The 57,671-nt window shown below is 43.6% G+C and carries 45 protein-coding genes and 1 riboswitch (2 of these 46 only partly in view); of the genes, 33 read left to right on the top strand and 12 right to left on the bottom strand.

Annotated elements, in window-relative coordinates; all coding sequences use genetic code 11:
- From ABIN22_RS14855 to ABIN22_RS14825, 7 genes are all read left to right on the top strand, one after another.
- Window positions 1–487, top strand: the 3' portion of a protein-coding gene (locus ABIN22_RS14855; protein ID WP_346909636.1) for an HAD family hydrolase. The gene continues 137 nt to the left of window position 1, outside the view; 487 of the gene's 624 nt are visible here — the last part of the coding sequence; the start codon falls outside the window, past its left edge; its stop codon occupies window positions 485–487.
- Window positions 488–568: 81 nt separating this feature from the next.
- Window positions 569–1,348: an SDR family NAD(P)-dependent oxidoreductase gene (locus tag ABIN22_RS14850; RefSeq protein WP_109732383.1), complete on the top strand. Its 780-nt coding sequence runs from the start codon at window positions 569–571 to the stop codon at window positions 1,346–1,348.
- Window positions 1,349–1,462: 114 nt separating this feature from the next.
- A riboswitch (ZMP/ZTP riboswitch) is annotated at window positions 1,463–1,544 on the top strand.
- Window positions 1,545–1,626: 82 nt separating this feature from the next.
- Window positions 1,627–3,867, top strand: a complete 2,241-nt coding sequence (gene pflB, locus ABIN22_RS14845; protein WP_346909633.1) for a formate C-acetyltransferase — start codon at window positions 1,627–1,629, stop codon at window positions 3,865–3,867.
- Between the two features lie 156 nt (window positions 3,868–4,023).
- Window positions 4,024–4,530 carry a flavodoxin family protein BilS gene (bilS, locus tag ABIN22_RS14840; protein ID WP_346909631.1) on the top strand — a complete coding sequence of 169 codons (507 nt, stop codon included), beginning with the start codon at window positions 4,024–4,026 and terminating at the stop codon, window positions 4,528–4,530.
- Window positions 4,527–5,060 (top strand): DNA-deoxyinosine glycosylase, encoded by a 534-nt coding sequence (locus tag ABIN22_RS14835; RefSeq protein WP_346909629.1) that lies wholly within the window; start codon window positions 4,527–4,529, stop codon window positions 5,058–5,060. Before bilS ends, ABIN22_RS14835 begins: the two co-directional genes overlap by 4 nt.
- 144 nt (window positions 5,061–5,204) lie before the next feature.
- Window positions 5,205–5,831 carry a GTP pyrophosphokinase gene (locus ABIN22_RS14830; protein ID WP_109732386.1) on the top strand — a complete coding sequence of 209 codons (627 nt, stop codon included), beginning with the start codon at window positions 5,205–5,207 and terminating at the stop codon, window positions 5,829–5,831.
- A gap of 134 nt (window positions 5,832–5,965) precedes the next feature.
- Window positions 5,966–6,532: a nicotinate-nucleotide adenylyltransferase gene (locus ABIN22_RS14825; protein ID WP_346909627.1), complete on the top strand. Its 567-nt coding sequence runs from the start codon at window positions 5,966–5,968 to the stop codon at window positions 6,530–6,532.
- 108 nt (window positions 6,533–6,640) lie between these two features.
- On the opposite strand, the gene trhA is transcribed toward ABIN22_RS14825, so the two are convergent.
- Entirely contained in the window at window positions 6,641–7,300 is a 660-nt protein-coding gene (gene trhA / locus ABIN22_RS14820; protein ID WP_109732388.1) for a PAQR family membrane homeostasis protein TrhA, read from the bottom strand.
- 294 nt (window positions 7,301–7,594) lie between these two features.
- On the opposite strand from trhA, the gene uxuA reads away from it, so the two are divergent.
- From uxuA to uxaC, 4 genes are all read left to right on the top strand, one after another.
- Window positions 7,595–8,662, top strand: coding sequence for a mannonate dehydratase (uxuA, locus tag ABIN22_RS14815; RefSeq protein ID WP_346909625.1), 1,068 nt, complete (start codon window positions 7,595–7,597; stop codon window positions 8,660–8,662).
- A 2-nt stretch (window positions 8,663–8,664) separates the two neighbouring features.
- A complete protein-coding gene (locus ABIN22_RS14810; protein ID WP_346909623.1) occupies window positions 8,665–10,278 on the top strand; it encodes a mannitol dehydrogenase family protein in 1,614 nt (537 codons plus the stop codon).
- Window positions 10,279–10,509: 231 nt separating this feature from the next.
- Window positions 10,510–11,535: a sugar kinase gene (locus tag ABIN22_RS14805; protein ID WP_346909621.1), complete on the top strand. Its 1,026-nt coding sequence runs from the start codon at window positions 10,510–10,512 to the stop codon at window positions 11,533–11,535.
- A gap of 27 nt (window positions 11,536–11,562) precedes the next feature.
- Window positions 11,563–12,975 (top strand): glucuronate isomerase, encoded by a 1,413-nt coding sequence (gene uxaC / locus ABIN22_RS14800; RefSeq protein WP_346909619.1) that lies wholly within the window; start codon window positions 11,563–11,565, stop codon window positions 12,973–12,975.
- A 71-nt stretch (window positions 12,976–13,046) separates the two neighbouring features.
- On the opposite strand, the gene ABIN22_RS14795 is transcribed toward uxaC, so the two are convergent.
- The 4 genes from ABIN22_RS14795 to ABIN22_RS14780 all read right to left on the bottom strand — a co-directional run bounded on the left by ABIN22_RS14795 (window position 13,047) and on the right by ABIN22_RS14780 (window position 18,842).
- A complete protein-coding gene (locus tag ABIN22_RS14795; RefSeq protein ID WP_346909617.1) occupies window positions 13,047–13,703 on the bottom strand; it encodes an RloB domain-containing protein in 657 nt (218 codons plus the stop codon).
- Window positions 13,696–14,964 (bottom strand): AAA family ATPase, encoded by a 1,269-nt coding sequence (locus ABIN22_RS14790; RefSeq protein WP_346909615.1) that lies wholly within the window; start codon window positions 14,962–14,964, stop codon window positions 13,696–13,698. The genes ABIN22_RS14795 and ABIN22_RS14790 overlap by 8 nt, the downstream gene beginning before the upstream one ends.
- Window positions 14,965–15,202: 238 nt before the next feature.
- Entirely contained in the window at window positions 15,203–17,473 is a 2,271-nt protein-coding gene (locus ABIN22_RS14785; RefSeq protein ID WP_430517204.1) for a glycoside hydrolase family 2 protein, read from the bottom strand.
- 130 nt (window positions 17,474–17,603) lie between these two features.
- Window positions 17,604–18,842 (bottom strand): helix-turn-helix domain-containing protein, encoded by a 1,239-nt coding sequence (locus ABIN22_RS14780; RefSeq protein WP_109732393.1) that lies wholly within the window; start codon window positions 18,840–18,842, stop codon window positions 17,604–17,606.
- Window positions 18,843–19,035: 193 nt separating this feature from the next.
- On the opposite strand from ABIN22_RS14780, the gene uidA reads away from it, so the two are divergent.
- From uidA to ABIN22_RS14745, 7 genes are all read left to right on the top strand, one after another.
- Window positions 19,036–20,853, top strand: a complete 1,818-nt coding sequence (gene uidA / locus ABIN22_RS14775) for a beta-glucuronidase (RefSeq protein WP_346909611.1) — start codon at window positions 19,036–19,038, stop codon at window positions 20,851–20,853.
- 15 nt (window positions 20,854–20,868) lie between these two features.
- Complete coding sequence (locus ABIN22_RS14770) at window positions 20,869–22,263, top strand: MFS transporter (protein WP_346909609.1); 1,395 nt, start codon at window positions 20,869–20,871, stop codon at window positions 22,261–22,263.
- Between the two features lie 163 nt (window positions 22,264–22,426).
- Complete coding sequence (locus tag ABIN22_RS14765) at window positions 22,427–23,110, top strand: response regulator transcription factor (RefSeq protein ID WP_346909607.1); 684 nt, start codon at window positions 22,427–22,429, stop codon at window positions 23,108–23,110.
- Window positions 23,103–24,320, top strand: coding sequence for a sensor histidine kinase (locus ABIN22_RS14760; RefSeq protein WP_346909605.1), 1,218 nt, complete (start codon window positions 23,103–23,105; stop codon window positions 24,318–24,320). Before ABIN22_RS14765 ends, ABIN22_RS14760 begins: the two co-directional genes overlap by 8 nt.
- Before the next feature lie 122 nt (window positions 24,321–24,442).
- Window positions 24,443–26,197, top strand: a complete 1,755-nt coding sequence (locus ABIN22_RS14755) for an efflux RND transporter periplasmic adaptor subunit (protein ID WP_346909603.1) — start codon at window positions 24,443–24,445, stop codon at window positions 26,195–26,197.
- A gap of 11 nt (window positions 26,198–26,208) precedes the next feature.
- Window positions 26,209–26,883 (top strand): ABC transporter ATP-binding protein, encoded by a 675-nt coding sequence (locus tag ABIN22_RS14750; RefSeq protein ID WP_109732401.1) that lies wholly within the window; start codon window positions 26,209–26,211, stop codon window positions 26,881–26,883.
- The gene (locus tag ABIN22_RS14745; RefSeq protein WP_346909601.1) at window positions 26,880–28,049 is read left to right on the top strand and encodes an ABC transporter permease; all 1,170 of its coding nucleotides are present in this window, start codon (window positions 26,880–26,882) and stop codon (window positions 28,047–28,049) included. Before ABIN22_RS14750 ends, ABIN22_RS14745 begins: the two co-directional genes overlap by 4 nt.
- A 58-nt stretch (window positions 28,050–28,107) precedes the next feature.
- On the opposite strand, the gene ABIN22_RS14740 is transcribed toward ABIN22_RS14745, so the two are convergent.
- On the bottom strand, window positions 28,108–29,055 hold the full coding sequence (locus ABIN22_RS14740) for a type I phosphomannose isomerase catalytic subunit (protein ID WP_109732403.1): 948 nt from the start codon (window positions 29,053–29,055) through the stop codon (window positions 28,108–28,110).
- Between the two features lie 307 nt (window positions 29,056–29,362).
- On the opposite strand from ABIN22_RS14740, the gene ABIN22_RS14735 reads away from it, so the two are divergent.
- The 12 genes from ABIN22_RS14735 to ABIN22_RS14680 all read left to right on the top strand — a co-directional run bounded on the left by ABIN22_RS14735 (window position 29,363) and on the right by ABIN22_RS14680 (window position 48,663).
- On the top strand, window positions 29,363–30,283 hold the full coding sequence (locus ABIN22_RS14735) for an ABC transporter permease (protein WP_346909598.1): 921 nt from the start codon (window positions 29,363–29,365) through the stop codon (window positions 30,281–30,283).
- A gap of 17 nt (window positions 30,284–30,300) precedes the next feature.
- Window positions 30,301–31,185: a carbohydrate ABC transporter permease gene (locus ABIN22_RS14730; protein ID WP_109732404.1), complete on the top strand. Its 885-nt coding sequence runs from the start codon at window positions 30,301–30,303 to the stop codon at window positions 31,183–31,185.
- Window positions 31,186–31,248: 63 nt separating this feature from the next.
- On the top strand, window positions 31,249–32,727 hold the full coding sequence (locus ABIN22_RS14725) for an ABC transporter substrate-binding protein (RefSeq protein WP_181368761.1): 1,479 nt from the start codon (window positions 31,249–31,251) through the stop codon (window positions 32,725–32,727).
- 154 nt (window positions 32,728–32,881) lie between these two features.
- On the top strand, window positions 32,882–35,170 hold the full coding sequence (locus tag ABIN22_RS14720) for an AraC family transcriptional regulator (RefSeq protein WP_346909596.1): 2,289 nt from the start codon (window positions 32,882–32,884) through the stop codon (window positions 35,168–35,170).
- A 233-nt stretch (window positions 35,171–35,403) separates the two neighbouring features.
- Window positions 35,404–38,223 carry a glycoside hydrolase family 38 N-terminal domain-containing protein gene (locus ABIN22_RS14715; RefSeq protein ID WP_346909594.1) on the top strand — a complete coding sequence of 940 codons (2,820 nt, stop codon included), beginning with the start codon at window positions 35,404–35,406 and terminating at the stop codon, window positions 38,221–38,223.
- A gap of 11 nt (window positions 38,224–38,234) precedes the next feature.
- Entirely contained in the window at window positions 38,235–40,622 is a 2,388-nt protein-coding gene (locus tag ABIN22_RS14710; protein WP_346909592.1) for a glycoside hydrolase family 38 N-terminal domain-containing protein, read from the top strand.
- A 20-nt stretch (window positions 40,623–40,642) separates the two neighbouring features.
- Entirely contained in the window at window positions 40,643–41,623 is a 981-nt protein-coding gene (locus ABIN22_RS14705) for an HAD family hydrolase (protein WP_346909590.1), read from the top strand.
- Between the two features lie 4 nt (window positions 41,624–41,627).
- Complete coding sequence (locus tag ABIN22_RS14700) at window positions 41,628–42,647, top strand: uroporphyrinogen decarboxylase family protein (RefSeq protein ID WP_346909588.1); 1,020 nt, start codon at window positions 41,628–41,630, stop codon at window positions 42,645–42,647.
- Window positions 42,644–44,659, top strand: coding sequence for a family 43 glycosylhydrolase (locus tag ABIN22_RS14695; protein WP_346909586.1), 2,016 nt, complete (start codon window positions 42,644–42,646; stop codon window positions 44,657–44,659). Before ABIN22_RS14700 ends, ABIN22_RS14695 begins: the two co-directional genes overlap by 4 nt.
- A gap of 30 nt (window positions 44,660–44,689) precedes the next feature.
- The gene (locus ABIN22_RS14690) at window positions 44,690–45,718 is read left to right on the top strand and encodes a uroporphyrinogen decarboxylase family protein (RefSeq protein WP_346909584.1); all 1,029 of its coding nucleotides are present in this window, start codon (window positions 44,690–44,692) and stop codon (window positions 45,716–45,718) included.
- 9 nt (window positions 45,719–45,727) lie between these two features.
- Window positions 45,728–47,656 (top strand): glycoside hydrolase family protein, encoded by a 1,929-nt coding sequence (locus ABIN22_RS14685; protein WP_346909582.1) that lies wholly within the window; start codon window positions 45,728–45,730, stop codon window positions 47,654–47,656.
- The gene (locus tag ABIN22_RS14680) at window positions 47,653–48,663 is read left to right on the top strand and encodes a uroporphyrinogen decarboxylase family protein (RefSeq protein WP_346909580.1); all 1,011 of its coding nucleotides are present in this window, start codon (window positions 47,653–47,655) and stop codon (window positions 48,661–48,663) included. Before ABIN22_RS14685 ends, ABIN22_RS14680 begins: the two co-directional genes overlap by 4 nt.
- 34 nt (window positions 48,664–48,697) lie before the next feature.
- On the opposite strand, the gene ABIN22_RS14675 is transcribed toward ABIN22_RS14680, so the two are convergent.
- Window positions 48,698–49,570 (bottom strand): helix-turn-helix domain-containing protein, encoded by an 873-nt coding sequence (locus tag ABIN22_RS14675; RefSeq protein ID WP_346909578.1) that lies wholly within the window; start codon window positions 49,568–49,570, stop codon window positions 48,698–48,700.
- 124 nt (window positions 49,571–49,694) lie between these two features.
- Window positions 49,695–49,856, bottom strand: a complete 162-nt coding sequence (locus ABIN22_RS14670) for a hypothetical protein (protein ID WP_181368881.1) — start codon at window positions 49,854–49,856, stop codon at window positions 49,695–49,697.
- 175 nt (window positions 49,857–50,031) lie between these two features.
- Here ABIN22_RS14670 and ABIN22_RS14665 point away from each other — a divergent pair, with 175 nt between their 5' ends.
- Both ABIN22_RS14665 and ABIN22_RS14660 read left to right on the top strand, forming a co-directional pair.
- On the top strand, window positions 50,032–50,922 hold the full coding sequence (locus ABIN22_RS14665) for an AraC family transcriptional regulator (RefSeq protein ID WP_109734008.1): 891 nt from the start codon (window positions 50,032–50,034) through the stop codon (window positions 50,920–50,922).
- Between the two features lie 109 nt (window positions 50,923–51,031).
- Entirely contained in the window at window positions 51,032–52,615 is a 1,584-nt protein-coding gene (locus ABIN22_RS14660) for a DEAD/DEAH box helicase (protein ID WP_109733902.1), read from the top strand.
- A gap of 140 nt (window positions 52,616–52,755) precedes the next feature.
- On the opposite strand, the gene ABIN22_RS14655 is transcribed toward ABIN22_RS14660, so the two are convergent.
- From ABIN22_RS14655 to ABIN22_RS14640, 4 genes are all read right to left on the bottom strand, one after another.
- Window positions 52,756–53,142, bottom strand: coding sequence for a DUF6483 family protein (locus ABIN22_RS14655; protein WP_346909575.1), 387 nt, complete (start codon window positions 53,140–53,142; stop codon window positions 52,756–52,758).
- Between the two features lie 196 nt (window positions 53,143–53,338).
- Complete coding sequence (gene arcC / locus ABIN22_RS14650; protein WP_346909573.1) at window positions 53,339–54,271, bottom strand: carbamate kinase; 933 nt, start codon at window positions 54,269–54,271, stop codon at window positions 53,339–53,341.
- A 92-nt stretch (window positions 54,272–54,363) separates the two neighbouring features.
- Complete coding sequence (locus tag ABIN22_RS14645) at window positions 54,364–54,915, bottom strand: prolyl-tRNA synthetase associated domain-containing protein (protein WP_346909571.1); 552 nt, start codon at window positions 54,913–54,915, stop codon at window positions 54,364–54,366.
- 61 nt (window positions 54,916–54,976) lie between these two features.
- Window positions 54,977–56,599, bottom strand: a complete 1,623-nt coding sequence (locus ABIN22_RS14640; protein ID WP_346909569.1) for a DUF975 family protein — start codon at window positions 56,597–56,599, stop codon at window positions 54,977–54,979.
- Between the two features lie 527 nt (window positions 56,600–57,126).
- Here ABIN22_RS14640 and ABIN22_RS14635 point away from each other — a divergent pair.
- Window positions 57,127–57,671, top strand: partial view of a sugar ABC transporter ATP-binding protein gene (locus ABIN22_RS14635; RefSeq protein ID WP_346909567.1) — the 5' portion only. Its footprint extends 976 nt past the window's final position; the window shows 545 of its 1,521 coding nt (coding positions 1–545); its start codon is at window positions 57,127–57,129; the stop codon falls past the right edge of the window.

The following is a 57,671-nucleotide window of genomic DNA, read 5'->3' as shown; positions in this document are numbered from 1 at the left end:
TGGCATTACCGGGGCTGAGGCGCTGCGCTGGCTCGAACTGCCTGAGCCGGACAAGGCAATGGAAATGTGGCTGGCCTATATGGGGAGATACGAATATCTTCAGAAGCCATTTGACGGAATCGATGAAATCGTGCAGTGGCTAAATGCGGCCGGGGTCCGCCTTGGAATCGTAACTTCACGTACAAAACCGGAATTCCAAAAGAGTACAGCCCAGTACAATTTTATAAAATATTTCGATACAGTAGTCAATGCGGATGACACAGTGAAGCATAAACCGGAGCCAGAGCCAATGTTGTGTTTACTGGAAAAAATGGCGGCAGAGCCATCAAAGGTTCTCTATATAGGTGACTCTGTGTATGACATGGAATGTGCCCGGAAAGCCGGTGTGGACGGGGCACTTGCATTGTGGGGGGCACACTTTCCAGAGCAGATTCATGCGGTACATAAAATTGCAAATATTATGGATATAAAAAGTTTATTTATTTAGACAATCAGGCTTGATTATTTTTTAACAAACGATTATTATAAAGGCAGGTGATAAATTTTCTGAAAAAGGAGATGTTGTAAAATGGGTGTTTTTGATGGAAAAGTTGCTATCATTACCGGTGGGGGAAAAGCAAAATCAATCGGTTACGGTATCGCAACTGCTTATGCAAAAGAAGGTGCAAGTCTTGTCCTGACTGGGCGGAACGAGCAGAAGCTACTGGATGCAAAGGAAGAACTCGAACGCCTCTACGGTGTGAAAGTACTGGCAGCACAGGCTGACGTCACTCCGGATGATGAGTCGGAAGAAACGGTAAAAAATGTGATTAAGAAGACAATCGAGGAATTTGGGCGGATTGATATCCTGATTAACAACGCTCAGGCTTCTGCATCCGGGATTCCGCTTTCCATGCAGACGAAGGATCACTTTGACCTCGGTATTTATTCAGGACTCTATGCGACTTTCTATTATATGAGGGCATGCTACCCGTATTTAAAGGAATCACAAGGGACTGTTATCAACTTTGCATCCGGGGCAGGATTGTTCGGTAACGCGGGACAGTCTTCTTATGCAGCGGCAAAGGAAGGGATTCGCGGACTTTCCCGTGTCGCGGCAACAGAGTGGGGCAAGGATAATATCAACGTGAATGTTGTATGCCCGCTTGCACTAACTGCACAGCTTGAAAACTTTAAAGAATCCTATCCGGAGGCATATGAGAAGAATCTAAAGGCAGTGCCGATGGGGCGTTTCGGAGACACGGAACTGGATATCGGGAGGGTTTGTGTACATCTTGGTTCTCCTGACTTCAAATATATGTCCGGTGAGACAATTACTCTGGAAGGCGGGCTGGGGCTCCGTCCATAGAAAATAGTTTCAGAATTAAAGAATAAAGAAAATGAAAAAAAGTATTGCAAAATTTATGCATTTGTGTTTATACTGAAGGTACGACATTAAGAAACAGACTTCATTGGGAATTTGAAGGTTCTATGTGACTGACGGAAAAGTGGAGCATACCACGTGGGAGCATAGAATGTGAACGCCGACCGTCTGGGCAGCTCATTATTGAGTTGCCCTTTTTTGTGTTCATGGGCACCAACTAATGGGCAAATACTAAAATCTGTAATTTGAACGGAGGAGATGTCATGGAACAGAAGAACTTTGAGCAATGGAAAGGTTTTATAGCGGGGGATTGGCAGAAAGAGATTAATGTAAGGGATTTTATCCAGAAGAATGTAACATCCTATGAAGGAACAGATGAGTTTCTTGAGGCAAAGACTGAACGTACGGCCAGACTGATGGACAGACTGAATAGTCTGCTGAAGCTGGAACAGGATTTCGGCGGTGTGCTGGATATTGATACACAGTCGGTGTCATCTTTGACGGCGTACCAGCCGGGGTATTTGGATAGGGAGGATGAGCTTATCGTAGGGCTTCAGACGAACCGTCCCCTGAAAAGGGGGGTGAATCCTTTTGGCGGGATCAATATGGCGCGGAAAGCGTGCAAGGCGTATGGCTATGAGCTTTCCGACAAGATCGAGCAGGAATTCCAGTACCGCACGACACATAATGACGGTGTGTTCCGCGTATATACGGAAGAGATGAGGAAGGTCAGACACGCAGGGATTCTGACGGGACTTCCGGATGCATACGGCCGGGGACGGATCATCGGCGATTACCGCCGTGTTGCCTTATATGGTGTGGATATACTGATCGAAGAAAAACTGAGAGATAAGAAGGAAATCGGAGAAGGTGATTTTGATGTGGAGTCCATCCGTTTGTCCGAAGAACTGTTCCAGCAGATTAACTTTTTGAATAAGATGAAAGAGATGGCCAATATGTACGGCTACGATATTTCAGACCCCGCATCCGATGCACGTGAGGCAATCCAGTGGACATACTTTGCATATCTTGCATCCATTAAGGAACAGAATGGTGCGGCGATGTCGCTTGGAAGAACGAGCACCTTTCTGGATATTTATATCCAGAGGGATATGGAAGCAGGAGTACTGGACGAGGTACATGCACAGGAGCTGATTGATGACTTTGTTATGAAGCTGCGTATGGCAAGACATCTGCGGACACCGGAGTATAACGAACTGTTCGGCGGTGACCCGATGTGGATTACAGAGTCGATCGGCGGAATGGATGAACAGGGGCGCACGCTTGTCACAAAGAACAGCTTCCGTTTCCTGAATACACTGTATAACCTGGGACCGGCGCCGGAGCCGAACCTGACTGTACTCTGGTCTGAGAAACTTCCTCAGGGATTCAAAGATTTCTGTGCGAAAGCGTCGATTGATACGGATGCAATTCAGTATGAAAACGATGACCTGATGAGGCCAGTATACGGGGATGATTACGGCATCGCATGCTGTGTTTCTGCCATGAAGATTGGCAAGCAGATGCAGTTTTTCGGGGCCAGATGTAATCTGCCGAAGCTTCTGCTCCTTGCACTTAACGGCGGTTATGATACATTTTCCAAATCCCCGGCAGGCCCGGAAATGCCTGTCTATGAGGGCGACGTGCTGGATTATGACGAGGTCATGGGCCGGCTGGAAAAATACAGGGAATGGATATGCAGGTTATATATCAATACCCTGAATGTGATCCATTACATGCATGATAAGTATGCATACGAGAAGACACAGATGGCACTGCATGATACCGAGGTGGAACGCTTTATGGCCTGCGGTGTGGCAGGGCTGTCAGTACTGACAGATTCACTGAGCGCGATTAAGTATGCACAGGTAAAACCGGTCCGGGATGAAAAGGGATATATTGTAGATTTTGAGACCAAGGGAGAGTTTCCGACTTATGGGAACGACGATGACAGGGCGGATGATATAGCAAAGCAGATTCTGGCAGATATGTCTAAAGAACTGAAGAAGACAAAGACATACAGAAACGCGGTCCATACGCTTTCAGTACTGACCATTACCTCAAATGTCATGTATGGAAAGAAGACAGGGGCCACGCCGGACGGGCGTAAGGCAAAGGAACCATTTGCCCCCGGAGCGAATCCGATGCATAACAGAGAGAAAAACGGTGCGCTGGCGTCTTTGAATTCTGTTGCGAAGCTTTCTTATGATGACTGCAGGGACGGGATTTCCAATACCTTTTCCATTACCCCGGACACACTTGGAAAGACAGAAAAAGAGCGGCAGGAGAATCTGGTACATATACTGGACGGGTATTTTAAGCAGCTGGCACATCACATCAACGTAAATGTGATGAACCGGGAAATGCTGGTGGAGGCATATGAGAATCCGGCAAAGTATCCGAATCTGACGATCCGTGTTTCAGGATATGCGGTTAATTTCCATAAATTGTCGAGGGAACAGCAGAAAGAAGTGATCATGCGTACCTTCCACGAAGCAATGTAGAACGAAAAGCAGGGGCCTGTGAAAGGTTTCCTGCTTTTTTGGTGATGTCGTGCCGGAACCAGCTGACGCGGGGCTGTTGTATTTTGACAGCATGAAGAGTATAATAGTGGGAATATAAAAGACGAGCAGATGATTCACACAGAGAGGAGAATGGCTATGACATATGCAGTAGTGTATAACAGTCTCACAGGAAATACGGAAATGCTGGCTGAGAGAATCCGGGAAGCATTGGGGGAAGAGGACTGCGTCTATTTCGGAGGCGTGCCGGAGGCGATTCCCGATGCAGACGTTGTGTTTGCAGGGTTTTGGACAGATAAGGGTATTTGCAGTGAAGATATCGGGGAATTTATAGAAAAGCTGGAAGGCAAAGAAATATTTTTGTTCGGGACCGCTGGATTCGGAGGTTCAAAAGAATATTTTAACCAGATACTGAACCGGGTATCGGCATTTGTACCGGAAAGTGGTATATTAAAAGGAAGTTTCATGTGTCAGGGACGGATGCAGGACAGAGTGAGGCAGCGCTACGCGGCCATGCAGGAAAAAGACCCGCAGGATGAGAAGATAAAGGCAATGCTTGATAACTTTGACAGGGCACTGTCCCATCCGGATGAAGAAGATCTGACGGCCCTGGAAGGAGAAGTCAAGAAAATATGGAAGGTATGAGTCAGGTAACACATGAATTTGAACCGGTTTTTAATCAGGATTCCAAAGTTCTGGTACTGGGGACATTTCCCTCGGTCAAGTCACGGGAGAACCAATTCTACTACGGCCATCCTCAGAACCGCTTCTGGAAGGTCATAGCAAGACTCACGGACAGTGAAGTCCCGGAAACGATAGAAGAGAAAAAGGCCTTACTCTTAGAACACGGCATCGCAGTCTGGGACGTCATCGCCAGTTGTGAGATCAAAGGCTCCAGCGACAGCAGCATCCGCAATGTCGTGCCTGCTGACTTAAACCGCATACTAAAAGAATGCAATATCAGGCGGATTTACGCCAATGGCAGAACGGCAGAAAAATTGTACGAAAAGTACAGCAAAAGCCGGACCGGAAGGGAGATAACAGGGCTTCCCTCCACGAGCCCGGCGAATGCCGCATACTCAATAGACCGGCTGATGGAAAGCTGGGGGGAGATCAGGGAATTCATAGGGGTCAGACCCCTTTGCGGTCCGTTTTCAGAAGATTCAGATTATTAGCCCTTACATGAATTTAACATGATGCTAACTATGCAGTGATAGATGTATGTTTCCGTGGTTGTTAACATATATTAGTAAAAGACTGTATTGTGTATGTTTGGTATATTGTATGCCCAAATTAAGTAGAGAGAAGTTAGTGTCTGAATGAAAAAGGAAAGTAATAAGTTAAAGGAAAATCTGGTCAACAGTGATTTCAGCGTGAAGGGTGAATGTGCGATCAGCCTGATTCTGACAAAGCTGGATATTATTAACATTGAGCTGTCCATGATTCTGGACCGCAATGTTATCCAGATGAAGACAGGGCGGATGAAGTCTTACGAGAGCACGTGCAAGAAGATGAAGAAAAAAGGACTGGAGAAGAACTTTTCGAATGCGCTTGAGAAAATCAATGACCTGATCGGTGTCAGGGCAATCTGTTCTTATGTGGATGATATCTACCGCATAGCGGAAATTTTGTCGGAACAGAAGGACGTTAAGATTGTAAAGGTTAAGGACTATATCAGAGATCCGAAATCTTCCGGTTACCGGAGTCTTCATATTATTATGGAAATCCCCATCGGGTTTCAGGGCGGAACGCAGTGGATGAAGGCAGAACTACAGCTCCGTACTGCGGCAATGGATTACTGGGCGAATCTGGATCATCAGCTGAGGTATAAAAGAGGACGCAAAGAGGCTGAAGTAATCGACGAAGAACTGAGGGCATGCTCAGATATTATAGGGACCCTTGACAGGAAAATGCTGGAAATCAGGAAGAAGATTGATAAGATATAGGAAATCATAAGGAAATCTTAACGCCCGTTTATTTGCTTTCTTTAGAAATCTGTATTATACTTGTATTTATTGACGCACCGGACGGTCACAATCGGAAGAATGTCTGGTGAAATACAGGAGAGGAGCCTGAGGGAATGGTAGAGACAGGGGTTATACATGGAAGATTCCAGATCTTTCATTTAAAGCATATGGAATATTTACTAGCCGCAAAGATGAGGTGTAAAAAACTGTTTATCGGCATCACACATTCAGACATTGTGGCATATGCGGCAACATCGGATCTGGATATGCACGGTACTACAAAAAGAGACAATCCGCTTACTTACTTCGAGCGTTTTGAAATGATACAGGGTGCTCTGGCGGATTTCGGCGTAACGAGAGAAGAATATGAGATTATCCCATTTCCGATCAGCCAGCCGGACCTGATCCCACAGTATGTTCCGAAAGGTGCCACCCACTATGTGAGCATCTGCAGTGAGTGGGATGAAGAGCAGCTCAGGATACTCGGGGATCTGGGGCTTAAGACAGAGGTACTCTGGAGAAAAAGTCCGGAAGAAAAGGGGATCACTGGGACTGATATAAGGAAATTTATCGCAGAAGAAAAAGAATGGAAACAATACGTTCCAAAGACAGTCAGTGAATATATCACAAAGAATGAGATAGAGACACGGATACGCAGCCTGAATTACTTGTACGAGTAATCTGGGAAAATAAAAGTGAAGCCGGCATATAGAGAAACCGCAGGATTTGAGGTCCCGCGGTTTCTTTTTATGTTGGCTTCTTTTGTCTGCCTTCATTTATGGAAGAATTTATGGGAGAAGGAATGCATACATGAGTATGAAGTGGCACGCGCTTCCGCCCATCACAAACAGGTGAAATATCTCATGGCTCCCGAAGTTTTTATGTTTACTATCAAAAATCGGTACCTTCAGTGCATAGATGATTCCCCCAACCGTGTATATAATCCCTCCGGCAAGCAGCCATAGAAATGCCGGCCTGGACATGTTATTCAGCAGTTGTGTAAATGCAAGTACACACGTCCATCCCATCCCGATATACAGCACAGAAGAGACCCATTTCGGACAGAATACCCAGAATGCTTTTATCAGGATACCAACGATTGCGATTCCCCAGATCACCCCAAGCAGGATTTTCCCCGATCCGGGATTGAGCACGAGCAGACAAATTGGTGTATAGCTGCCGGCAATTAAGATGAAGATCATCATGTGGTCAATCTTTTTAAGTATCGTATTTACTTTTTCTGATAAATCGAACGTATGGTAAGTGGTACTTGCTGCGTACAATAAAATCAGGCTTGCCGCGTAGATGGCAAGAGAGATAATGTAAACCCTGCCTGGTTCATGTGCAGCTTTTATCAATAGTGGAATGGCGGCAAATATTGCCATCAGCATTCCGATAAAATGTGTGATTGCGCTTCCGGGATCTTTCAGTAATTGTTTTTTGTTCATAATGATACGCCTCCTAGAAAATGAAAACCTTGCATGTAGTTTTAAAAACTACGTTTAGTATATGCATATATTACAACGATTATAACTAAATTGCAAGTACTTCCTTTGAAGAACAAAGGATTTTTCGTGTTAAAAATTGCCAAAAAACTTCAATTCACAATTTTTGCAATGTATACAACAACTCTGCCAATTGGATTTTTTCAGGGAAGATTTATAATAAACTCAACAAGTAAAGAACAGGCACAAAAGGAACTAAAAAAGCCTCAGAATGGGACGAAAAAGGAGAACAATATTATGGAAATGACATTGAGATGGTACGGTTCAAAATTCGACACGGTAACACTGAAACAGATCAGACAAATCCCGGGAGTAACCGGAGTGATCACAACATTGTATGATACAGCACCGGGCGAAGTCTGGAGCAGGGTACGCATCCGCGCAATGAAAGATGAGGTAGAGGCAGCAGGACTTCATGTTGCAGGAATCGAGAGTGTGAATGTACACGATGCGATCAAGACAGGGGCAGCTGACCGCGACCAGTATATTGACAATTATATCGAAACACTACAGAACTTGGGTGAAGAAGATATCCACCTTGTATGCTATAATTTCATGCCGGTATTTGACTGGACACGTACAGAACTCGCAAGAGTGAGACCGGACGGATCTACTGTTCTTGCATACACACAGGAGGCAGTCGACGCGCTCGACCCTGAGAAAATGTTTGACTCCATTGCAGGGGATATGAACGGAACTGTGATGCCGGGATGGGAGCCGGAGCGTATGGCCCATGTAAAAGACCTTTTTGCAATGTACAAAGACATCGACGATGATAAACTGTTTGAAAACCTGAAGTATTTCCTCGAAAGAATCATGCCGGTATGTGATAAATATGATATCAACATGGCAATCCACCCGGATGATCCTGCATGGAGCGTTTTTGGACTCCCACGTATCATTATTAACAAGACAAACATCCACCGCATGATGAATATGGTAGATAACCCGCACAATGGTGTGACGTTCTGTTCAGGTTCTTACGGAACAAACCTGCAGAATGATCTTCCGGACATGATCCGTTCACTGAAAGGGAGAATTCATTTTGCACATGTCCGCAACCTGAAATTTAACAGCCCGACCGATTTCGAAGAGGCGGCACATCTGTCAAGCGACGGAACATTCGACATGTATGAGATCATGAAAGCACTGTATGAGATCGGATTTACCGGACCGATCAGGCCAGACCACGGACGTATGATCTGGGATGAAGTGGCAATGCCGGGATATGGACTGTATGACAGGGCATTAGGGGCAGCTTATCTGAATGGATTATGGGAAGCAATTGAGAAAGGAGCAAGATAGTTATGAAATTAAATGAAAAAGGTCTTGAAAATAAAGCACAGTGGGAAGCAGCAGGGTTTCAGCTTCCAAAGTTTGACCGAGAGGCTGTAAAGGCGGCTACAAAAGAAAATCCTTTCTGGATTCACTTCGGGGCAGGCAATATCTTCCGCGCATTTCAGGCAAATGTAGTGCAGAACCTGCTGAATGAAGGGGCGCTCGACAGAGGTCTGGTTGTGGCAGAGGGATTTGACTATGAGATCATTGAGAAAATGAACCGCCCTCATGATGATTATTCCATTCTTGTAACCCTGAAAGCGGACGGAAGTGTAGAAAAAACAGTCGTAGGAAGTGTCATGGAATCCTGCATTCTGGATTCAGAAAATGATGCAGAATTCGGACGCTTAAGAGAGATCTTCAGCAAAGATTCCCTCCAGATGGCAACTTTTACAATCACGGAGAAGGGATACAGTCTCGTTAACGGAAAAGGCGAACTTCTTCCGGCAGTGGAGGCAGATTTCAATAATGGCCCGGAGAAGCCGGCTAGCTATATCGGTAAAGTTGCATCCCTTTTATATACACGTTACAAAAACGGCGGGAAGCCGATCGCTATGGTGAGTATGGATAACTGTTCACACAACGGGGATAAGCTGTACGCCGCAGTGAATACTTTTGCGGAAAAGTGGACCGCTAATTCGCTTACAGACGCAGGATTCCTTCAATATGTCAATACAAAAGAGAAAGTAACGTTCCCGTGGACCATGATCGACAAGATCACACCGCGCCCGGATGCCTCCGTAGAGGAAATCCTGAAAAAGGACGGCGTAGAGGAACTGGAAGCTGTTGTTACATCTAAAAACACATATGTTGCACCATTTGTAAATGCAGAGGAATGTGAATATCTTGTCATCGAGGATGCTTTCCCGAACGGACGTCCTGAGCTGGAAAAGGGCGGTCTGATGTTCACGGAACGTGAGACAGTAGACAAAGTTGAGAAAATGAAAGTCTGCACATGCTTGAATCCGCTCCATACTGCACTTGCTGTATTCGGATGTGTACTCGGATATGATCTGATTTCGAAAGAAATGAAAGATGATACACTGAAAAAACTGGTTGAGGGCATCGGATATACAGAAGGACTGCCTGTTGTTATTAATCCGGGTGTTCTGGATCCAAAAGAATTTATTGATACTGTAATCAATGTGCGTATCCCGAATCCGTTTATGCCTGACACACCGCAGAGAATTGCAACAGATACTTCACAGAAGCTTGCAATCCGTTATGGGGAGACAATCAAAGCGTATGAGGCATCCCCTGAACGAAATACAGGTGACCTAAAACTGATTCCCCTTGTATTTGCAGGATGGCTGCGCTATCTGATGGCAGTAGATGATAACGGAAATACATTCGAATTAAGCCCTGACCCGCTTCTGGATACGGTATGCCCGTATGTCGCAGGGTTCAGACTTGGTGAAGATGCTGACGTTGAGTCTGCACTGAAGCCGGTTCTGGAAAATGAGAAGATCTTTGGCGTGAACTTATTCGAAACCGGCATGGCTGATAAAGTCTGCGGATACTTCCGCGAAATGATTGCCGGAACAGGGGCAGTGCGCGGGGTGTTGAATAAATACGTGAAATAAGGACCGTAACTTACAGTTTGTATGGCATGGTAAGAAGGAGAAATTAAGATGAACGAAGTATTAGAGCAGATCAAGAGAATCGGAATTGTACCTGTAGCCGTACTGGAGGATGCAAAAGATGCTGTGCATCTTGTACAGAAGTAATCAGACACCGGAAAAGATGGAATGAGGCTGTCACTTTAAGTGGCAGCTTTATTCAAAGGAACAGCGATTGTATGAAGGAGGGATTGGATGCAGAAAAAAGAGTTTGACCTGTTAGCACTCGGCGAGATACTGCTGAGACTATCACCGCCGGATAATGAACGGATTGTCAGGGGGGATGCCTTTCAGAAGCAGGTAGGGGGCGCGGAACTCAATGTCGCTTCCGGGGTATCTCTGCTTGGCCTGAGATCCGGTATTATTTCAAGGATACCGGATACGAGCATCGGCATTTTCGCAAAAAATAAAATCAGGTTCAGCGGGGTCAGCGATGATTATCTCGTTTATGACACCGGCAGGGACGCCAGACTTGGTGTCTACTACTATGAGAACGGCGCTTACCCGAGAAAGCCGGGAGTCGTATACGACAGACAGCACTCGTCAATGACCCGCATTACGGCTGATGAATTTCCAGAAGAAATCTACGAGGCGGCACGCTGTTTCCACACATCCGGGATTACACTGGCACTTAGCGGACCGTGCCGTAAGACCGGCGTGGAAATGATCAAACGTTTTAAAGAACACGGGACACTGATCTCCTTTGATGTGAATTTCAGGGGAAACCTGTGGACAGGTGAGGAAGCAAGAGAATGTATCGAAGGCATACTGCCATATGTAGATATCTTCTTCTGCTCGGAAGATACTGCAAGACTGACATTCGGCAAGGAAGGGGATGTCAAAACGATCATGAAGAGTTTTGCGCGGGACTACCCGATATCAGTCATTGCATCCACTCAAAGAACAGTCCACAGTCCAAAAGTCCACAGCTTTACATCTGTAATCTATGACGCAGGGAAAGACCGTTACTATGAGGAGGAGCCATACAAAAATATCGAGGTGGTGGACCGGATCGGAAGCGGGGATGCTTATGTATCCGGTGTGCTCTACGGCCTTCTGTCGGAGAATGGGGACTGTGAAAAGGCATTGAAGTATGGAAATGCCAGCAGTGCGGTGAAAAACACGATACCGGGAGACATGCCGTCTCTGACATGTACCGAGATTCAGGATATTATTGATGATCATGAAAATACAGGTTACCACAGTGAGATGAAGAGATAATTATATAAGAAGAAATGGAGAACAGTTATGAAAAAATTCATGGATGACGATTTTCTGTTATCAACAGAAACAGCAAAGAAACTTTATCATGAGTATGCAGAAGTAATGCCGGTTCTGGATTACCACTGCCATATCAGCCCGCAGGAGATCTATGAGGACAGGAAGTTCGAAAATATTACGCAGGCATGGCTGGAGGCGGACCATTACAAATGGCGCCAGATGCGCTCGAACGGGGTAGAGGAGAAGTACATCACCGGAGATGCATCAGACCGTGAGAAGTTCCAGAAATGGGCGGAAACACTGGAAATGGCAATCGGAAACCCCCTCTATCACTGGAGCCATCTGGAACTGAAGAAATACTTTGGATATACGGGATATTTGAACAGCGAGACAGCAGAGGAAGTCTGGAATCTGTGTAATGAAAAACTTGCGCAGGACGATATGACTGCCCGCAATCTGATCAGACAGTCTGATGTTACACTGATCTGTACGACGGATGATCCGGCTGATTCTCTCGAATGGCATCAGAAGATCGCTTCAGATGAGAGCTTTGATGTGCAGGTACTTCCGGCATGGCGTCCGGATAAGGCAATGAATCTGGAAAAACCAGACTACGAGGAATATCTGAAAAAATTAAGTGAAGTAAGCGGTGTGGAAATTAACAGCTTCAAAGCACTGACAGATGCATTGAAAAAGAGACTGGATTTCTTTGAGGAAAACGGATGCAGAATATCGGACCACAGCCTGGAATATGTAATGTACGCTCCGGCATCTGACGAGGAAATCGAAGCAATTTTTGCAAAAAGACTGGCAGGGGAAGCGGTTAGCCGCCAGGAAGAACTGAAATTCAAAACGGCCTTTATGACTGTAATGGGGAAAGAATATAATAAAAAGAACTGGGTTATGCAGATACACTACGGAGTAAAGCGTGACAACAACAGAAGGGTATTCGAATCCCTGGGACCGGATGCAGGAATTGACTGTATTAATAATTATGCACCGTCCGCTGAAATGGCAGATTATCTGAATGCCCTTGCCAAGACGGATGAACTTCCGAAGACAGTCCTCTATTCTCTGAACCCGACAGATAATGCATCTATCGGTACAATCATCGGATGCTTCCAGAATTCTTCAGCAGTCGGAAAGATTCAGCAGGGAAGTGCATGGTGGTTTAATGATAACAAAACAGGAATGACAGAGCAGATGATCTCTCTGGCTAATCTGGGCCTTCTTGGAAACTTCATAGGAATGCTGACAGATTCCAGAAGCTTTTTATCTTACACAAGGCATGAATACTTCAGAAGGATCATGTGTGAGCTGATCGGGGGCTGGGTAGAAAACGGAGAGTATCCGGAGGACTATACAGCACTGGAGAAGATTGTAAAGGGAATATCCTATCGCAATGCAGTGAGATATTTCGGGTTTGACTTAAAGGTCTAAAAAATAAAGAAAGCTACAGAGACCGCAAACGGATAGAACATTTGCGGTCTCAATAAAGTATGAAATATTAATCATATATTAAAACTATTTATAACCTTAAAAAATTCATGTATGTTTGAGCCTTTTACGCCTAATTTACTCCAATCATAAACAGTAGAAGTTTTTATTTCATATTGTTTTTTGTTAATTGAGAAGCTGTTAATAACAAAGCAAAATTCATCTTTTAGTAAGGATAACATTAGGTTATAAGAATTTCCGTTTGTATTAAGAACATTATAAACTTTTTTGTCTGCCTTGAATTCATCAACACTTTTATATCCTAATTCCTTGACAATATATTGTGCGGCATTTTGTCCTTTATATTTTCGTATATGCAAACATGCAAGATATTCAAAATCAGGATAATTGACAATTAGAAAATGTGGTATTCTTCTGTTTCGGTTTTGCAGTATACAGTATTCTAACAGCTCTCGCAGCTTTTTCTTCTCGCCATCTTCCGCTATTGCCCGGTCTCCATCAATAATTATAAACTTTGCTAAACAATTTGTGGTACCATCAGTTTTAACTTGCTCCCCCAAATTACTATAACCACCACCCTTCATATTCAAAGGTTTCAGGGCGATAGATAGTCTTTTTTGTCGACGCATTTCATCTATATAATTATATTCTGTATCTCCTTCACAAAAAACTTTGAAGTTCTTTTTTATCTCACGTGTTTTTCTACTCAATAGCCGTACCCCCTAAAATACCCTTCATGTAAAATTCGTATATTTTAGTAGTTTCATATCGTATTTCCGGAAAATCTGCTAATGAATATAATTCTGATTCTAAAGTTTCAATATCTTTTGTGATAAAATAGATTTGTTCTTTCATATAATTTTTTAAATCAAGATGTAAAACATTGTGCGTAGTAAAAACAAATTGTCCAGAGTGATTCTTCCCACAAATAAAAGAAATTACTCTGTCAGACAAAACAGGATTTAACACTCTATCCATTTCATCTGCAAAGACAGTCTTATTTTCATATACTACTTTAAAAATCTGAACAGCCCATGCAAAATATTCACGGACACCGCTTGAATCTTGTACAAGTTCTCTGGTAAAAGTACTGCCGTCTTTTTTTCGCCTTACTATAATTGTTTTTGAAAACGGTTTTTCTTCATCCACTTTGAAACTGATAATACTATGGTCAACCATCCTAAAAATATCTAAATACCTTGAATCGTGTAATATTCGCAAATCATCATCTTCGTTTTTCATAGATTTATAGATATCATAATTTATAATATTAGTCTCTGGGCACAAGTAATTTTTTATCCAGTCTGTAAAAGTAATAGTATGTTCGTTGCCTAACATTGCCAGCTTAGTTATAGTTAATCCGATCAGTTTTTCTTTATTGGCCGCTTTTTCCAGAGATTTCTCTATTTCGTTTTCAGACCCCGGTACATCTAAAAGATATACAGTATTAGCTTTGGTAAGGCACTTATTACTATTTGTACATTCATTTTCATTATTACATTCTATCGTGTAGTCGCTTCTTTCCATTGAAAATATTTTTTTATATTTATTTTTCACTTTATTTTTAACATAAAATGTCTCCTTTACAATACCCATGAAATCTACTTCTAAATGATAGAGATATAAGAGATTTTCCTTGATTAAGACTTCAATTTCAAAGGATTGTAAAGTGTTATTCTTTTTAGGACAAAAATCTTGATTGTTATTCGTGTTTATAACGTTTCTATATGTTTTGGGTGTTTCGGTTTCTACAAAGAATGATTGTAAATAGGATAGACTTCTAACAAAGTTTGACTTTCCTCCGGCGTTTTCTCCAATTACTACGGCAGTTTTTAACACGTCAATTCCAGTATCTGAAGTAACATAATTATTGGGGAATCTATTTTTAACTTTTGTTTTTGGGGCCATCATTGAAAATTCCACGTTTTCTTTAAAAGACATAAAGTTTTTGAATTTATAATTAAGTATCATGGGACACCTCCTAAAAACATTTTTTTGATTTGAATTGTTACTTTTATTATTATAATACATAAAATCAGAATGGTCAAATCACTTTTTTGATTTAAATAGTATATCCATCTTTTGCGATAATATAACAAAATAGGGCGGCCTCTATTGTGGCTGCCCCATTCCAAATTACTGTTTGATTTACTTGTAGGGGAGCAGTAGTCCGCTCCCCTACAAGTCACCATTTTTTCGTATGGTCTTCTTATTTCTTGATTTTCTGTAGTTCTGAATTGATATAGGAGATAATTGCCTCCCCGTCGACTCCTTCCTTTGCGGGAAGTTTTGAACTCATTCCTTCCAAAGTCTGACTGCCCATGATTGCAAGCATGGATTTTTTCAGCTTCATGCCCATCATACTGCTGATGGAATTGACGAGTACTGAGCTTGCTTCATCATTTTTAAGGATGTCGTTCATCGTATCTTTAATGGAGAAATACGCTTCATCAAAGGTTAAAGGACGTTTCTGGGTTACGTCAACATCATCGAACCAGTTTGTTACACCTGTATCGGATTCGTCTTCAACCAGTACGTAAGGTGCATACGGCTCGGTTACTTTTTCGAAACAGGTAGTATCTGTAAGTCCGCCGGCTTTTGCTGTAATTGTTGTAAATCCGTCATTCAGGCTGACGTTTTCAAAGACAAATACATGGTCGGCCGATTTCTTTTCAACCAGTACGCCGTCTGCGAATAATTCAACTTCCGGGCTGTTACTGTATATTTTAACTGTAATCTTATCCTGTGCCCGCTTTGCATAGCGCTTGCTGCAGATATGCAGTACCGGGTTCTTGCTCCAGTATGACTGGTACAGGTAGAAGATGTCTTTCTTAACCTTGCGGTCCAGTGTGACAAGCCCCTTGTTATTCCGTCCTGCTACGCCGCCTTCATCTCTGGCGTCGCAGCCGAAGTCGAACATGTTCCAGATGTGTGTTGCCCACAGCCAGGGGCGTTCATTGATTATTTTCACCATGTGTTCATGGTACAGTGCCTGATATTCTTCGCTGTAATCACCAGCTTTAGGATCGTCATTGTGATACGTAATGATTCCTTCACAGCCATACTCCGAAATACCGAGCGCACGTCCGGGATGCATCGCGTGGAAAGCATCCAGCCATTTCTCATTGTCTGTCATTTTTCCCTGATACCATCCGAAATAATGGTTGTAGCTGAGTACGTCTGTGATCTGGTTCTGCTCGTCCTCCATAGAGAGCTGGGAAACCTGTGCCATCGTGGAAAGACGGCCCGGGTCCAGTTCATGTACAAGGCGGTTCAGGTCTTTTAAGTTTTCTGTCAGCTGAGGATTGGAGTCGCCTCCGATTGTAATCTCGTTGGAGATTCCCCAGAAACAGATGCTGGCGTGGTTATAATTCTGGAAGATCAGCTCCTTCATCTGGCTGATACAGTTTTCATGCGCTGCCGGAAGCGGGTTCATGGAAGAGATAAACGGTATCTCCGCCCAGATTACGAATCCCATTTCATCGCAGATATCATAAAAGTCCTGACTATGCTGATAATGTGCCAGACGGATTGTGTTGGCCCCGAGTTCCCGGATAAGCTGTGCATCTTCTAAATGCTCTTTGTAAGTCAGTGCGTTTCCAAGATCCAGACGGTCCTGATGACGGGATACACCGCGCAGAGGAGTGAGGACTCCATTCAGATAGAACCCTTTCTGGGGATCTACGGAAAATTCACGGAAACCATGCCTTGTGTGTACCTCGTCCAATACTTCATTATGACGCACCAATAATGCTTCTACACCGTAGAGATACGGATCTTCCACACCCTGCCACAGATGGATGTCCGTCAATGTAATTTCGGCGGCAGTATCTTTTTCGGCAGGCCTTGAGATTACCGCTGTTTCTTTTTTATCCTGGTCATAGATGGTAAAAAGAACCTGATCACTTTCTCCCGGATTTTCCACATAAGCATGCAGCGTTACTTTTGCCTGTTTTTCTCCTGTAATGGAAGAGGATACAATGAGCCCCTGTGAGCCGTAATAATCCAGATCGAAATGTGTCTCAGGCACATAAATCAGATTGACACCCCGGTACAGGCCGCCGTAGAATGTGAAGTCTGCCATCTGCGGATAGATCTGGTCCTGATGCTCGTTGTTTACCATGATGGATAATATGTTTTCCTCATCTTTCAGATAGGACGTAATATCAGCGCGGAAGAGGCTGTATCCGCCTTCGTGTTCCACTGCTTTCTGACCATTTATATAGACTTCGCAGGCAGAAGAAGCAGCCGGGACTTCCACATATACACGTGCTGCGGGTTTTCTTCCGGCTAGATCCAGTTCCTTTACATACCAGCACTTTCCCCGGTAGAAGTCGGCTTTGCCATCCTGTCCGTCATACCGGTTCCAGGAATGCGGCAGGGTAACAGTCTCCCAGCTTTCATTAAGTGTAACAGGAACATCTGTCTGCGGTTCCTTTGTAAAAAGCCAGTTTGTTTCTAATTTCATGTAATTTCGCATTTCATTTCCTCCATTTACTATTGTTAACAATTTTTATAATCTTATTTATGGCTATTCTAGCATTTCAGAACGAAAGCTGTGAGTAGAATTATTATGAAATATCGTAATATTTTTGCGCATTCCCTAATATCTACGCTGAGTAAGGCGCTACGCTTTCGCGGTATTCTTTTGGCGTCTTCTGCACATATTTTTTAAATGTTTTCGTAAAGTAGTTTACATCCGGGATACCGCAGTACTGTGCGATTGTCTGTATCTGCATATCTGTGGAATTTAGAAGGAAGACTGCATGTTCCACACGTTTCCGGCTCACGTAATCGGTCAGGGTAACTCCGGTTTCTTTCTTAAATAATGTAGAAAGGTAGCTTGCATTCACATTTAGAAGGTCGGCCTGTGTCTTGAGGCTTAAGTCTGCGGTGAGGTCAGAATCGATTCTGGTCAGAACCTTTCTAATAAGAAGAGAGTACCCCTTCATGGAATGGTTTTTAACAAGCAGGCAGTATTTTCTCACCATTTCCTGATTTAAGGCATATGCTTCCTCCGGGGAATGGATCAATTCAATCTTCTTTGCAAATTTAGAAGTAAGACTGTCAATATGGAGTGGGTGTACGGCTCCGGCTTCGGCCCCTTTCCTTAGAAGCGTTTTTAAAATGATACAGTAATTTTTCAGATTGCGGACCGGGTCGGCGATCCGGTCTTCCATTCCCTGGTTTGCCGTGTTAGAGATCATCATTTCGGCTTTATGTACAAGTCCCTGTGAAACTGCCTGTATCATCCTGTTTTCAGCGGCATACCGTTCTTCCATGATCTGCATGCTGATAAGCGGTTCCTCAGTGTCCTTAAAATCAGGTCTGGAGGCAACCGGCTCATAATCCTGCGGAAGGCTGCGCTCGATATATTCCACAGAGAAATGATCCAGACTTCCCCAGATAGTTTCCCCGAAGGTATTTACAAGGGCAAAGATTGTACTTTCGTCAGGAATCAGGGGCAGATCCGAGTAATACTTTTCCAGCTGCGGGAACAGTGAAGACGGAATGGAAAGTTTTTCGGCACAGTTCAATATAACACGGAGTGGATGTTCCACCTGTGTATACGGACCTATGATCAGACATTGGTCTCCCTCTGTCTCCGGCAGCCTGAAAAAGATATAACTGCACAGATATTCATCAGAAACGCGGTAAATGGTATTGGGCTTCGTGTCGGCCAGACGTTCATGGAATAGTCTGGAATAGTCGGATTCAGAATAGATCAGCTTTCTAAGGCCTGAGTCGAATACAGGGATGTCAGGTTCACTTGAATTTAAAATATTTGTATTCAGGTGAAAATTTCTTAAAAGTTTTCTGAAAAAAATTAATTCCGCTTCGTAATGCATAAAATTCCTCCTTATACTAACTATATTTTAACAGTTTATACGTTGCGTCAATCGTAATATTATCGCATGTTTTAGTATAATTTTTGGGGGAATTCAATATACCGTAAAAAAAAGACGGAAATTAACAAAAAAATTCCTCACTGTAAAATGAGAATTCGATTAGAATGTCCAATATAAAGAAGGAGGGAATACAATGTTAGATTATTCAATGCTGTACCCAGAGTCAACGGTATCCAGAAGAGCAGTTTCTATGGATGGAATGTGGAACTTTCAGCTGGATGAGAAAGAGGAGGGAATTGCTTCAGGATGGACGGAAGGTCTTCCCAGCCCGGACAGCATTCCCGTACCGGCCAGTTTTCAGGATTTTTATACAGAAAAGGATATCCGCGAATATGCGGGAGACTTTTGGTATGAAAAGGATATGTTTATCCCGGGAGAATGGGAAGGGAAAAAAGTTTTTGTAAGATTTGGCTGTGCTACCCACAGGGCTGAAGTTTTTGTGAACGGTGTGAAGGTTACAGAACATCTGGGTGGATTTCTTCCATTTTCTGCGGATGTTACGGACGTGGTACGCTACAATGCACAGAACAAACTGGTTGTAAAGGTAAACAATGAACTGTCTGTTACAAATATCCCCTGCGGAACAACCATTACCTTAAGTAATGGGAAGAAAATGGCAAAGCCATATTTTGATTTCTTTAATTATTCAGGACTTCAGAGGAGTGTATATCTGACAGCGGTTCCGCAGGAATACATCTTTGATATTACAACAGATTATGAACTCTGTGGTGAAGATGCAAAGGTATCCTACAGGATAGACACGACAGGAGAACATACCGTTCTGGTTACACTGTGTGATGCAGAAGGAAATGTGGCGGCATCCGCCCAGGGAAAAGAGGGCGTTCTGGATGTAAAGAATGCACATCTTTGGGAAGTGCACAATGCCTATCTTTACAGCATGATGGTGCAGATTACAGACGGTGCGGAGGTGATCGATGAATACAGGCAGGAAATTGGTATCCGCACGGTAGAAGTGAAAGATACCAGCATCCTTCTGAACGGGAAGCCGGTCTACCTCAAAGGGTTCGGTAAGCATGAGGACAGCGACATTATAGGGCGCGGATTTAACATTGGAGTAATGAAGCGTGATTTTGAGCTGATGAAATGGATTGGCGCGAATTCATTCCGAACATCCCATTACCCGTACAGTGAGGAAATCTATCAGATGGCAGACAGGGAAGGATTCCTGATTATCGACGAGGTTCCGGCGGTCGGATTGTTTGAAAGCCTGATGAATTTTATGGAAGCGAGCACGGGAAAGCAGACGGCATTCTTTGAGAAAGAGACAACGCCTGAACTTCTCAAGAATCATTTACATGCGTTAGAAGAGATGATCGCAAGAGACAAGAATCATCCAAGCGTTATCGCATGGAGCCTTCTGAATGAACCGGAATCGACGAGTGATGCCGCTGTGCCGTATTTCAAAGAAGTCTTCGACAAGGCTCACGAACTGGATGAACAGAAGCGTCCGCGCACATTCGCACTGGTCATGAATGCAGTGCCCGGAACATGTAAATGCCACCAGTTCAGCGATATCGTGGCACTCAACAGATACTATGGATGGTATGTAAAGGGCGGCCACGAGATGATGGATGCAAGAGAAATGCTGATCAAAGAACTGGAAGGCTGGAAAGCCATGAATGTGAACAAACCATTCATCTTCACGGAATATGGTGCAGATACACTTGCTTCTGAGCACAAGCTTCCATCCGTTATGTGGAGTCAGGAATATCAGGAAGAATATCTGAAAATGACCCATGATGTATTCGATTCCTTTGATTTCGTAAAAGGAGAACAGGTTTGGAATTTTGCCGACTTCCAGACGACAGAGGGAATCATGCGCGTCAATGGTAATAAGAAAGGGATCTTTACGAGACAGAGACAGCCGAAGGATGTAGCCTATAAACTGAAACAGCGCTGGGAAAGTCTCCCGGTAGATTTTAAGGGATAGTAGAGGAGGAAAATTATGAAAAACAATAGTAATGTACGCCTATTTGGGATAAAAGATAAGATCGGATATATGTTCGGTGACTTTGGTAACGACTTTACATTCATCTTTGCAAGTTCATTTTTGATGGTATTCTATACAAAGGTGCTGGGAATCAGCGCAAGTATGGTTGGTGTGTTATTCCTTGTCGCACGGTGTGTCGATGCGTTCACTGACGTTACAATGGGACGTATCGTAGATAAAATGAAGCCAGCAAAAGACGGAAGATTCCGTCCGTGGATCCGCAGAATGTGCGGACCGGTTGCAATCGCAAGTTTCCTGATGTACCAGTCAGGACTGGCGGGCGCATCTATGACAGTCAAGATTATTTACATGTTTGTAACATACATCCTGTGGGGAAGCATTTTTTATACCTCTATTAACATCCCTTACGGCTCAATGGCTTCTGTTATCAGTTCAGATGCTGACCACAGATCATCACTTTCCACATTCAGAAGTGTGGGAGCAACTCTCGCAGGCCTTGTAATCGGTGTCGGCGCTCCTCTGCTCGTATATACGACAGATGCTGCCGGAAACCAGATCGTGGAAGGCGGAAGATTTACAATGATCGCAGGTGTATTTTCCATTCTTGCAGTTGTATGTTACCTTCTTTGCTACTTCCTGACTACAGAGCGTGTTCAGATTGAACCTGACCCGAATGCTGAGAAAGTAAGTTTCCTCCAGACAGTAAAAACTCTCGTTACAAACCGTGCACTTTTAGGAATTATAGCAGCGGCAATCTTACTGCTTCTGGCTTCCCTTATGACACAGTCTGTTAACCAGTATGTATTTGTTGATTACTTTAAAAACAAGAATGCGTTATCTGTTATGAGTATGTGCGGAATCGTGCCAACACTGCTGCTTGCGCCATTTGCAGTGCCAATCACTAGGAAATTTGGTAAAAAAGAAGTTGGTGCAACTGGATGTATCATCGGCGGACTGGCATGTCTTGCTTTATTCTTCATCCATACAGATTCTGCAGTAGTTTACATTGCAATCAACGTAATCGGATATTTTGGATTTGGTATCTTCAACCTGATTATTTGGGCATTCATCACAGATGTTATTGATGACCAGGAAGTAAAGACATATAAGAGGGAAGACGGTACAATTTATGCAGTATACAGCTTTGCCAGAAAAATCGGGCAGGCTCTTGCAGGCGGACTCGGTGGTTTCGCACTGGGCATGGTAGGTTATGATTCAAGTGTACAGGTGCAGACACAGGCAGTTGCAAATGGAATCTACAATATAGCAACGCTGATCCCTGGCATACTCTATATCGGAGTGGGACTCTGCCTGATCTTCCTCTATCCTCTTAATAAGAAGAGAGTAGAAGCGAATGTTGCAGCACTGAAGGCAAGAAGAGAAGCATAAATCTGCCACTTATACTAAAAATATAAAAATGTTATAATCGCAGCAAGAAACGGTATATTTTCCGGTGGGAAAGTATATCGTTTTTTCTGTGTGGAAACATAAAATAGTGTTCTTTTTCATGTACTGTGTTAAGATAGTAAAAAAGATACGGGAGGGCGTAGACATGCGTGTTCTGATTATAGAAGATGAGGCCGGACTTGCCGATGTCCTGAAAGCCGAGTTTGAAGATGCAAATTTTGATGCAGATACGGCGGATAACGGCATGGACGGCTATTATATGGGGATGTCGGATATTTATGATGTCATTATTCTGGACGGTATGCTTCCGGAAATGGACGGTTATGATATTCTGTCAAAATGGAGGTCACAAGGTGTGAGCACCCCCGTCCTCATGCTGACGGCAAGATCTGAACTCGGGGATAAGCTGAAAGGGCTGGATCTGGGAGCGGATGATTACTTAACGAAACCATTTGAGATGGAAGAGCTCTTTGCACGTGTAAGGGTAATCACGAGAAGGCAGGGGAAAGTAGAGACGAAACAGATCGGTTTCGGGGACATTTCACTGGATATCCGCACCTGTATCCTTTGTAACCGGCAGACGGGCGTGGAGGTACAGCTTGGGAAAAAAGAGTATCAGATTCTGGAATTTATGATTAAAAATAAACGCCAGATTGTAACGAGGGAACAGATTGCAGAAAAGCTGTGGGGGTATGATTCCGAGGCTGAGTATAATAATGTGGAAGTATATATTTCGTTTACAAGAAGGAAGCTGAAGTTTATTGCGTCTAACGTAAGAATTAAGTCGGTAAGAGGGATCGGATACAGATTGGAGATGGCGGATGATTAAAAAACTTCAAAAACGAATTGCATTTACACTGGCCGGAATCCTAATGCTGATCATGCTGGGACTACAGTTGTTTTTTTATATCAGTAATTACTATTATTATGCGGAATACCAGAAGCAGCTTATGGAGCAGATCGCCGACGGATATATCAATGTGGATGCGGGAGGAAACAGAAGTGAGAGTATAGAGGGGACCCGCGAGGATTATATGGCAGATGACTGGTACCTGCCGATATGGGTATTTCAGGCGGGTGAGGACGGCGGTCTTACAGTAACCCAGAAAAGCTCAGGGGTTATGCAGGACGATGAGAAAGTGCTCGGGACGGCACAAAAGATATTGAATCTGGATAAGAGCGAGGGGATCTATAAAAGGAACTGGTATCTGCATAAAGACAATGTTCTGGTGATGATGAACGATGCAGATACTATCATATATTATGAACAGCAGGCAGCAATCATCTTAATCAGCGGTGTGGTGGGATTTGCAGTGATCATAATCTGTTCCCTGCTCATAGCAAGATGGCTTGTAAAGCCAGCGGCAAGGGCATTCGAACAGCAAAAACAGTTTATATCTGATGCAAGCCATGAACTAAAAACACCGCTTGCTGTAATTGGTGCTAACGCACAGCATCTGAAAAGCGAGATTGGCGGGAATAAATGGCTTGATTATATTCTTGAGGAAAATGTAAGGATGGGAAAACTTCTGAAAGAATTACTGACACTTGCTAAAGTAGAGAACACGTCTTTACCGGAGGCAAAGGAGAAAGTAAATCTGAGCAGAATTGTGACAGGGGCCCTTCTACCATTTGAAAGCATCGCTTTTGAAAAAGAAATTGAATTCTGGATTGATATACAGGAGGATGTTTTCATTAAGGGTGAAGAGGAACATTTAAAACAGGCCGTGATTATTCTTTTGGATAATGCGTTTGCACATGTCAGTGAACATGGGGAGATCAGGGCAAAACTGGGTAAAAAAGGGAAATGGGCCTCCGTATCTATATCCAATACCGGGCTGGAGATTCCGAAAGAAGAACAGAAAAAAATATTCCAGAGATTCTACAGGATCGACAAAGGAAGAAACCGGGCAGAAAACAGATATGGGCTGGGACTGCCGATTGCATCAGGAATCGCCGGACGGCATAAGGGCAGAATTGAAGTATCCAGTGAAAATGGGCAGACTGTATTTACAATATTTCTACCTGTTTACAGATAATATCTGTCCGTGTGCCGGGAAAGAATAAAAAAATTAAATGATGTTTCAATATTTCTTCAATAAAACTGTTATATCATAAGCCAGACAAATGAAATAACATGAAGATAAAGGAGTTGAAGGATATGGGCATCAAAAATTTCAATATAAAAAAGAATAAGAAATGGATGGCCGGCGGATGCGTGGCCGGAATTCTGGTTCTGGCCGTGGTCGGCTGGACCGTGTTTGCAGGAGGAAAGTCAAATGATGGATCGGTGAACATCGTACCGTCAGAGGCACGGAAGATGGATCTCAGTAAGAGCATACAGGGTACGGGCGTTCTGGAGCCTGAAAACAGCGCTGATGTGAAGGTCCCGACGGGAATCCGTATTACAGAAATCAAGGTAAAGGTCGGAGATGAAGTAAAAGCGGGGGATGTGCTGGCACTTACGGATGGCGGTACGGTAACTGCCAGTCTTCTTGAGGCAAAAGAAAAACTGGCAGAGACAGATAAGAAACTCAGGCAGACAAATAATAAAACATCGGCATATTATAATCTGGCAAATGACAAAAAGAATCTGGAAGAGAAAATCAATATCCTGAACCAGATATCACAGTCAAACAGTATCACGGCGGCTGCAAATGGCACGGTTACAGCTGTGAACGGCGCGGCCGGTGAGGTGAATAAGTCTTCTTCCCAGAACGGGGGATCAGGCAGTACTCCGGGACAGCAGAATCCTTCTTCAGGAAACAGTTCAGGTACACCCCAGAACCAGAGTGCAGGGGGGAACCTGTCGGATATATCACTGGTTAACCTGACTGAAGCGGGTGAAAATGAAAACAAAGAACCTGTAACGATGCCGTTTCCGGAATTGAAACTGAAAGCACCAGTAACAGGGGAACCGCAGCTCAGGGAAATCGAGGAGACAGATGGCTATACGGGGAAAATCGAGTGGAACCATGTGGCAGACAAATTTGAGGAAAAGACAGTATATGCAGCCAGAATTACATTGACTGCAAAGCCCGGTTTTGTCTTTGAAAAGGGTGCTGAACCAAAAATCGAGGGAGCAGCTATCTCTGATGTAGAATATGCCGGAGACGATGCTGTTCATGCAATTGCCTTTACAGCAGTCTTCCCGGCAACAGAAGCAAATGGACCGGCGGAAGAACCTTCAGACCCGTCAGCGGGGGATAAGAACGAAGATGATCCGGGTGAACAGCAGAAACCTTCCGATGAAGGCGATAAGAATACACCGCAGGAAGCTGGAGAAGCAGAGGATGGGTTTTCGGGCGGCGGATTCTCAGCGGGGGCTTCTTTTGGAGGCGGAAGTGCCGGGGGCTCAGGTTCCGGGGATGAAAAAAGTGTGAATACAGAACTGGCAGATGTGTTTACAATTTCCTCAGGAGATAAAATGAAGGTAAGTATCCAGATCGATGAGATGGATATTCTTTCCGTATCAATGGGGCAGAAAGCAGTCATTACTTTAAACGCACTTCCTGGTGAAGTATTTGAAGGTAAAATCACCCATATTAACAAAGTCGGAACTGCAAACAGTGGTGTAACAAAGTACAAAGCAGAAATTACGGCGGCTAAGAATGATAAAATGCTTTCCGGAATGAATGTGGCAGCTTCGGTTGTCGTGGAGGAGAAAAAAGACGTGACTGCGGTGCCTGCATCCGCAGTGTTTGAGGAAGGCGGAAAGTCTTATGTTTATACCGGGACTGATAAAAAGACAGGAGAACTGACCGGAAAAAAAGAAGTGACAACAGGTATGACAGACGGAGTCTATATAGAAATCATAAAAGGCATCAAAGAAGGTACGGCTGTTTATTTCGAGGCGATGGCTGACAGCAGTCCGGGGAATGTGGATGTTCCGGCCGGCGTTATGTCAGATATGTAGGAGGTGCTGATATGATACGTTTGAATCATGTTTCAAAAATATACCATATGGGAGGCGAGGATATCTATGCATTAAGGGAAGCTTCACTTCGTGTAAGAAAAGGTGAATTTGTCAGTATAGTAGGACCATCCGGGAGCGGCAAGTCTACGATGATGAATATCATCGGCTGTCTGGATAACTCAGATGAGGGAGAATACCTGCTTGACGGGGAGTCCATTACGAATTATTCGGAGAAGGAACTGGCTAAAGTAAGAAACCGGAAGATCGGGTTTGTATTCCAGAATTTTAATCTGATTCCCAAGATGACGGCTGCGCAGAACGTGGAACTGCCGCTGATCTACCAGAAGCTTCCGTCACACGAACGCGCAGAGAGAGTAAAATGGGCTCTGGAGCAGGTGAAGCTGTATGAACGCAGGGAACACCTGCCTGCAGAATTATCAGGAGGACAGCAGCAGAGGGTTGCGATTGCAAGGGCGCTTGCGGCAAGGCCGTCCCTGTTTCTGGCGGATGAGCCTACAGGGGCTCTGGATTCCAAAACAAGCAGGGAGATCATGGGGATTTTCAAAGACCTTCATGAGCAGGGGAATACGATCGTCATCATCACCCATGATGAGAATGTTGCCGATGAGGCGGAACGGAAGATCCGAATCAGGGACGGACAGGTAAGTGAGGTGGTGGAGTCATGATACAGTCTTTTAAGATGGCATTAAGTTCAATTTCGTCCAGTAAAATGAGGTCGTTTCTCACGATGCTGGGAATTATTATAGGAGTGACTTCTCTCGTCGTACTGGTATCTCTGGTCAACGGGGCTGTTACTTCCATTGATGAAAGTATGTCCGCGGCCGGAAATACGAAACTGACGGTGACGGTCAGCAATGATAAAGGAAAGCCGCTGACGCTGGATGATATGGCGCAGTTTGGAAAGGAGTCTGAAATTTCCGAGATCGCACCGGCAGAAACAGAATCTGTCACGGCGAAAAGCGATAAGAAGAGCGGAGATGTGTCAGTTACGGGTACGACGCCGGGATATTTCAAAATACAGGATCTGAAACTGGCGGCTGGCAGAAGCCTGAAAAAAGCAGATGTGGATAGCAGCTCTTACACCGCCGTGATCAATCATTATATGGCGCAGCAGCTTTTTGGCACCGACCAGGTAGTTGGCAGGAATGTTATCATAGGAGGCAGACAGTTTTTAATTGCAGGGGTGCTGAAAAAAAGTGATAACAACGGCTGGAATATGAATACGATGGAGGCTTACATCCCTTATTCTACATTAATGCGCAGTTCAGAAAAAGTAAAAGCCGTGAACAATTTTGTGATCTGGGCGGACAGTGAAGCAGACATGAGGGCCGCCGAATCAAAGATTACCAGTCTGCTGCTTGAACGTTTCCATAACGATCAAAAGGCATTTCGCGTAGACAATGAACTCGAGTTTGTTAAAATGGTAGAATCTACGAACCGGACAATGCTGCTGATGCTCGGAGGCATTGCAGGAATCTCACTGATTGTTGGGGGCATTGGCATCATGAACATCATGCTCGTATCGGTAACCGAGCGTACCCGGGAAATCGGAATCAGGAAAGCAGTCGGGGCAGGATATAAGGATATTATGGTTCAGTTTCTCGTGGAGGCGGTGGTTATTAGTCTGATCGGCTGTGCAATCGGGATTCTGCTGTCCTGGGGAATCGTAGCTGTGGCAGATCAGGTGATGACAGAATATCATTTCAGCATGTCGCCGGGGGTCATCTGGATTTCGGTCGGATTCTCCACAACGATTGGCATTGTATTCGGCAGTTATCCGGCAAACAAGGCTGCACGCAAGAAACCGATTGAGGCATTGCGGTTCTCATAGAAAATCAGAGGCTGATCATCCCGGTGTTCCAGTAAACTGTATTCCGGTGTTCTAATCTTTACCCTTTGACAGTTGTAATCAGTGCCTCACAGGTTCCGCTAATCTCGTATTCTCCGCTATTGGCAGGAAGGAAGAAACTATCTCCTTTCTGATAGCGGAGTTTGTCTTTGCCGCAGCGGATTTCTCCATCCCCTTCAACCATCAGTATGCTTACAAAAGAGCCGTTACCAATATGGCCGCACATTTTCTTCATGACATCACCGTCCAGATTAAGCTTATCTACTGTGAAGTAATCGCAGTCGGCGATATGGGGGCAGCATGTTTTGCTCTTGATTATAGGAACACGGTTCGTAACGGCGAGGGCCTTTTCTATATGTAAATCCCTCTTTTTCCCATCGTTCCCGACTCTTCCATAATCATACACGCGATAAGTGACATTCGAATTCTGCTGGATTTCTGCAATTACAATATCTTTACCTATCGCATGGATCGTACCTGTTTCAATGAACAGCACATCCCCCTTCTGGACCGTTACAGCGTTCAATACCTCCAACAGGGTGTTATCCAGAATCCGCTGTCTGAACTCCTCTTTGCTTACCTTCTTTTTGAAACCATAATATAAACATGCGCCTTCCTTACAGTCGGCTACATACCACATCTCAGTTTTGCCATACTGGCCTTCATTTTCCAATGCAAATTGATTGTCAGGATGCACTTGGATAGAAAGATTATCCTTTGCGTCAATAAACTTTATAAGAATAGGAAACTCCCTGAATCTCCGGCAATGTATACCAAGTACATTCCCTTCTGCTTTTTTTATATATTCTGCCAGTGTAATTCCTGCAAATGTACCGTTTTGGATTTTTGACGGACCATCCGGATGGCAGGAAAGTTCCCACGTCTCTGCCAAAATGTTTCCGTCATAGTTTTTATGGTATTCGTCTATAAGGCGGTGCCCGCCCCACAAATAATCTTTACAGCTGGGCACCATTTTTAAAATACACATCTTCATTCCTCCTGCTACGTTTATTATCTACTGCATATCCATACTAAAACACAGCCAAAGGAGGTGTCTATTCCGTTTATCTGCGATCTGTTTTATAAATGCAGATAGTACAGAATACGCAATTCTGTTTGATTTTCGTACTCTAAAAGTGATGGAAAGATGAATCATCTCAGATTTGTGTAGTTGCAGAAAATCAAATTCTGGTTAAAAATAAATTTAAGCGAAACAGAGGCATGGGCAATAGAAACATAACAATAGAATATTGGCCTTGTGAGAAAGATATCGTTTGAAAGGAAAAGGGTGTAAAATGAAAAAACGAATGGGTAAAGCGGGAAGAAAAAAAACTATGGCTTTGACTGCTATGGCGCTTCCGGCATCGGTTCTTCTTTTCATATTTTCGTATATCCCAATTGCAGGTTTAGTGATTGCATTTAAGGATTTTCGATATGATAAGGGGTTCCTGGGAAGCGAGTGGGTTGGATTTAAGAATTTTGAATTCTTCTTTAAGTCCAATGATGCATGGATTGTATTAAGAAATACGATAGGGCTGAATCTTCTATTTATAGGAGTCACTCTTGTAATAGCAGTGTCAGTAGCACTGATGATTAATGAAATCAGGAGCCGTATAGCAGTAAAAGCAATCCAGACAATTATGTTTTTCCCATACTTTATGTCATGGGTTGTAGCAGGATATCTGCTGTATGCATATCTGCATCATGATTATGGAATTATCAACCAGCTTTTGAACTTTTTTGGATTAGAAAGCATTGCGTGGTATGCGAAATCGGCTTATTGGCCTGTTATTCTAACATTTATGTACGCATGGAAGGTAGCCGGTTATTACAGCGTTATCTATTACGCCGGATTGATGGGGATTGACGATTCATATTATGAAGCGGCGGCATTGGATGGGGCTAGTAAATGGCAGATGATTTGGAGCGTAACACTGCCGATGATCCGAAGCATCATTATTTGTATGGTAATCCTACAGATTGGAAGAATTATGTATGCCGACTTTGGATTGTTCTTCCAGTTGACAAGAGATTCCGGTGCATTGTATGCTACGACGGATGTTTTGGATACTTACATATTCAGGGCGCTCCGTGTGACAGGTGATATTGGTATTGGTTCGGCAGTAGGCTGTTTCCAGGCGGTGGCCGGGTTTATACTAATTATGGTCAGTAACTTTATTGTACGTAAGATTGACAGTGAGAGTGCATTGTTCTAAAGGGAGGAGAAAAACTGATGAATAAAAAATTACCTGTTTATCAGAGAGTGATTATTTATGGGGTACTGATATTAATCTGCCTCATTTGTATCATACCGATTATCACGGTTATCTCCATTTCTTTTTCTACAGATATGGCGATTATAAAAGATGGATATGGAATACTGCCAAAAGGCTTTACGCTGGAAGCGTACAAATATGTCCTGAAGGATATGGAATCTATATTAAGATCGTATGGAATATCTATCTTTGTTACTGTTACCGGATGTGTACTGGGGTTGTCTTTTAATGCAATGATAGCCTATGTACTGTCCAGAAAAGATTATAAATATAAGAAACAGCTCACAGTGTTTCTTATTATCCCGATGGTGTTAAACGGCGGTCTGGTACCGACCTATATCTGGATTACTAAATATTTGCACCTAAAGAATACAATTTGGGTTATGATTCTTCCGATGCTGATCGTGCCATGGTTTATTATTCTCCTGAGAACCTTTTTCTCACAGATCCCGTCATCGCTGATTGAAGCAGCAACAGTGGACGGCGCAAGCGAATTAACGATATTTGTGAAAATAGTTCTTCCATTGGCAAAACCGGCGTTGGCAACTGTAGGAATGTTTATTACACTGAATTACTGGAATGACTGGTTTCAGCCTTTGATGTATATTGACAATTCAGAACTGTACAATCTGCAGTACCGTCTCTATATATTAATGAGGGATGTTCAGGAAATGATAAAGAACTCTTCAATTTCAGGAATGGGAATCAGCATAGCAGATCTCCCCACAGAATCAATGCGTATGGCAATGTGCGTAATTGCAGCAGGACCGATGTTGGTGATTTTCCCATTTTTCCAGAAGTATTTTGTAAAAGGCCTTACGGTAGGCGGGGTCAAAGGTTAATCAGGAATGTATATTTGCATGGCAAATTACAATAAAAATCACATTAAGAGGAGGAAAAAAGTGATGAAAAGAAGAAAGATTACAGCACTTCTGTTAACGCTGGCAATAGCAGCCGGTACATTGGCAGGGTGCGGAGGCAGCGACGGTGGAAGTGATAAGGGTGACGGCGGAAAGAAGGAGGGAGATGTTGTTAATCTGAAAATCCACGTTATGGTGCCGGAGCAAAAGGACCAGGCTAAAGTTATGGAAGCCGTAAATGAGTATACGAAAGAAAAAATCGGGGTGACAGTCGATTATGTGTTCCACGGTGGTTCCTATGCGGATAAGATTCAGGTTATTATTGCATCAGGAGAAGAGTATGATGCCTGCTTTACTTCAAACTGGTTAAATCCTTATAATACAAATGTTGCAAAGGGCGCATTTGTCGATATTAAAGAAATGCTTCCGGAAGTTGCTCCTGACTTAATGGAGAGCATGCCGGAATCCTTCTGGACAGCCGTGACTGTAAACGGCGGAATCTATGCGGTTCCAAACCAACAGATTGCTGCACGCCAGATTGGAGCGCTTATGCCAAAAGAATTCGTAGACGCATCAGGCGAAAAAGTGGAAAATCTGCAGACGCTGACTGAAATGAAGGATTATGCTCAATATGCGTTTGACAACTACAGTGCAAAAGTGGGTGGTGTCAATGTGCAGCAGGCAGCCGATTACTGCGGATATGAGCATATAAGTGATTATATGTCAGCAGGTGCTATTAAGATGGGGGACGAAAGTGCCAAGGTTGTTAACTTCTATGAAACAGATGAGTGGAAGGCAATGTTAAAAGAATCTTATGATCTGAATTCAGCAGGCTTATTAGACGGGCAGTGTGCATATAACCCGGAATATGGTGAAAGCCAGAGGATCGGAAAGAAAACATCAGCTTACTTTTCCGGAACATATAAACCGGGTGTAGAAGCGGAAGAATCTACGCGTGCAGGATATGATATGGTATTTGCAAAGTCTAAAACAGAGCCATTGATTACAACAAATTCAGTAATAGCTACGATGTATGGTATTTCAACGACTTCAAAACATCCGGAAGAGACTTTAAAGTATCTTGAACTGGTAAATACAGACCCGTATGTTATGAATCTCCTTTCTTACGGTATTGAAGGGACTCATTATGAAAAGATATCTGACAATATGATTAAACCAATTGAAAATAGTGGATATTCCCACGGCCAGGCATGGGCATTTGGAAATGTATTCAATTCTTATGCAATTGAAGGGCAGCCGGAAGATGTCTGGGAGCAGACAAAGGCTCTGAATGACAGTGCTAAGATTTCTCCGATTCTGGGATTTTCTTTCGACCCCGATCCGGTGAAGATGGAAATTGCGAGTGTGTCTAAGGTTGTCAAGGAGTACGAAAGCCTTACAGGAGGAGAGCTTCCTGTTGAAGAGACAAACGCAGAATTTGTTGAGAAGTTAAAAGTTGCGGGGATAGATACTGTTCTTGCGGAAATGCAGAAACAGGTAGATGCTTTTATGGAAGCAAAATAAATAACGGGCAAACAGGCAGAGTGCCTGGCTGTGATAAACAGCCGGGTGCTTTGTGCTATATTAAAAAATGTTGGGAAACTGTGTGAGTGTCAGATTTCGTTGTTGATATGGGAAGTAATATACTTTAAAATAAGCACATGGGGGATGGATGTTTATGAAAAAGTTTACGAAGAAGACGATGGGTGCCGATGGGAAAAGAAACAGAAAAATCATTCGGAAAATTGAACAGAAGCGGACATTTAGAAAAATTTTCCTGACCATAACCATTGCGATGTTTATAGTTGTTATTTTATGTTTTTCCATCATGTATGGTATTGTAAAAAAGATTATCATGGAGCAGAACATTGATTCATCTGCGCAACAGTTCAGGCAGATACAGGAAGAATTCGAGGTTGCAAACGAGCAGATTAATATGGTGGCCACTCAGGTTATTTTGGATGACATATGCTCAGACTGGATGCTGGCAGGAGAGGCACGCTCGTTTAATAGCCTGGATATAGCAAGAATCAGAAAACAGCTTGCAGTATTTAAGAACACAAGCAGTATGATTGAGTCTATTTATATTTATAACGGCAAGATTGATAAGTTCCTGAGTACAGACGGAAACTATTCCTATACGGGAAAGGCCGGATTCAGTGACCTCGGAATTGTTGAAATTTTAAATGACTATGACAATTACTATTCAAGAAATTTATTTAAGCGGGAACGTGTCATAAGGAATAGCCTTGGAACGGAGGTTACGGATTCGGTCTATACATATGTTTTAAATAATACACAAGATAGTCAAGTTACCAGTGCAATCGTTGTCAATTTGGATTTGACTCCTCTTTTTGCCAAAGTACTGGGAATGGAGGCAATGCAGGAAAGCCAGATGGTAATTGTAGATGGGAAAGATGAGATGTGGGCTGAACTTCAAAATTTCTCAGATTTAGACATGAAAATGGACAGCCACCTTCTTAATTTGATCGAAGGAAATGATGGGCATGCAGAAACATCATATGATGGAGAGCGTTATTTTGTGTCATGGATGCATTCAGATAAAACAGATTGGGATTATCTGAAGGTTACAAAATGGGATACGATGTTTGCGCGTCTTCTGGAACTGCAGAAATGGGCATTTTTCATATGTGCGTTCATTTTATTGGCGGTAGCCGGAGGTTCTGCATTTAGTTCCTTTTCTATCTATCGTTTGTATGGACAGTTGGAACGGAAGAATTTTATAAAAAATGGAATGAAAATATCGGAATCTAATAAATTAAAAGAGAACTTCCTATATGAATTTATCCATAAAAGAAAGACATACGGAAACGCAGAACTTACTGAACGGCTTGAGCAGCTGGGATATCCCATGAGAGCGGGAAAGCTGTTTACTGTGCTATTACTGCAGCTGGAAGATTATCACAGCTTTATAGAGGAATTCGGGCAGGACGGGGCATATGACGTTAAGTATAGCGTGAGAAATATATTTGAAGAAATTTTTAATATGGAATTCCATGTGAGCGGCCTGATTAACCGGGATAATACCATTGTGTTTATACTGTCAGCTGAAGACGGAGAGTCCGTAGACTCTGGCAGGATAGAGGGCAAGTTCCGGGAGTTCTGTGATAAAATAAAGCCTTTTGGAGAGTGGACATTTTCTCTGATAGGCAGTGAAGAATTCCTAACTGCCGAAAAAATACCAGAACTGGCCGAGAAGCTTTATCAGGTGAAGGAAGAAAGCTTTTTCTACCCATCTAATATGTTCCTTACCTATGGGAGAATCTGTGAGGAACACAGTGGCAGTGTGAATTACCGCAAATTAGATTTAGGGAAGCTTACGGATACTTTACGTGGCGGTAAGGATGTCTGGGAACAGTATCAGATATTTGCAGAATCTTTAGAGTGCTACAGCAGCAAGGAATATATGAATGCAATGATATGGCTTGGTGTGTCACTTGTCCGTGATATGAAGGAATTCTATATGACTGATGCGGACCAGGAGTATACGTTGAATCATTTCCTGGCACAGTTGGCGAAATGTGATAAAAAGGTACAGGTAGACAAACAGTTTGAAAAGGTATTTTCCAATATGCTGCAGATACAGGAATCTGCAAATGTGAAAAAAGGTGTAACAGGGAAGATGGAGGAAATCCAGGAATATATTCAGAAGAATTATTCTAATATGAACATTGCATTAGAGTTTCTGGGGGATGAGTTCGGAGTGTCTGCGAACTATCTTGGCAGGGTATTTAAAAAGGAAACCGGTGTGTCGGTGTCAGAATATCTGAATAGCGTAAGGCTGCAGAAGGTGCTTGAAGGGCTGGAGAACACGGAAAAGCCAGCGAAGGATATCGCCCAGGCCTGTGGATTTGCGAGCATCAATTACTTTTATACTTACTTCAGGAAGAAGATGGGGGTGACGCCCCAGGCTTATAGGCAGCAGCTCCGCAGCAGAGAGAAGTAACAGTTACACAGAGTCAATAAAATACGGATATTAAATGCAGGGTATTCTTGATTAATTAGGAATACCCTGCATTTTTGGTATATGGAAAGACTCAGTTTTCCGGTGATTTTCCCACTGTTTAAAATTAGAAGAGAAAAGTGTTGGATATGTGTGCTGTCTCCGATATTGATAGTTGAAGAAATTGGGAAGACAAAGGAAAATGATTACAAAGATATAGGAGAGTGAATGTAGAGATGAATGATAAAAAATCAATTGGCTATGTTGTACCGCATACACACTGGGACAGAGAATGGAGGTATCCGGTCTGGGAGAACCGTATGTATCTGAGGGATCTGGTGGATGAATTAATTGAGACCCTGGAAACAAACCCCGGTTATAAAAGTTTTTTATTTGACGGGCAGGTTGTTGCGCTTTTAGATTATCTGGAAATATGCCCCGAAAAGGAGGGCGTGATTAAAAAGCTGATTAAAGAAAAACGGATTGTCATAGGACCCTGGTATACACTCCCAGATTTGTATCCGATCTCAGGGGAGTCTATGATTCGAAATCTTTTAAAGGGAAAGGAAGAAGCGGAGAAGCTTGGCGGGTACTTAAAGATTGGATATGAATCTTTTGGATGGGGACAGCCGTCACAATTGCCCCAGATTTATAAGGGATTTGACATTGATACAGTTATTGTATCAAAGAATGTGGACAGGACAAGAGCTCCAAGGTGTGAGTTTAAATGGACAGGGGCAGACGGAACGAGCGTGCTGGCTACCCGTCTCGGGGAAGATGCAAGGGCTAACTTTTTCATGAATGCCTATTTGAAGGTGATGACAGGGAAAGAATATAAGTCAGAAGAATACGAGTACCATTATGGCCAGGACGGTCAGGTATTCCACCAGGCGGATAAAGAACAGTCTGTGCAGGATTATTTCCGATTGGAAAAGACGGAAAGGATTCATGAGGAATATTTAAAGGAAGCAGCCGGTAAGGCATGGAATGGTATGAAAGATACAAGGCTTCCTGAACACAGAATCATGATGGATGGGAGCGATTCGACAACCGGGCAGCCACATCTGATGGAACTGTTGGAAAAAATGAATTCCCAAGTGGAAGAGATGGAATTCAAAAGCTCTTCAATAGAAGAATATGTGGAAATCCTGAAAAAAAACCTGGATATGGAAGAACTGAATGAGGTGATGGGGGAGATGAGAGACGGTCCGACAACTTCTCTGTCCGGCAATGCACTGATGACAAGACCTTATATTAAGACCCTGAATAAGTCTGTCCAAAATAGACTGTACGGGATGGCTGAGCCGGTCTCTGTGATTTGTATGCTGCTTGGCGGGCAATACGAAAGCCAATTCCTAAAGAAAGCAGCCGACTATTTATTACTGTCCCAGCCTCATGATTCTATCAATGGTGTTACGCAGGATAAGACAGTGGATGACGTGATGTACAGACTGTCACAGGCAGAGGAACTTGCCAATACGGTATACATTCGCGGTCTTCAGGAGATTGTGAAACGAATTGACTTAAGCGCGTATGCTCATGACGATATTGTTTTTACTGTTTTTAATCCTACAGCGAAAACGAGACGGGAAGTGCTGGAGGTGTATCTGGATACGCCGCGGGACAGAGGGATCTGGGAATTTGGGATAGAAGATTCCAAAGGCACTGTAAGAGAGCTTCAGTTTAAGGAAAGGAAAGAATCTATCTCACCAGTTGTACATCTGCACTCGAGACCATTTCCTTACTATTCGGACAGACATGGGGTGTTCTTTGAAACAGGGGATATCCCGGCAGGTGGGTATGAGGTATATAAATTAGTTGATTTCGTTGAATTTGACAGGAAGACAAAATTCTGGGCAAAGACCAGAAAAACAGACGGACATGAACTGGCAGCTGCAAGTGATTATATGGAAAATGAACTGATTGCGGTGAAAGTGAACCGGGACGGAAGCATCACGGTTACTGATAAAAGGACAGGGGAAACCTATGGACCATTAAACTATTACGAGAGCACGGGAGACGTGGGTGATTATTGGATGTATTATCCGCCATACAATAACCGCACTTATACAAGTAAAGGTATACAGGCTTCTATTTATCTGAAGGAAAATGGAAGTCTGTCTGCCACAATAGGAGTGGACATGACGCTTCAGATACCGGAATATGCGTATAGGCCGGACAGTTATGTGAGTGGAAAGAGCGAAAGAAGTGAAACTTTGCGGGAACTTCCGATTACTACCTGCTATACATTGCATAAAGGAAGCAATCAGGTAGAAGTAAAGGCAATCGTAAATAATACCTGCCGCGACCACCGCATGAGTGTACTTATGGAGACGGGCGTGAAATCTGCAACGGCTAATGCCCAGGGACATTTTACGGTAGACGAAAGAAGTGCACTGCCATTGAAAGATGGGGAAGGAAAATATTATAACGAATTGGTTACACAGCCTATGCAGAATTTCCTTTCGGTTTGTGAAGGCAAAAGGGGGATGGCTGTCATTACTGACTGTCTGGGAGAATATGAGCTTCGTACAGACCATGCCAATACGGTATCATTCACGTTATTTAGGGCGGTTAAGAATATTATATGTACAGAATTCCGCAGTGAGGGATATTTTCCGGATCAGAACGGAGGCCAGCTCAAGAGGACTTTGGAATATAACTATGCAATTATGCCCATTACAGCAGATGTTACAGTAAATGAACTTGCCGAGAAGGCAGAGGCATTCAATATCCCATTGAAGCCAATTCAGATGAGTGTGCCTGTTACAGGGAACGGGATACTCCCTGTGTCTTATTCATTTTACAATGTCTCAGGGCAGGTACAGGTATCCTGCCTGAAAAAGGCCGAAAAAGGAGACGGCATTGTTATGCGTCTCTATAATCCTTCTAAAATTGAGCAGCAGACAGATGTGAGTTGGTACAGGAAAATTGCAAGTGCAGAACTTCTGGATTTGAAGGAAGAACGATTGGATGTACTTCAGTCACAAGGGAACACTGTTTCTATCACAGTACCAGGCAATAAGATTTACACCGTACTTTTTAGATTTGCTTAAAGGAGGCAGAAATGAAGAAAATATATGTCGTACATCATTCCCATACTGATATTGGCTACACGGATTTGCAGGAAAGGATTATTTATAATCAGGTTTGCGATATCCAAAAAGCTATTCGGATTATAAAAGAGGGATATGCTAAGCAGACGGTGGAAAAACAGTTTAAATGGAACTGTGAAACATACTTTTGTGTGGAAAAGTTTTTGGAAATGGCAGAGCCGCGTGAAAAAGAAGACTTTTTCAGGCTGGTGAAGAAAGGAAATATTGGGATATCTGCTAATTATCTGAACTTTAATGACCTTGCAGACTGTGAGGCCCTTGACAGGAAGACGAAACATATGCTTCATATTTTTGGAGAGCAGGGTATTAAGGTTGACAGTGCCATGACTGCGGACATTAACGGAATGTCCATGGGAGCGAGGGATGTACTGATAGATAATGGAATTGAGTTTTTATTTACCAATATACATACCCATCACGGGATGTTCCCACTGCACAAGAATCAGGAGCCCTATTTCTGGAAATCGGAGAATGGCGGACGGCTTTTGGTATGGAGCGGGGACCATTACAATCTGGGCAATAAGCTGGGGATTATACCGACAAAGAACAGGAACCTCCTGTTAAGAAACGCTCCTGAAAACAAAAAATATTCTGAACAGCCCATCGAGATGCTTTACCAGAACATCCGGCGGATGATTGAGATGTACAGCGACACCGGATATTCCTACGATTTCTATATAGCGGCCCTGTCAGGTCTGCATAGTGACAATGCTCCACCGAACCCGGAAGCGTTGCACATTATCTCGGATTTCCATAAAAAATATGGGGATGAGATACGAATTGAGATGGTGACCCTGTCAGAGCTTTACGGTCTGATAAAGGATCAGGCTGCAGATGCACCGGAATATACCGGAGATTTAAATGACTGGTGGGCTGACGGGGTTGGAAGTACCCCTTATGTTGTCAAGCATTATAAGGAGGCGCAAAGGCTTGGAAAAGCTGCAGACAGGCTGGAAAAGCGCACGGGGAAGATTGACGGGACACTTAAAAAGGCCAGTGATGATAACCTGCTCTTATATGCGGAGCATACATGGGGGGACTCTGCAACTGTCACAGAGCCGTATAGCACTATGGCTTTGAATCAGGATCTAAGGAATAACAGCTATGCATCCAAAGCACACGAAGCCAACAATATGCGTAAAAATGTGCAGCTTCAGCTTTTAGGAGATATACGCGAGTATTTCGAGACGAAAGGGACGGTAAAAGCGATTAATCTGGGGGGACTGCCAGGAGAACAGCTTGTAGAATTCTATATTGAAAGCTTTTGGAATAAGGTGGCTGAAGTGAAAATCACGGACTGTGAAACCGGGGAGATATTGGTTTCACAGGTATCACCGCACCCCCGCGGTGTTCTCATAAGCTTTATTGCCTGCTTTGAGGCGGGGCAGGAGAAGTTGTTCCTGTTCGAAGAGCAGATTCACGGGGAGGAAACGGATAACAACCACAGGTCAGTTGCAGGAATTGATTATGTGCGTGATGTCATGAGCCCTTATGACAGTAAAACATGTTGTCTGCCTTATCAACTAGAGAATGAGTGGTTCTGCCTCCGTTATAAAGTGGGTGAGGGCATTACCTCTTTTTATAATAAGAAGACACGGACAGAAATGCTGAAAGACGGATATGAGAAATTTTTTACGCCTGTATATGAGAGAACACCGGTTTATCATGATGTTTTCCGGGAACGGACTGCGCTGGGCCGTAATATCAGAGGAATCAACGCGCAGCACTATCAGGCGGAACTGAAAAATGTCACAGTGCTGGAGGATGGTCCGGTATTCACAAAGATACAATTTGATTTCCTGCTGGAAGGGACAAGAAAAAGCTTAATTATTCTCCAGTTTTTTAAAGAGCTTCCGAGAATACAGTTTACTTATAAAATCGCAAAGTGTCTGTCGGAGGATATCGAAAGCGTTTATCTTCCTTTATCACTGGAAACAGCCGGAAGTGAGCAGCACATTATAAAAGGCGGCCGGTGGATGCGCCCGGGGATTGACCAGATTCCGGGAACCTGTATGGAATTCTATATGAGCGACTGTGGGATGCTTTATCAGGGAAAGGAAGGCTCTATACTGATTAATACATTGGACACTCCACTTTTATATTATGGGGAGATGGAGCATCATGCAATAAAGCTCTGTGACGGCTCCGTGGAAGATAATAAACGTCCCGTATATAGCTGGATTATGAATAACGTCTGGGAGACGAATTTTAAGCTGGACCTGTCCGGGTATTGTGAGTTCCGGTATAGCCTGGAATTCTGTGGGACTGGGGATATAAACACAAGCAGGCAGCGGCTGTTGGATAATGATCTGGGGAATGTGGCATTTATAGCAGGATAAAGGAGGAAATGAGTATTATAATGGCAAACAATATATACCCGGGAATCGGGAAAATGGAAAATATGATTTCTCTGAAAGAGACTTCAGATAAGAGTTTTGTTGAGGGAAAGGACGGGGTACAAAAGATATGGACTCCTTCTGATAAAAAAGTGGAATTTATAATTTTTAAAGACAAAACATTATGTAATGTAAAATCAGCATTAGGCTATCCTGCAATTTATAAAGTGCCTGAAGCAAAGTTTCAGGGACCGGCAAAAGCAATCCTGATGGATTTGGATGGCACAAGTGTGCACAGCGAGAATTTCTGGATGTGGATTATTGAGCAGACGATAGCAAAGCTGAAGCATGATGCGTCATTCAAACTGGAGGAGACAGATGAACCGCATGTATCGGGTCATTCTGTATCTGAGCATCTGCAGTACTGTATCAATAAATATTGCCCGGATAAAACAATTGAGGAAGCACGGAGCATTTATTTTGAAACCACAGAGTATGAGATGAAGGAGATTCTGGAAGGCAGGGGAAAGAAAGGTGCGTTTAACCCGGCACCCGGCCTGAAGGAGTTTTTAGAGGAAGTCAAAGGGAATGGCATAAAAATAGGGTTGGTGACTTCCGGGCTGTATACCAAGGCAATGCCGGAGATTATCTCAGCATTCCAGACCTTGAAAATGGGTGACCCGCTGGACTTTTATGATGCAATCATCACGGCGGGACAGACATTTAAAAAGGGGCAGACAGGGACAATTGGGGAATTGGCACCGAAGCCGCATCCCTGGCTGTACTCAGAGACTGCCAAAGTGGGACTTGGAATTACAGAGGAAGACAAATCAAGGGTGCTGGGCTTCGAAGATTCCTCGGCAGGAATTATGTCCATCAGGCTTGCAGGATTCCAGGCTGTCGGCATCAATGGCGGAAATATCCATGCCAGCGGAATGGACTCCCTTTGTCTGAAACAATATGATAATCTGTGTGATGCGCTTCCTCTTTTATTAGAAAGGTGATGTTATGGAGCCACTGAGTAGAAATGATGTGATAAAGGTGATAGAAGGAAAGGGTACGGCAGAGAGAATCCCTCTGCTGTACGATATCTGGATTTACGACAATCTGTTTCAGAATAGTCCTGAAATGAGAAAGAAGTGGCTGAAACAATATCCTTGTGATGTTGCTGACATATTTTTGCAGATGCCAGGACTGACATCCGGACCGCCAGATGCCCCTGACTTTTATTGGGCAGCTCCGGGGAGTGAAGAGGCAGAAGGAAAAGGACTGGATGCAAGGTGTCTGATTGAAGATTGGGAGGATGCGGAAGCATTTTATGCATCGTTTCCAGATCCGGAATCCCCGGCGCTGATAGCAGGGGGAAAAGAAGACGATGGAAGATATTTATTGGGAAGATGGTGGTATTGTTTTTTTGAACGTCTGTGGTCCTTACGGGGGATGGAGAATGCCCTTACAGATTTTTATTTGTATCCGGAGGAAATCCATAGATTATTTTCGAAACTTACAGTGTTCTATATGAGGGTTATGGAGAGAGCCAAGGAAGAAATGGATGTGGATGGCTTTTTTGTATCGGATGATATCGGAACACAGACGGCACCTTTCTTTTCATTAGAAATCTTTCAGGAGTTTTTTAAACCATACTATAAACAGCTGATTGATAAGGCACATGAGCTGGGTGTGCATTTCTGGCTGCATAGCTGTGGTAATATTGAATTATTTCTGCCAGCATTTATAGAAATTGGTCTGGATGTCATCCATCCGATTCAGAGAAATACAATGAACGAGCAGGTAATCTCAGAGAAGTTTGGAAATCAAATCTGCATTCTGGCTGGGGTGGATGTCCAGTATTTGATGGCTTTCGGCACCCCGGAAGAGGTGCGTGACGAAATCAGGTTTTTAAAAAATACATATAGAAAGCCGGAGGGACGTTTTATGCTGACCATGGGAAATGGTTCTACCCCGGATTGGAAGATGGAGAATCTGGAAGCTCTTTACGAAGCTTCTTATGATGGAGGGGGAAAATGAATCCGGTAATTTTAAGAAAAGGGGTATGTGACCCGCATATCCATGTATTTGAGGGGAAGGCATATCTGTATGCAACACATGATGCACCGGGGTATGAAAATGATTTTCATATGGAGGACTGGCAGATATGGTCTTCCGTAAATCTGATAGACTGGCAGCTGGAATCTACGGTGCATCCTGAGGATTTCTACTGTGGAGCTCTGAACCAGTGTTGGGCAGTAGATGCAGCCTATAAAAATGGAACATACTATCTATACTTTTCTACCGGGGACTGGGGCGTGGGAGTGGGTGTTTCCAGCCACCCGGCGGGTCCATTTGTGGATGCAAGGGGGGAAGCACTTGTAGATTACAGGGAATATCCTGTCGGAATTCCTAAATGGGACCCATGTGTATTTGTAGATGATGACGGAAGTGCATACTTAATCGTGGGAACGTGTAAACAGGAGAAACCGTGGGACTGTTATCTGATTGCCCGGTTAAAAGATGACATGATTCATCTGGCAGAGCCCCTCAGACGGCTTGAATACATTGGAAATCCGTGGCCGGAAGATAAAGCGTCCATCCATAAGTATGGGGGGAAGTATTATCTGACCCATTCCTCTTATTATGCAGTAGCAGACCAGATTTACGGACCATATCGGTACGCAGGGAATTCAGGATGTAATATAGATCATGGCAGCTTTTTTAGCTATCGCAACCAGACTTATTTTGCATCAGGGGGAATGGATAATCCGAACCGATACCTGCGGGCCTCTTTTTTGTCTCCATGCCATTACAGAAAAAACGGAGAGATTGTAGTCGATCAAAAAATAATGGAATATGGGTGCGGGCAGTATGACAGCACATGGAAAAAAATTGAAGCAGTGTGTTATTTTGAAGCATCAAGGGAATGCAAAAAAGAGGATGAAAACGGAAAATTCCTGACAGAACTTTGGGCCGGGGACTGTCTGCATTTTCCAGACATAGCCAATATAGAGGAAAATGCGGAAATTCAGTTTATGGCCGCCGCGAAGGAAAAATGTATGATACTTATCCATGAAGATTCACCGGATGGTCCTATATTGGGAAAATGTAAGATTGGTAATGAAAAAAGACTTTGGAATGGACAGTTAGAATGCGGCGCTGGTAAGAAATCCTTGTATCTGGAAGCTGACAGCGAAGTACAGATATGGTGGTTTTCATTTCCAGGGGAAAAAAAGAGGCATATGATAGAACCGGTATTTTCTCTGGCAGGCAGGGGGGCTTCTCTTGCCTATGACCCCGATGGGAGCAACCATCAGGTCCTGCGGAATATGGAGCTTAAGGGGGCTGCTATAGAAGCACTGGCTGATGGTGGAAACGGCGGAAACGGTATGCTGTCTATCCCCTACTGCTGCACTGGTGCTGATACATGGCTCAATGTCTATGTGAATGGTGAATTTCAGGGAAGGATGGATTTCCCGGTGACGCCGTCTTTTTGGTTAGGCAGGGAACCGTGCATAAGAAAAAAGGAGGTCGTGCTGGCTCCGGGACTGAACCGAATCCGGATCTGCTCAGAAGAATATCAGACTGGCAGGCTGGCAATCGACCATATACTGGCAGAGTCGGAACCTACAGCCTGTGGTGTATATGCCGCTGCCGGGGGGATTCTGGAACCACGGGGAAACGGATGCTGGGATGGATTTCCCCAGCGGGAAACAGACACGGGAGCTTTTAGCGGAAGAATGGTAAAATACCTGGAAAAGCCGGGGGACGAAATAAGAATAGAAGATGTGGCCTGTAATACTTATGGAGAATATACATTGGAAATCCATTATTGCAGAGGCGGGAAAGGCGAATCGGCCTATCAGCTTCTGGTGAATGGGGAAGTTAATGAAACGCTTTACTTTAAGCCAACGGGAGGATTCTCGGTAAAAGCAATGAAAATGCATTCTTTAAAAATACAGTTGAACAGAAAGCAGAATACAATACAGCTTAGAAAGACGCAGCGGCAGGACACAGGCATCTTTGTAGATGCATTTATTATATATTAAGAAGAGATATTTTTAGAAAGGGAAGAAGCAATGACGAAAAAAGAGAGGGTAATGGCGGCAATCCGGCATCAGGAGCCGGACAGGGTTCCCAAAGGGGAAGTATATATTCAGCCCAAAGTGGCAAATGCGCTGTTGGGAAAGGAGTATCCACTTGACCATCAGCATTTTGAAAGAGATGTGGAAGTACGCAGACTTTTAAATATGGATGTTGTCAATGTCGGCGATTGGCCGGAATGGGAGATTGGGGAATCACCGGACGGGAAGAAGATTGTGCAGAGCGTATATGGTCAGACATTTCTGGCAGGGGCAGAATCGAAGCATATTTTGGAGCCTCCCGTGGACATTGAGGATGCCGGAGCATATGTGGAGCCGGATATCAGCAGAGTGAAAGGAACATTGATTGAAAGATATGCGAAGGAAACAGACTTTTTTATCTTTGCACAGATTGGCGGTCCAATCTCTATGCTGAATGAGATGTTCCCTATGGAAGACTATATGGTATATTGCCTGACGAATACAGAAGAGATGTATCAAATCAGCGAAAAAGTAATCTCATATGAGATTAAGAAGGCAAAGCTTTTTATCAATAAAGGGGCAGATGCAATTTTGATAGCTGACGATATGGCATTTAATACAGGGGTATTTTTGCCGCCTTATATTATGGAAGAAAACGTCTATCCTTTCTATAAAAAAATGATTCAGGAGATTAAGGCATACAAGGACGTGCCTGTTTTCCTGCATAGTGACGGGAATTTGAATTCGGTGATGGATGAAATTGTGAATTGTGGATTTGACGGGATTCAGTCCCTGCAGCCGTCGGCAGGAATGGATATTCAGGAAATCAAAGAGAAATATGGAGACAGGCTGTGTCTGTGGGGCAATATTGATCTAGACTACATCATGTGCTTTGGCAGCAGGGAGGAAGTAAAGGCGGATGTAAGAAGGACGATAGATATAGCGGGGCCTGGCGGAGGATTCATCCTGTCTACATGCAATACAATGGTGGATATCATTCCTCCGGAAAATATCTTTGCCATGATGGAAGAAGCAGAAAAATAGGAGAATACGATGGTGCGAATCACTGTAAGCAACAATTTTAAAGAACTTCAATGCGAAGCGGGAAAGAATGACGGCGGAGCTTTAGAGGCTGTCATTGAAGCGGCCGCAGATTTAAAAAATGAATATCTGGAGCTGACTTTTGTACCAGATATAAAATGTACCGGCAGAGAATATGTACTTTTCCCGGCATGCTGCTATAAAGGGAATCAGTTTACTTCCCTAAAAAGAAATTACCCCCCTATGTTTACGGAGGAAGAAGCGGGGGGAGAGCAGGAGACCATTATTACGGATGTTCCAAGGCTTGAGAAAGATGGAAGCGGTAGCATCCAGGTTACCACGGGAGATGTGAGCGTTCCTTGTGTAGGTTTGTATTCGGCAGAAGAAAAGAAAGCAGTGTTTGTTTATACAATTCAGCAGATTGACGGGGTGAACCTTGGTTTGTCCTATGAGAAAGGGAGAATAGGAATCACTTATCCCCATATGCGGAAGGAACAAATTTACCGTTGGCCATTTATGCAGAATAAAAGTGACCGGGGAATGGACTTTGCGAAAGGGCAGATTCTTAAGATACCGTATAAACTGATAGAAAGGCAGTGTCATGGTATAGAGGAATTTTACAGGATTTTCTTTGCAAACCGGAAATGTATGGGCATGGACTGTAAAAGACCTTTTGTATTGCCATACGAGGAACAGGCCCGTATTCAGATTGACAAATTCAATCAAATGAATTGGCGGGAAGAAGGGGGTTTTTACGGAGTAGGTACAGTAGAGGAACCCGGACAGATGTGGCAGCTGGGATGGGTGGGCGGCGGTATGTCCTCTTATGCATTAATGAAGTTAGGCGGTCCACTGGAATGGAAGCGGGGGATCAGAACGTTGGAACATATCTTCCACACACAGTTGGAAAGCGGGCTGTTTATTGATGAATGTGATTCTACAGGAAAGGCTGACAGGGAAGGCACTTCCGCTTCTGAAAAATGGCATCTGATACGCAGAAGCGGCGATGCATTATATTTTCTGATGAAACATTTCAGGCTGATGCAGGAGAGAAATACTAAGATTCCAGAGGAATTTTTAGAAGGGACAAGAAGGCTTTCGGATGCGTTGGTAAACATGTGGAAAAAATATGGCCAGTTCGGTCAGTTCGTGAACCGGGAAACCGGAGAAATCGTCGTAGGGGGTTCGGCATCGGGGAGCTTAATCCCGGGGGCACTGGCATCTGCTTACCAGTTTTTTTCAGAGAATCATTATCTGGAAGCTGCTAAGGAAAGCGGGGAGATGTTTTACCGTCAGTTTGCAAGAAAAGGTTATACGACAGGTGGCCCGGGTGAGATTCTCCAGTGTCCGGACAGTGAGTCTGCATTTGCATTGTTGGAAAGTTTTGTAGTGCTTTATGAGGTGACAGAAGAAGAAAAATGGCTTGGGTATTCTACTTATATGGCAGACTTCTGCAGCAGCTGGGTTGTTTCTTACAATTATAAGTTTCCGGCCGGCAGTGAGTTTGCAAGATTAAAGATGAAGACAGTGGGGAGTGTTTTTGCAAATGTCCAGAATAAACATTCTGCACCGGGAATCTGCACACTTTCAGGTGACAGTCTGCTAAAAGTGTATAAGTGGACTAAAGAGCCATTGTATCTGGAACTGGCGAAGGATATCGCACTGACTCCCAGCCAGTACATGTCCACAGAGGAACGGCCAATTTATTCGTGGGATGTGCCAAAGGATGCAAGTCTGTTGGAAGATGATACAATTAAGGCGGAGCGGGAAAAACTTCCTCAGGGATACATCTGTGAGAGGGTGAATCTGTCTGACTGGGAGAGTGAACGGTGCATCGGTGGAGTATTTAACGGAAGCTGTTGGGCGGAAACAAGTAATCTGCTTGTGCTGGCAGAAACAATCCCTTTACTAACTTTATTATATAAGGAGGAATCATTATGAACGGCAGAGAGAGAGTATTGGCAGCGATAGAGTTTAGGAATCCGGACAGGATTCCGCTGGATGTATGGATTTTGCCGGCGGCAAGAGAGGAATATGGGGAAAGATTAGAACAGGTCCTGAAACAAAGAGAGCGGGATATCGTATCTGTGGCGGGGCCGTTAGATATGGGTGCTGATGAGCGGTATTATGAAATCGGAAGCTTCGTGGACCCGTGGGGAAGTGGGTGGCGGAATATCCAGAAAGGCATTATTGGCGAGGTAAAAACACCTGTCTTTGAAGAATATGATGAAATTGATTCTTACCGTCCTCCTATTGAACAATTTTTACAGGAGTGGGAGGCGTCAAAAGAGGATCTGGAAAAACAGATTGCCGCCCACAGAGAGCAAGGGAAATTTATACTGGGAGGATGGATTAGCCTTTTTGAAAGAATGCAGTATCTCCGCGGGACGGAAAATCTTTATTGTGATATTGCATTAGACGAAGAAGAGATGTATAAAATGATCTCCTATGTCATGGATTTTGAAAGAATCTATGTTGAGAAGTGGCTGGAATTAGATATTGATGCAATCGGATTCGGTGATGACTGGGGAAGCCAGATCAGCCTGTTGATTTCACCGGATAAGTGGAGGGAGATTTTTAAACCGCTATACAAGGAATTGATTGATACAATTAAAAGTGCAGGGAAGAAAGTATTCTTCCACAGTGACGGCTATATCTATGACTTGTATCCCGAATTCATTGAGTTGGGAGTAGATGCGGTTAACTCACAGCTTTGGTGTATGGGTGTAGAAAAAATTGCTGAGAAATTTGCCGGCAAGATTACTTTCTGGGGAGAAATCAGCCGGCAGACTACTTTGCCAAAGGGAACTGCTGAAGAAATAGCCGAATGTGCAGAGATGCTCAAAAAATTTCTGCAGGTGAACGGAGGCGGGCTTATCGGGCAGAGTGAATTGAATAAAGATGTTCCACTGGAGAATGTGGAAGCATTGCTGAATGTGTGGGATTAACAGGAATGGACCCCACTAATCTTCAGGTATTGAGTTAAGATAGAGAAACCATATCCTGGCAGTCTTTTGGGGATATCCCGTATTCTTTTTTGAATGCACGGTAGAAACTGGAATAATCGCCGAAACCGAACATCTGATAAGTGCGGGTGATATTGCCGCCGCCCTGAATGGCTTCGCGGCAGGCCGTGAGACGCTTTTTTGTAATATACTGATGGATGGAAAGCCCCATATTCTCCTTAAATACATGGGCAATATGGTATTTACTGACATAAAATTCACTGGCCAGTACATCCAGAGAAAGCGTTTCATCGAGATGGTCCTCAATATACTGTATGACATTCTGGTAGAGGGATTCAATCACCTGCGGGTTCTGCGGGTTATTCCGTTCATAGACAAGACGGTTCAGGTGGAGAATCAGGTCATCCACACAGAGCGTGATCTGGGGGGCACGTCCGAACTTATCGGAGCGCTGCTCCTCAATCAGTCTCAGGATGCGGGACTGGATTGTATTGAATGTGATACGGTCATTATGGAAGATATAATCATTCTGAATCTGTACATACTGCTGGAGGTATACATAATCAGAAGAAATATCGAGCAGATGGTTGCAGTATTCCTGGCTGATCCAGAAAACAAACCTGCGGTATGGAAGTTCCATGTCTTGAACAACCGCGCGGTGGTACACATGCGGCGGGATCAGGATCAGATCCCCGTACTGCAGCGGATACTGCTGGTCACGGACCTGTATCTTCACATTCCCCTCTAAAAAGAAGTAAAATTCATAATAATTATGGGCATGCATTTCCACATGGGGGGGCAGATTGCGGTCGTTATAGTAATATATTTCGAAATCTTTAGACAGCATGTACTGTCTGGTACTGAACTCAGTCTGCAGATTTTTTTTCATAAGGGTCACCTTCCTGTAGGGGATACTTTATGTTAACATGGCAGAACAAGTTTTACAATATATACAATCCCGTGAAGGTGTTTTTTTATACATATGTGTTTACATCGTACCGTGAATAGTAACTTCACATCAGCGGCTGCCGCCTGTTTACAGTCTTCTGATTCAATTCGACCCAAAGATCCGCCGCGTCCTGCTGCGTCAGAGTGAGGAGCTTTTTGTTAAATTCATCATCATTTTTTGCATGTTTCTCTAAATATTTCAATATCTCAAACCAATCAAATTTCATGTTATTTACTCCCTTCCGGTGCATTTTAACGGCCATTTAAATACATTGACTTTCCATGTTCCCTGTACTACACTTCTTAATATAATATTATCGTACAAACTATGTGAAATATACTTATTTACCGACTGAATAATGGTAAAATACCGACAAAACAATTCTGGAAAGGAGACAAGGTATGTTTTTGGAAGAGTTGAAAATGACATCACATAAAGAGGAAGAAATCTTTGAAATGAAACAGGAATATCCATATGTCATCCGCAGGATTACCCCTTTGGCGGGCCGGTCGCTGCTTGTTCCCTGGCACTGGCATCAGGAACCGGAGTTTATAACAGTGAAGGAGGGGGTGCTGGAATATGTGACCCTCGACAAACGGGTTTTTATACGTCAGGGGGAAGGAGTATTTGTGAATGCAAATGTCCTGCATCAGTTATTCACCCCGTCCCCGGATGTACCTATTTATTACGATGTACATATGTTCCAGAGGGAGTTTGCCGCACCGGCGAAAAGTCTGATTGATACAAAATACCTTGCGCCTCTTCTACAGTGTGAAGCAGTTACACTTGTGCATCTGGGCCCGGATTCTCCACTCCAGAACAGTATTCTGGACAAATTGGAACGACTGGCCCGCTGGGAGAAAGAAGAGGCATTTGGTTATGAATTAAAATCCAGAAACCTGCTCTCCGAATTATTGCTGGAGCTTTTTGAAGACCAGAAAGAGAACATCCTAAAGGAGCAGGAGCCTTGCTTTTACAGTGAAAGCCGTCTGAAAACAATGCTGATCTACATTCAGGAGCATTATATGGAAAACATATCACTGGAGGATATAGCCGGCGCCGCCCACATAGGGGAACGGGAATGCCTCCGCTGTTTTCAGAAAATGCTGCATATCACACCGGTTGCCTATCTCAATTCATATCGGATACAGGTGGCATGCGGGCTGCTGCGTTTCACAGGGGACAGTATCGTAGAGATTGCTATGAAGACAGGATTTAGTTCCGGGAGTTATTTTGGCAAAATATTTCGCAGACATATGAACTGTACTCCGAAAGAGTACAGGAAAAATTGACATCCTGCACAAAATCTGTTATGATAGCAGTTGAGACTAATAAGTATCCTTTACTTGATGTCAGGTAAAGGGTATTTTTTTTGAGTAAATTTATTATTAAAGGAGTTTTATGGAAGAAACAAGATTTGAAGAATTGGGACTTTGTCCCGAAATTATGAAAGCAATTAAGAATATGGGTTTTGAGGAGGCTTCCCCGATTCAGGCGAAAGCAATTCCTGTTATGAGAACTGGGAAGGATATTATCGGTCAGGCACAGACAGGAACCGGAAAGACAGCAGCTTTCGGCATCCCGCTTCTGGAGAAGATCGATCCTAAGAATAAAAAGCTTCAGGCAGTTGTACTCTGCCCGACCAGAGAACTCGCTATCCAGGTGGCGGAGGAGATCCGTAATCTGGCAAAATATATGCATGCGATTAAAGTACTTCCTATCTATGGAGGACAGGAGATCGTAAAACAGATCCGTTCCCTTAAGAGTGGTACACAGCTGATCATTGGAACACCGGGACGTGTGATGGACCACATGCGCCGCAAGACGATCAAGATGGAAGATGTTCATACAGTCGTACTGGATGAAGCGGATGAAATGCTGAACATGGGATTCCGTGAGGACATCGAGACGATTCTGGAAGGGGTTCCAGAGGACCGTCAGACAGTGTTATTCTCAGCAACAATGCCGCAGGCAATTCTGGATATTACAAAGAAATTCCAGAAGGACGCCCAGCTTGTAAAAGTAACAAAGAAAGAACTTACTGTACCGAATATCGAACAATATTATTATGAAGTAAGACCGAAAAATAAAGAAGAAGTGCTTGCAAGACTGTTGGATATCTATACACCAAAGCTGTCCGTAGTATTCTGTAACACAAAGAGACAGGTAGACCTTCTTGTAAACGGACTGCTCGGAAGAGGCTACTTTGCGGCCGGACTTCATGGTGATTTGAAACAGGCACAGCGTGACAGGGTTATGCAGGGATTCCGTTCCGGGAAAACTGACATCCTCGTTGCAACAGATGTGGCTGCCAGAGGAATCGATGTGGATGAAGTGGAAGCAGTATTTAACTATGACCTTCCACAGGACGACGAGTATTATGTGCACCGTATCGGAAGAACCGGAAGAGCCGGACGTGAAGGCCGCTCCTTCTCATTCGTTTCCGGAAAAGAAGTATATAAGCTGAAAGAGATCCAGCGTTACTGCAAGACGAAGATCTATGCACAAAAAGTTCCGTCACTGAACGATGTGGCAACGACTAAGATGGATAACATTCTTTCAGAGATAGACAGTGTTATAGAAACGGAAGACCTGACAAAATACCTTCAGGCAATCGAGAATAAGGTAAACGAATCCGACTATACAGCAATGGATATGGCAGCGGCGTTCCTGAAGATGAGTTCTGGTCAGAATGAAGTAAACCAGGAAGAAATGGACTTTGGCGATACAGGTGCTGAAGAAGCAGGAATGGTCAGACTCTTTATCAATATAGGAAAGAAAAACAAGGCAAAACCGGGAGATATTGTGGGCGCACTCGCAGGCGAGAGCGGAATTCCGGGAAAAGTGATCGGATCAATTGATATGTTTGATAAGTATACTTTCGTAGAAGTGCCGAGAGAGTATGCAAGGGATGTATTAAACGCAATGAATAACGCGAAGATCAAAGGAAAATCAGTGGCTGTCGAACCGGCAAACCAGAAATAAATCAGGCACCATGTTTAGAGAACGACATGATCATATAAGAATGGGTGTATCCGATGGAGCTGTCGCATCAATGATTAAAAAATCATAGATGCGGCAGTATCTTTTTACCATTTAATTGAGCATCATTGAGTAAATATCTGTTATTCAAAATAGTTTAAGTTGACGATATCTAAAATCCCTAATTGTGATGCGATATACTGTAGACCTGATTGTATTCTTTCACGTCTAAAACTATTTGCTAATAGAAATTCATCGGTCTGTTCGTTTAGATAGGCATAAAATAAAAGTGCTTTTTCTAAAGCCCGGCTTTCGTTGTTACCAACGCTCTGACATATCTCTTTTTCCACTTCATTGATTTTTCCGATATTAACCTGCCCCTGTAAGGAATTGAGCATTTTTTTATCTTCGTTTTTTAAAGTCTGTGACGTGATGTCTAATGGGAATTCAGTATCTTTGTTAAAGATTAATCTACTAATTGTTCGGATAATATCCCTGTTCATACGCATTATATAGTCTTGCTCATACATTTGTCCAATTCTCCTCCTTCTTTAAAGTTTGTTATATAGTCAGTTTTTTGCTCAAATTCCAGCATTATGTATGTCTGATTGAAGAATATTATGAAGAATATTAAGAAATACGCGGCTGTCAAACGTAAATTAAAATAAGACAGTCGCGTATTTTTGTTTTGCAGAATAATTATTCTAAAGAAAGACCTGCTTGAAATCACCCTTTGATGACTGTTCCGGCCTTCCCCTTCAGTCCTTCTCTCATCTTATCGAAAGATGTGATCAGTGCGCTGCGCCCATCTGCTTTTTCGATGAATTCAACGGCAGCGCGGAATTTTGGATACATGTTGTAGATCCCGAAGTGTCCCTCTTCCATGTATGTTTTTGCCTGTTGGAGGCTGATCTCACCGAGCTTCTCTTCATTCGGCTGCCCAAGGTTGATGCATACCTGTTCAACACTTGTCAGGATGATGAGTTCATCCGCATTGACACCCTCGGCAAGCTTTCCCGCTGTTAAGTCTTTTTCGATTACTGCACTTGCACCTTTTAAGTGGTTGTCCTGCTCCAGTACAGGAATACCGCCGCCTCCGCATGCGATAACGACCTGATCGGCATCCAGCAGTGCTTTGACTGCGTCCAGTTCGACGATCTTGACCGGATTTGGTGCGGATACGACACGCCGGAATCCCTTTCCGGGCTCCTCCACCACATAATTTCCTTTTTTCCGTTCCTCATTTGCCTCCTCGGCTGTCATATAACGTCCGAGGACCTTCGTCGGTGTATAGAATGCTTCATCATAAGGATCTACAATAACCTGAGTCAGAACAGTGCTGACTGTACGGTAAATACCGCGGTTGAGCAGTTCCTCCCGGATTCCGTTCTGGAGGTCATATCCAATGTAACCCTGGCTCATGGCAGAGCAGACAGACATGGGAGCTGCAGTATAATCATCATGTGTCTTTCCAAACTCGTTCATGGCCGTATGAATCATGCCGACCTGCGGCGCATTGCTGTGCGTAATAACAACCTGATAACCTTCTTCAATTAAATCTGCGATTGATTTTGCTGTATTTTTTACGGCTACCTTCTGTTCCGGGAGCGTGGTTCCCAAAGCACGGTGTCCTAATGCGACTACTACTCTTTTCTTCATAAATTAAGTCCCTCTGTTTCTTATTAGATTTGTTACCTTCAAGTATATAGTGAATTATATTATTTTTCTGATAAAAAAGCAACGATTAACGGCTAAAGTTCGACTACGCGGTAACGATGCCCGGTATATTTCAGAAATTTCTTCAGGATGTCATCCGTCTTAATCTTCAGGCTGGAGGTATTGATGCAGGGATGGCAGCCAATATATTCCTGATTCAGAAGCTCCTTATCCACCAGCAGGTCCACATACCAGTCTTTATCATTCATCAATCCCAGGACACTGACAGACCCGGGAGTAATATCCAGATATTTTTCCATAAATTCCGGTTCTGCAAAAGAAAGGCGTGAGATTCCCAGCTGACTTGAGAGATCCTTCGTATAGAACTTCTTTTCTCCTGGCATCAGAATCAGAAAGAAGGTGGTCTTCTGACGGTTGCGCAGAAAAAGATTCTTGCACGGCATGATTCCCAGCTCCTTTTCGATCGCCTGGCAGGCCTCGATTGTCGGCGCAACATCGTGGTCCACTCCTTCGTACGGAATGCCCAGTTTGTCCAGTGCATCGTAGACCCGTATCTCTTTTTCGAGCCGGCCCGTACAATCAGGTTTTGAGGTAAAATGATCCTTGCTTACAAATATTTCATCCATAATAAAATCCTTTCTGTCTCATTGTATCTTTTTTAAAATATATTATTCAAACAAACATGTTCTACACTTTTGTAAAAAATAGTCCCGGCGCCATAAGCTCACTCATTAATTCGGGATGTGTGAGTGCATAGAGAAAATCTGTGGCAAATAAAAGGCACAGCAGTAGACATATCGAAAACTTCAGGTAGTCAGGAAGCCTTTGGAAGAGCTCATCCCATCGTGGTGCCAGATAGTACAAAAAAGCGCATCCAAGCATTGCAAAGAAAATAGCACCGCCAAGGAATGTTTTTCCATTCAAGTTCAGGAAATAACCGGTGTAATCCGCAGATGCGATATCATATTCATATTCCATCAGCCAGTTCATGAGATATTCGATCAGGGAGTAAACTGCCATCATAGCGATAAATGCAGGAATCGGCTTATGGGCAAATTTCTGAATAAATATCAATAGGATAAGTCCACAGACACCATAAAGAGGTATCCAGGGGCCTATCAGGTAACTACGGTTCAGGAAGACCCCGTCACGAATGATATGTATAAAGCTTTCCAGAACCCATCCAAAGACAGAGAATGCAAAAAACAAAAACACACAGGATAAAAATCCATATTTTTTATTCTCGTGTCTGGGCGGCCTCACGGCACGTGCAGGCGGCTGGATAGAATATAGAAAGACAGGATACTGCTCGGGTTCAAAGTATGAAATCTTCGTATAAGGCCCCTCTGAATCATCATAGAGGGCCTTGCTGATTAAAAGTTCATCCTCTGACGGAACCTGTTCCAGAAGCCTGTCATTGAACGCCTCATATCCGGGAGCGCGGGACAGAACATAATTACGCCTAAGCTCCATATAAAGCTCGGCGTCTGTTCCTGTCTTATACGGATTTACAAACAAAAAGTCCAGCACCCCAAGAGTCAGGGGTGCAAGGATATTCCATCCAAGGAAAGAAAAATGCAATTTAAACATCTTCCATTTATTCCCCCGCATCAGTTGTTTGGAAAGCTGGAAAGCATCCTTACGTTCAATTGCCGGATTCTCAGCAAGGATAAACGGAATCATACTGTATTCATAGTATTTGATAATCCCTCCGGCTATTGTGAGGTTCCACAGCGTCTGGAAAAAAGAACGACAGAACATGACCCAGACCGGATTATAGATATATCTCAATTTATATAGGAAAAAAATCTTACTGATCCTCGTCCGGTGATAATTGCGGGCCTCCAGAAAAAATCTCCGCTCTCCTACCAGAATTGGATTTGCAATTAAAAACTGGTAAAAAAAAGCCAGAAATGCTCCTGTGATCAGGAAAGCAGAAGAAAGGTGAAAGTCATGGGTCAAAATATCATTAGCGGCCCTCAGAACAGAGAAAAAAATAGACTTCCCGCTCGTATAAGTATCAATAATAATTTCGGCAGCCCTGGTCAAAGGAGAATCCATGATGGAGGCAGAGTCATCTGTTATTTGTTCCACTGTATCGGCAATTACGACAGAATTAGAAGTGCCGGCGGCAACATCCGAGTGCTCCGGCACTGTATGCGTGGCAGGCTCATACTGGTTCACAAATATAGTAGAAGATGTATAAGCGGTCGTAAGCATAGCCGTCAGAAAACATACAGCAACCATACGCCAGTAATTAAATTTCAAAGATTCTCTCGTTCTTATCTTTAGTGCTTTTCTCTTCCACATAAGGAACCCTCCGCAGAAACAGGTTATTACTCTATTATAGTAAAGAACACAGAATTAAGCAATGAAGAATTTGGGGGAGAGGTGAGAGGGGGGACGCTTGCGGAAAGCCGGGACGGGATGTCTGAGGGGGTGTATGCTGTTTGGAATGCAGGCGCTTCGATAAGCGGCAGTAAGAGTCTACGCGCACAAGCAGACGGAATCAGATGCATTCACCGCATAATCTGGATGATTATGCGGCTCAGGCATCTTTACAAAACTGCTTTGAAAGCAGTTTTGTATCCGCCTGCTTGTGCGCGTAGACTCTAACTGCTGCTAATCTTGCTTAATGCATTTCAAACAGCATACACCCCCTCAGGCATCCCGCCCCGGCTTTCCGCAAGCTACGCGCCGCAAATCGGAAGGAGTGTCCCCGGGAGGCTTTCAAACATAATTGTACTTTGAATTTACATATTTCAATTTAGATTTTCCATGTTTATTTTGCCCGGGTTCCGTTACTATTTGTTTAAACGAAGGAGGGAGGAAACAGCATGGGACAGACAATATTGGAACTGCATGATATTGTGAAGACGTTTCCCGGGGTTCTGGCGCTGAATGGTATTAATTTTAACCTGCTTAGCGGTGAAATCCATGCGATCTGCGGTGAAAACGGGGCAGGGAAATCTACGCTGATGAAGGTTGTCTGCGGGGTTCATGAGGCGGACAGCGGAACAATGATCGTGAATGGTAAGCAGGAGAATTTTTCGAACCCGATGGAGGCATATGAAAAAGGGGTGTCGATTATCTTTCAGGAGACGAGCCTGTTTGAAGAGATGACAGTTCTGGATAATATGTTCCTCGGACATGAGATGACGAAAAAGGCGGGGCCTTTGCAGATTATTGACTATGGGGCGATGCGCAGGGAGGCCGAAAAGATATTTCAGCGTCTGAATACGAAGATTCATATGGATGCACAGATTAAAACCCTTGGAATGGCACAGAAGCAGATGGTGGAGATCGCGAAGGCGCTGACCTTTGATGCGAATATTATTATTTTCGATGAACCGACTGCATCACTGACGCAGCGTGAGGTAAC

It is taken from the genome of Faecalicatena orotica (assembly GCF_905197545.1).
GTDB classification, from domain to species: Bacteria; Bacillota; Clostridia; order Lachnospirales; family Lachnospiraceae; genus Faecalicatena_A; species Faecalicatena_A orotica.
The sequence above is the reverse complement of the archived record's forward strand: the minus strand, read 5'-3'. Positions and strand labels throughout refer to the sequence as shown.

Excerpts from the sequence above, each read along its gene's own strand:
- uxaC (WP_346909619.1), top strand. The coding sequence starts at position 11,563 with ATGAAAAAATTCATGGATGACGATTTTCTGTTATCAACAGAAACAGCA.
- ABIN22_RS14835 (WP_346909629.1), top strand. The coding sequence starts at position 4,527 with ATGAGTCAGGTAACACATGAATTTGAACCGGTTTTTAATCAGGATTCC.
- ABIN22_RS14670 (WP_181368881.1), bottom strand. The coding sequence starts at position 49,856 with ATGAAATTTGATTGGTTTGAGATATTGAAATATTTAGAGAAACATGCA.
- ABIN22_RS14695 (WP_346909586.1), top strand. The coding sequence starts at position 42,644 with ATGAATCCGGTAATTTTAAGAAAAGGGGTATGTGACCCGCATATCCAT.
- ABIN22_RS14760 (WP_346909605.1), top strand. The coding sequence starts at position 23,103 with ATGATTAAAAAACTTCAAAAACGAATTGCATTTACACTGGCCGGAATC.
- bilS (WP_346909631.1), top strand. The coding sequence starts at position 4,024 with ATGACATATGCAGTAGTGTATAACAGTCTCACAGGAAATACGGAAATG.
- uidA (WP_346909611.1), top strand. The coding sequence starts at position 19,036 with ATGTTAGATTATTCAATGCTGTACCCAGAGTCAACGGTATCCAGAAGA.
- ABIN22_RS14825 (WP_346909627.1), top strand. The coding sequence starts at position 5,966 with ATGGTAGAGACAGGGGTTATACATGGAAGATTCCAGATCTTTCATTTA.
- ABIN22_RS14790 (WP_346909615.1), bottom strand. The coding sequence starts at position 14,964 with ATGATACTTAATTATAAATTCAAAAACTTTATGTCTTTTAAAGAAAAC.
- ABIN22_RS14700 (WP_346909588.1), top strand. The coding sequence starts at position 41,628 with ATGGAGCCACTGAGTAGAAATGATGTGATAAAGGTGATAGAAGGAAAG.
- ABIN22_RS14645 (WP_346909571.1), bottom strand. The coding sequence starts at position 54,915 with ATGGATGAAATATTTGTAAGCAAGGATCATTTTACCTCAAAACCTGAT.
- ABIN22_RS14715 (WP_346909594.1), top strand. The coding sequence starts at position 35,404 with ATGAATGATAAAAAATCAATTGGCTATGTTGTACCGCATACACACTGG.
- ABIN22_RS14745 (WP_346909601.1), top strand. The coding sequence starts at position 26,880 with ATGATACAGTCTTTTAAGATGGCATTAAGTTCAATTTCGTCCAGTAAA.
- ABIN22_RS14850 (WP_109732383.1), top strand. The coding sequence starts at position 569 with ATGGGTGTTTTTGATGGAAAAGTTGCTATCATTACCGGTGGGGGAAAA.
- ABIN22_RS14665 (WP_109734008.1), top strand. The coding sequence starts at position 50,032 with ATGTTTTTGGAAGAGTTGAAAATGACATCACATAAAGAGGAAGAAATC.
- uxuA (WP_346909625.1), top strand. The coding sequence starts at position 7,595 with ATGGAAATGACATTGAGATGGTACGGTTCAAAATTCGACACGGTAACA.
- pflB (WP_346909633.1), top strand. The coding sequence starts at position 1,627 with ATGGAACAGAAGAACTTTGAGCAATGGAAAGGTTTTATAGCGGGGGAT.
- ABIN22_RS14720 (WP_346909596.1), top strand. The coding sequence starts at position 32,882 with ATGAAAAAGTTTACGAAGAAGACGATGGGTGCCGATGGGAAAAGAAAC.
- ABIN22_RS14765 (WP_346909607.1), top strand. The coding sequence starts at position 22,427 with ATGCGTGTTCTGATTATAGAAGATGAGGCCGGACTTGCCGATGTCCTG.
- ABIN22_RS14710 (WP_346909592.1), top strand. The coding sequence starts at position 38,235 with ATGAAGAAAATATATGTCGTACATCATTCCCATACTGATATTGGCTAC.
- ABIN22_RS14785 (WP_430517204.1), bottom strand. The coding sequence starts at position 17,473 with ATGCGAAATTACATGAAATTAGAAACAAACTGGCTTTTTACAAAGGAA.
- ABIN22_RS14830 (WP_109732386.1), top strand. The coding sequence starts at position 5,205 with ATGAAAAAGGAAAGTAATAAGTTAAAGGAAAATCTGGTCAACAGTGAT.
- ABIN22_RS14680 (WP_346909580.1), top strand. The coding sequence starts at position 47,653 with ATGAACGGCAGAGAGAGAGTATTGGCAGCGATAGAGTTTAGGAATCCG.
- ABIN22_RS14675 (WP_346909578.1), bottom strand. The coding sequence starts at position 49,570 with ATGAAAAAAAATCTGCAGACTGAGTTCAGTACCAGACAGTACATGCTG.
- ABIN22_RS14740 (WP_109732403.1), bottom strand. The coding sequence starts at position 29,055 with ATGTGTATTTTAAAAATGGTGCCCAGCTGTAAAGATTATTTGTGGGGC.
- ABIN22_RS14660 (WP_109733902.1), top strand. The coding sequence starts at position 51,032 with ATGGAAGAAACAAGATTTGAAGAATTGGGACTTTGTCCCGAAATTATG.
- arcC (WP_346909573.1), bottom strand. The coding sequence starts at position 54,271 with ATGAAGAAAAGAGTAGTAGTCGCATTAGGACACCGTGCTTTGGGAACC.
- ABIN22_RS14780 (WP_109732393.1), bottom strand. The coding sequence starts at position 18,842 with ATGCATTACGAAGCGGAATTAATTTTTTTCAGAAAACTTTTAAGAAAT.
- ABIN22_RS14755 (WP_346909603.1), top strand. The coding sequence starts at position 24,443 with ATGGGCATCAAAAATTTCAATATAAAAAAGAATAAGAAATGGATGGCC.
- ABIN22_RS14735 (WP_346909598.1), top strand. The coding sequence starts at position 29,363 with ATGAAAAAACGAATGGGTAAAGCGGGAAGAAAAAAAACTATGGCTTTG.
- trhA (WP_109732388.1), bottom strand. The coding sequence starts at position 7,300 with ATGAACAAAAAACAATTACTGAAAGATCCCGGAAGCGCAATCACACAT.
- ABIN22_RS14655 (WP_346909575.1), bottom strand. The coding sequence starts at position 53,142 with ATGTATGAGCAAGACTATATAATGCGTATGAACAGGGATATTATCCGA.
- ABIN22_RS14810 (WP_346909623.1), top strand. The coding sequence starts at position 8,665 with ATGAAATTAAATGAAAAAGGTCTTGAAAATAAAGCACAGTGGGAAGCA.
- ABIN22_RS14725 (WP_181368761.1), top strand. The coding sequence starts at position 31,249 with ATGAAAAGAAGAAAGATTACAGCACTTCTGTTAACGCTGGCAATAGCA.
- ABIN22_RS14805 (WP_346909621.1), top strand. The coding sequence starts at position 10,510 with ATGCAGAAAAAAGAGTTTGACCTGTTAGCACTCGGCGAGATACTGCTG.
- ABIN22_RS14750 (WP_109732401.1), top strand. The coding sequence starts at position 26,209 with ATGATACGTTTGAATCATGTTTCAAAAATATACCATATGGGAGGCGAG.
- ABIN22_RS14730 (WP_109732404.1), top strand. The coding sequence starts at position 30,301 with ATGAATAAAAAATTACCTGTTTATCAGAGAGTGATTATTTATGGGGTA.
- ABIN22_RS14770 (WP_346909609.1), top strand. The coding sequence starts at position 20,869 with ATGAAAAACAATAGTAATGTACGCCTATTTGGGATAAAAGATAAGATC.
- ABIN22_RS14705 (WP_346909590.1), top strand. The coding sequence starts at position 40,643 with ATGGCAAACAATATATACCCGGGAATCGGGAAAATGGAAAATATGATT.
- ABIN22_RS14690 (WP_346909584.1), top strand. The coding sequence starts at position 44,690 with ATGACGAAAAAAGAGAGGGTAATGGCGGCAATCCGGCATCAGGAGCCG.
- ABIN22_RS14685 (WP_346909582.1), top strand. The coding sequence starts at position 45,728 with ATGGTGCGAATCACTGTAAGCAACAATTTTAAAGAACTTCAATGCGAA.
- ABIN22_RS14640 (WP_346909569.1), bottom strand. The coding sequence starts at position 56,599 with ATGTGGAAGAGAAAAGCACTAAAGATAAGAACGAGAGAATCTTTGAAA.